Source organism: Cupriavidus campinensis, assembly GCF_905397395.1.
Classification (GTDB): Bacteria; Pseudomonadota; Gammaproteobacteria; order Burkholderiales; family Burkholderiaceae; genus Cupriavidus; species Cupriavidus campinensis.
Genome location: NZ_CAJPVH010000012.1, coordinates 1 through 56,797, shown reverse-complemented (window position 1 = coordinate 56,797; position 56,797 = coordinate 1). Strand labels below are relative to the sequence as shown.

Annotated in this window: 50 protein-coding genes, 1 tRNA gene, 1 pseudogene and 1 riboswitch (1 of these 53 cut by a window edge); of the genes and pseudogenes, 26 read left to right on the top strand and 26 right to left on the bottom strand. The window is 66.3% G+C overall.

The features are described 5' to 3' along the window. The 3 genes from KHO18_RS10045 to KHO18_RS10035 all read left to right on the top strand — a co-directional run. Positions 1–2,552, top strand: partial view of an autotransporter outer membrane beta-barrel domain-containing protein gene (locus KHO18_RS10045; protein WP_211943104.1) — the 3' portion only. 484 nt of this gene lie to the left of the window's left edge; 2,552 of the gene's 3,036 nt are visible here — the last part of the coding sequence; its start codon lies beyond the left edge, outside the window; it ends in the stop codon at positions 2,550–2,552. A 140-nt stretch (positions 2,553–2,692) separates the two neighbouring features. After that, complete coding sequence (locus KHO18_RS10040; protein WP_211943103.1) at positions 2,693–3,634, top strand: hypothetical protein; 942 nt, start codon at positions 2,693–2,695, stop codon at positions 3,632–3,634. A gap of 167 nt (positions 3,635–3,801) precedes the next feature. Further along, positions 3,802–4,449, top strand: coding sequence for a response regulator transcription factor (locus KHO18_RS10035; RefSeq protein ID WP_144197710.1), 648 nt, complete (start codon positions 3,802–3,804; stop codon positions 4,447–4,449). On the opposite strand, the gene KHO18_RS10030 is transcribed toward KHO18_RS10035, so the two are convergent. Further along, entirely contained in the window at positions 4,446–5,345 is a 900-nt protein-coding gene (locus KHO18_RS10030; protein WP_144197709.1) for a LysR family transcriptional regulator, read from the bottom strand. The genes KHO18_RS10035 and KHO18_RS10030 overlap by 4 nt on opposite strands. Before the next feature lie 94 nt (positions 5,346–5,439). Between KHO18_RS10030 and KHO18_RS10025 the strand changes: the two genes are divergently transcribed. The 4 genes from KHO18_RS10025 (at position 5,440) to KHO18_RS10010 (ending at position 9,171) form a co-directional block, all read left to right on the top strand. Further along, on the top strand, positions 5,440–6,654 hold the full coding sequence (locus KHO18_RS10025; RefSeq protein ID WP_144197708.1) for a CaiB/BaiF CoA transferase family protein: 1,215 nt from the start codon (positions 5,440–5,442) through the stop codon (positions 6,652–6,654). 37 nt (positions 6,655–6,691) lie between these two features. Beyond that, the gene (locus KHO18_RS10020; RefSeq protein ID WP_144197707.1) at positions 6,692–7,690 is read left to right on the top strand and encodes a Bug family tripartite tricarboxylate transporter substrate binding protein; all 999 of its coding nucleotides are present in this window, start codon (positions 6,692–6,694) and stop codon (positions 7,688–7,690) included. Positions 7,691–8,439: 749 nt separating this feature from the next. After that, the gene (locus tag KHO18_RS10015) at positions 8,440–8,667 is read left to right on the top strand and encodes a DUF2188 domain-containing protein (RefSeq protein ID WP_144197706.1); all 228 of its coding nucleotides are present in this window, start codon (positions 8,440–8,442) and stop codon (positions 8,665–8,667) included. Between the two features lie 87 nt (positions 8,668–8,754). Next, on the top strand, positions 8,755–9,171 hold the full coding sequence (locus KHO18_RS10010; protein ID WP_144197705.1) for a carotenoid oxygenase family protein: 417 nt from the start codon (positions 8,755–8,757) through the stop codon (positions 9,169–9,171). Here KHO18_RS10010 and KHO18_RS10005 read toward each other — a convergent pair. After that, positions 9,057–10,040: an NAD(P)H-quinone oxidoreductase gene (locus KHO18_RS10005; protein WP_144197704.1), complete on the bottom strand. Its 984-nt coding sequence runs from the start codon at positions 10,038–10,040 to the stop codon at positions 9,057–9,059. The genes KHO18_RS10010 and KHO18_RS10005 overlap by 115 nt on opposite strands. A gap of 139 nt (positions 10,041–10,179) precedes the next feature. Between KHO18_RS10005 and KHO18_RS10000 the strand changes: the two genes are divergently transcribed. Continuing rightward, a complete protein-coding gene (locus tag KHO18_RS10000; protein WP_211943102.1) occupies positions 10,180–11,052 on the top strand; it encodes a LysR family transcriptional regulator in 873 nt (290 codons plus the stop codon). 19 nt (positions 11,053–11,071) lie between these two features. On the opposite strand, the gene argC is transcribed toward KHO18_RS10000, so the two are convergent. Further along, positions 11,072–11,995: an N-acetyl-gamma-glutamyl-phosphate reductase gene (argC, locus tag KHO18_RS09995; protein ID WP_211943101.1), complete on the bottom strand. Its 924-nt coding sequence runs from the start codon at positions 11,993–11,995 to the stop codon at positions 11,072–11,074. A 136-nt stretch (positions 11,996–12,131) separates the two neighbouring features. On the opposite strand from argC, the gene KHO18_RS09990 reads away from it, so the two are divergent. Next, positions 12,132–13,016: a LysR family transcriptional regulator gene (locus KHO18_RS09990; protein WP_144197701.1), complete on the top strand. Its 885-nt coding sequence runs from the start codon at positions 12,132–12,134 to the stop codon at positions 13,014–13,016. Positions 13,017–13,732: 716 nt separating this feature from the next. Here KHO18_RS09990 and KHO18_RS09985 read toward each other — a convergent pair. The 4 genes from KHO18_RS09985 to KHO18_RS09970 are packed head-to-tail and all read right to left on the bottom strand — an operon-like array spanning position 13,733 to position 17,384. Continuing rightward, positions 13,733–14,170 (bottom strand): acyl-CoA thioesterase, encoded by a 438-nt coding sequence (locus tag KHO18_RS09985; RefSeq protein WP_144197700.1) that lies wholly within the window; start codon positions 14,168–14,170, stop codon positions 13,733–13,735. Next, entirely contained in the window at positions 14,163–14,933 is a 771-nt protein-coding gene (locus tag KHO18_RS09980; RefSeq protein ID WP_144197699.1) for a short-chain dehydrogenase/reductase, read from the bottom strand. The genes KHO18_RS09985 and KHO18_RS09980 overlap by 8 nt, the downstream gene beginning before the upstream one ends. A gap of 10 nt (positions 14,934–14,943) precedes the next feature. Next, positions 14,944–15,771: an alpha/beta fold hydrolase gene (locus KHO18_RS09975; RefSeq protein ID WP_144197698.1), complete on the bottom strand. Its 828-nt coding sequence runs from the start codon at positions 15,769–15,771 to the stop codon at positions 14,944–14,946. Positions 15,772–15,803: 32 nt separating this feature from the next. Continuing rightward, a complete protein-coding gene (locus tag KHO18_RS09970; RefSeq protein ID WP_211943100.1) occupies positions 15,804–17,384 on the bottom strand; it encodes an MFS transporter in 1,581 nt (526 codons plus the stop codon). A gap of 169 nt (positions 17,385–17,553) precedes the next feature. Between KHO18_RS09970 and KHO18_RS09965 the strand changes: the two genes are divergently transcribed. The 6 genes from KHO18_RS09965 to KHO18_RS09940 all read left to right on the top strand — a co-directional run bounded on the left by KHO18_RS09965 (position 17,554) and on the right by KHO18_RS09940 (position 23,689). Next, complete coding sequence (locus tag KHO18_RS09965; RefSeq protein ID WP_144197696.1) at positions 17,554–18,504, top strand: LysR substrate-binding domain-containing protein; 951 nt, start codon at positions 17,554–17,556, stop codon at positions 18,502–18,504. 120 nt (positions 18,505–18,624) lie between these two features. Continuing rightward, positions 18,625–19,893 carry a CaiB/BaiF CoA transferase family protein gene (locus tag KHO18_RS09960; RefSeq protein WP_211943099.1) on the top strand — a complete coding sequence of 423 codons (1,269 nt, stop codon included), beginning with the start codon at positions 18,625–18,627 and terminating at the stop codon, positions 19,891–19,893. 11 nt (positions 19,894–19,904) lie between these two features. After that, positions 19,905–20,732 carry an enoyl-CoA hydratase-related protein gene (locus tag KHO18_RS09955; protein ID WP_211943098.1) on the top strand — a complete coding sequence of 276 codons (828 nt, stop codon included), beginning with the start codon at positions 19,905–19,907 and terminating at the stop codon, positions 20,730–20,732. A gap of 77 nt (positions 20,733–20,809) precedes the next feature. After that, on the top strand, positions 20,810–21,814 hold the full coding sequence (locus tag KHO18_RS09950; protein ID WP_144197693.1) for a tripartite tricarboxylate transporter substrate binding protein: 1,005 nt from the start codon (positions 20,810–20,812) through the stop codon (positions 21,812–21,814). A gap of 645 nt (positions 21,815–22,459) precedes the next feature. Beyond that, positions 22,460–23,149 (top strand): ArsR/SmtB family transcription factor, encoded by a 690-nt coding sequence (locus tag KHO18_RS09945; RefSeq protein WP_144197692.1) that lies wholly within the window; start codon positions 22,460–22,462, stop codon positions 23,147–23,149. A 33-nt stretch (positions 23,150–23,182) separates the two neighbouring features. After that, a complete protein-coding gene (locus KHO18_RS09940) occupies positions 23,183–23,689 on the top strand; it encodes a DUF6630 family protein (protein WP_144197691.1) in 507 nt (168 codons plus the stop codon). A gap of 21 nt (positions 23,690–23,710) precedes the next feature. On the opposite strand, the gene KHO18_RS09935 is transcribed toward KHO18_RS09940, so the two are convergent. Further along, the gene (locus tag KHO18_RS09935) at positions 23,711–24,706 is read right to left on the bottom strand and encodes a LysR family transcriptional regulator (protein ID WP_144197690.1); all 996 of its coding nucleotides are present in this window, start codon (positions 24,704–24,706) and stop codon (positions 23,711–23,713) included. A gap of 169 nt (positions 24,707–24,875) precedes the next feature. Here KHO18_RS09935 and KHO18_RS09930 point away from each other — a divergent pair, with 169 nt between their 5' ends. From KHO18_RS09930 to KHO18_RS09920, 3 genes are all read left to right on the top strand, one after another. Further along, positions 24,876–25,142, top strand: a complete 267-nt coding sequence (locus KHO18_RS09930) for a PepSY domain-containing protein (RefSeq protein ID WP_144197689.1) — start codon at positions 24,876–24,878, stop codon at positions 25,140–25,142. Between the two features lie 2 nt (positions 25,143–25,144). Beyond that, positions 25,145–25,696 (top strand): cytochrome b/b6 domain-containing protein, encoded by a 552-nt coding sequence (locus KHO18_RS09925; RefSeq protein ID WP_144197688.1) that lies wholly within the window; start codon positions 25,145–25,147, stop codon positions 25,694–25,696. Positions 25,697–25,753: 57 nt separating this feature from the next. After that, a riboswitch (glycine riboswitch) is annotated at positions 25,754–25,852 on the top strand. A gap of 163 nt (positions 25,853–26,015) precedes the next feature. Continuing rightward, the gene (locus KHO18_RS09920) at positions 26,016–27,290 is read left to right on the top strand and encodes a D-amino acid dehydrogenase (protein WP_144197687.1); all 1,275 of its coding nucleotides are present in this window, start codon (positions 26,016–26,018) and stop codon (positions 27,288–27,290) included. Between the two features lie 59 nt (positions 27,291–27,349). On the opposite strand, the gene KHO18_RS09915 is transcribed toward KHO18_RS09920, so the two are convergent. The 4 genes from KHO18_RS09915 to KHO18_RS09900 form a co-directional block, all read right to left on the bottom strand. Beyond that, positions 27,350–27,436 (bottom strand) — tRNA-Leu (locus KHO18_RS09915). Between the two features lie 58 nt (positions 27,437–27,494). Further along, positions 27,495–29,087, bottom strand: a complete 1,593-nt coding sequence (locus tag KHO18_RS09910; protein WP_144197686.1) for a GGDEF domain-containing protein — start codon at positions 29,085–29,087, stop codon at positions 27,495–27,497. 98 nt (positions 29,088–29,185) lie between these two features. Then, complete coding sequence (locus KHO18_RS09905) at positions 29,186–29,728, bottom strand: hypothetical protein (protein WP_211943097.1); 543 nt, start codon at positions 29,726–29,728, stop codon at positions 29,186–29,188. Between the two features lie 46 nt (positions 29,729–29,774). Beyond that, a complete protein-coding gene (locus KHO18_RS09900) occupies positions 29,775–31,055 on the bottom strand; it encodes an MFS transporter (protein WP_144197684.1) in 1,281 nt (426 codons plus the stop codon). 169 nt (positions 31,056–31,224) lie between these two features. Between KHO18_RS09900 and KHO18_RS09895 the strand changes: the two genes are divergently transcribed. Continuing rightward, positions 31,225–32,175, top strand: coding sequence for a LysR substrate-binding domain-containing protein (locus KHO18_RS09895; protein ID WP_144197683.1), 951 nt, complete (start codon positions 31,225–31,227; stop codon positions 32,173–32,175). On the opposite strand, the gene KHO18_RS09890 is transcribed toward KHO18_RS09895, so the two are convergent. Further along, positions 32,134–32,442: a DUF2917 domain-containing protein gene (locus KHO18_RS09890; RefSeq protein ID WP_244844674.1), complete on the bottom strand. Its 309-nt coding sequence runs from the start codon at positions 32,440–32,442 to the stop codon at positions 32,134–32,136. The genes KHO18_RS09895 and KHO18_RS09890 overlap by 42 nt on opposite strands. A 200-nt stretch (positions 32,443–32,642) precedes the next feature. Here KHO18_RS09890 and KHO18_RS09885 point away from each other — a divergent pair, with 200 nt between their 5' ends. Beyond that, entirely contained in the window at positions 32,643–33,077 is a 435-nt protein-coding gene (locus tag KHO18_RS09885; protein WP_211943096.1) for a hypothetical protein, read from the top strand. Here the strand turns inward: KHO18_RS09885 and KHO18_RS09880 are convergent. The 5 genes from KHO18_RS09880 to KHO18_RS09860 form a co-directional block, all read right to left on the bottom strand. Beyond that, entirely contained in the window at positions 33,072–34,709 is a 1,638-nt protein-coding gene (locus tag KHO18_RS09880) for a phospholipase D family protein (RefSeq protein ID WP_244844672.1), read from the bottom strand. The genes KHO18_RS09885 and KHO18_RS09880 overlap by 6 nt on opposite strands. A 91-nt stretch (positions 34,710–34,800) precedes the next feature. After that, complete coding sequence (locus KHO18_RS09875; RefSeq protein ID WP_144197681.1) at positions 34,801–35,631, bottom strand: mechanosensitive ion channel family protein; 831 nt, start codon at positions 35,629–35,631, stop codon at positions 34,801–34,803. Positions 35,632–35,818: 187 nt separating this feature from the next. Next, positions 35,819–37,285: an efflux transporter outer membrane subunit gene (locus KHO18_RS09870; protein WP_144197680.1), complete on the bottom strand. Its 1,467-nt coding sequence runs from the start codon at positions 37,283–37,285 to the stop codon at positions 35,819–35,821. A 25-nt stretch (positions 37,286–37,310) separates the two neighbouring features. Further along, positions 37,311–38,927, bottom strand: a complete 1,617-nt coding sequence (locus KHO18_RS09865; RefSeq protein ID WP_211943095.1) for an MDR family MFS transporter — start codon at positions 38,925–38,927, stop codon at positions 37,311–37,313. Further along, positions 38,920–40,077, bottom strand: coding sequence for an HlyD family secretion protein (locus tag KHO18_RS09860; RefSeq protein ID WP_144197678.1), 1,158 nt, complete (start codon positions 40,075–40,077; stop codon positions 38,920–38,922). Before KHO18_RS09860 ends, KHO18_RS09865 begins: the two co-directional genes overlap by 8 nt. 113 nt (positions 40,078–40,190) lie before the next feature. On the opposite strand from KHO18_RS09860, the gene KHO18_RS09855 reads away from it, so the two are divergent. Next, positions 40,191–40,907 (top strand): CerR family C-terminal domain-containing protein, encoded by a 717-nt coding sequence (locus KHO18_RS09855; RefSeq protein ID WP_144197677.1) that lies wholly within the window; start codon positions 40,191–40,193, stop codon positions 40,905–40,907. 427 nt (positions 40,908–41,334) lie between these two features. Further along, positions 41,335–41,805, top strand: coding sequence for a copper resistance protein CopQ (locus KHO18_RS09850; RefSeq protein ID WP_144197676.1), 471 nt, complete (start codon positions 41,335–41,337; stop codon positions 41,803–41,805). 236 nt (positions 41,806–42,041) lie between these two features. Here the strand turns inward: KHO18_RS09850 and KHO18_RS09845 are convergent, their stop codons facing one another. Further along, positions 42,042–46,409 (bottom strand): response regulator, encoded by a 4,368-nt coding sequence (locus tag KHO18_RS09845; RefSeq protein ID WP_244844670.1) that lies wholly within the window; start codon positions 46,407–46,409, stop codon positions 42,042–42,044. Positions 46,410–46,540: 131 nt separating this feature from the next. On the opposite strand from KHO18_RS09845, the gene KHO18_RS09840 reads away from it, so the two are divergent. Both KHO18_RS09840 and KHO18_RS09835 read left to right on the top strand, forming a co-directional pair. Next, on the top strand, positions 46,541–47,002 hold the full coding sequence (locus KHO18_RS09840; RefSeq protein WP_144197824.1) for an ion channel: 462 nt from the start codon (positions 46,541–46,543) through the stop codon (positions 47,000–47,002). A 216-nt stretch (positions 47,003–47,218) separates the two neighbouring features. Next, positions 47,219–48,034, top strand: a complete 816-nt coding sequence (locus KHO18_RS09835; RefSeq protein ID WP_244844686.1) for a MipA/OmpV family protein — start codon at positions 47,219–47,221, stop codon at positions 48,032–48,034. A 10-nt stretch (positions 48,035–48,044) separates the two neighbouring features. Here KHO18_RS09835 and KHO18_RS09830 read toward each other — a convergent pair whose 3' ends face one another. Further along, positions 48,045–48,719, bottom strand: a complete 675-nt coding sequence (locus tag KHO18_RS09830) for an alpha/beta hydrolase (RefSeq protein WP_211943093.1) — start codon at positions 48,717–48,719, stop codon at positions 48,045–48,047. A gap of 58 nt (positions 48,720–48,777) precedes the next feature. Beyond that, positions 48,778–49,089: a hypothetical protein gene (locus tag KHO18_RS09825; RefSeq protein ID WP_144197673.1), complete on the bottom strand. Its 312-nt coding sequence runs from the start codon at positions 49,087–49,089 to the stop codon at positions 48,778–48,780. Between the two features lie 221 nt (positions 49,090–49,310). Between KHO18_RS09825 and KHO18_RS09820 the strand changes: the two genes are divergently transcribed. Beyond that, entirely contained in the window at positions 49,311–49,532 is a 222-nt protein-coding gene (locus KHO18_RS09820) for a DUF2188 domain-containing protein (RefSeq protein WP_144197672.1), read from the top strand. Here KHO18_RS09820 and KHO18_RS09815 read toward each other — a convergent pair. Genes KHO18_RS09815 through KHO18_RS09800 form a run of 4 tightly spaced genes read right to left on the bottom strand, consistent with a single transcriptional unit; the run spans position 49,529 to position 55,344 of the window. Continuing rightward, positions 49,529–50,650 carry a hybrid sensor histidine kinase/response regulator gene (locus KHO18_RS09815; protein WP_144197671.1) on the bottom strand — a complete coding sequence of 374 codons (1,122 nt, stop codon included), beginning with the start codon at positions 50,648–50,650 and terminating at the stop codon, positions 49,529–49,531. The two genes, KHO18_RS09820 and KHO18_RS09815, sit on opposite strands and share 4 nt — an antisense overlap. 8 nt (positions 50,651–50,658) lie before the next feature. Next, the gene (locus KHO18_RS09810) at positions 50,659–51,261 is read right to left on the bottom strand and encodes a chemotaxis protein CheB (protein ID WP_244844668.1); all 603 of its coding nucleotides are present in this window, start codon (positions 51,259–51,261) and stop codon (positions 50,659–50,661) included. Positions 51,262–51,271: 10 nt separating this feature from the next. Beyond that, on the bottom strand, positions 51,272–52,183 hold the full coding sequence (locus KHO18_RS09805) for a CheR family methyltransferase (RefSeq protein WP_244844666.1): 912 nt from the start codon (positions 52,181–52,183) through the stop codon (positions 51,272–51,274). Then, positions 52,180–55,344, bottom strand: a complete 3,165-nt coding sequence (locus tag KHO18_RS09800; RefSeq protein ID WP_211943091.1) for a response regulator — start codon at positions 55,342–55,344, stop codon at positions 52,180–52,182. The genes KHO18_RS09805 and KHO18_RS09800 overlap by 4 nt, the downstream gene beginning before the upstream one ends. 200 nt (positions 55,345–55,544) lie before the next feature. Here KHO18_RS09800 and KHO18_RS09795 point away from each other — a divergent pair, with 200 nt between their 5' ends. After that, positions 55,545–56,390: a DUF3626 domain-containing protein gene (locus KHO18_RS09795; RefSeq protein ID WP_211943090.1), complete on the top strand. Its 846-nt coding sequence runs from the start codon at positions 55,545–55,547 to the stop codon at positions 56,388–56,390. On the opposite strand, the pseudogene KHO18_RS09790 reads toward KHO18_RS09795, so the two are convergent. Next, a pseudogene (locus KHO18_RS09790) lies at positions 56,391–56,797 on the bottom strand (hypothetical protein); the annotation flags it as partial. It lies immediately after the preceding gene.

Genomic DNA, 56,797 nt, shown 5'->3' with positions numbered 1-56,797 from the left:
GCATCGTGGGGCATGCGCACGGCATCCTGGCCACGCCCGCCCTCACCCTCGACAACGCCGGCCTGATCGCGTCGGACGAGGGCGCGGCCATCGACCTGGACACCGGCCCCAGCGCACCGGCCTCCATCGTCAACAGCGGCACGATCGACGGGCGCAGCGGCGTGGCGATCTCGTTCGGCCCGGCGGATGACCGGATAGAGATCACCGGCACCTCGCGGATTACCGGCATCGTGGACGGCGGCGCGGCGGCCAGCGCCGGCAACACGCTGGTGCTGGGCGGCGCCGACGCCGGCAGCTTCGACGTCTCCACGCTCGGCCCCACCGCGCAGTACCGGAACTTCGGCATCCTCCAGAAACAGGGCACCAGCGTCTGGACGCTGACGGGTGCGAACGCGGACGAACAGGCGTGGCAGATCGGCGGCGGCGGTGTCGTCGTCGCCGGGCAACTCGCCGGCAGCCTGACCGCCCAGCCCGGCGTGACCGGCCTCTATATAGAAGTCGCGCCAGGGGGCGTCGTCCAGTCGCCGACAACCAGCGCCATCTCGCTCAACGGCGGGAGCCAGATCGTCAATGCCGGCACGATCGCGGCCAGCGGCGCGAACATCCCCGCCATCCGCATCGATGGCGCGGACGGTCCGGCCAGCGTGGTCAACCAGCCGGGGGCGACGATTGCCGGCAGCCAGGGGCCGGCAATCGTCGCGGGCGCCAACGTCGCCATCGTCAACGCGGGCACGCTGACCGGCAGCGGTGTCGCCGTGCAGTTCACCGGGGCGAACAGCACGCTGACGCTGGATACCGGCAGCGCCATATCGGGCGACCTCGACGGTGGCAACGGCGCCGGCAACGCCCTGATCCTGCAGGGCAGCGGCAGCCTGCCCGGCCGCGCCTATGGCTTCCCTGCGCTTTCGATGCGTGGTGCGGACTGGTCGCTCGACGGCACCTCGGAGATCGGGACATCGGCCACCGTCGAGACCGGCACCCTGCGCGTGAACGGCACGCTCGCCAGCCCGGCGGTGGCGGTGTCGCCCGGCGCGGCGCTGGCCGGTACGGGCACGGTGCAGGGCGCTGTCAGCGTGCAGGGCATCGTCGCACCCGGGAACGCCGTCTTGCCGACCACGCCGCGGGCGCCGTTGTCGGTCGGCACGCTGTCCATCGCGGGCAGCTACAGCCACGCGGCCAGCGCCGTGTATCAGGTCGATATCTCGCCCACCAGCAATGACCTGATAGATGTCACCGGCCCCGCCGCGCTGGCCGGCGGCACGGTGCAGGCCCGCCTGCGCGCGCTGTCGCTGCGTCCTGCCGATACGTATCGCATCCTGACGGCCTCGGGCGGGCTGACCGGCACGTTCGCGGGCGTGACCACGCTCAATCCGTTCGCCACGCCGTCCCTGGCCTACGATGCCAACAACGCCTATCTCGTGGTCAAGCGCGGTTTCGCGCTGGCCGGCGGTACACCGAACGAGATCGCCGTGGAAACTGCCCTGGACCGCGACGCCTTCGCCGCAGGCACCAACAACGCGCCGAGCCGGGATTTCTTGGCAGTGGCCGTCGACCTGTTCAACGTGGAAGGCGCAGCGGCCTACGCGGCGATCGACCAGTTGAGCGCGGAAGCCTACGCCGCGCTGCCGAACGCCCACTACGCGGCGGCGCGGGCGGGGATGAACGCCATCGACACCCGGCTCGCGGACGAGACCTGCACCCCTGCGGCGCCGGCGGCGCGCTTCTGCGCATGGGCCACCGTGCTGGGCAACACCGGCCGCATCGGCGGCTATGACACGTGGCTGTCGCAGGACATCAACCTCGCGGGCGTGATGGCCGGGGTCGACTATCAATGGACGCCAGCCTTCGTCGGCGGGATGGCATTCGGCTACCTCCACGGCAATACTTTCACCCACAGCCTGCCGGTGCACGGCCAGTTCGACAGCTATCAGGCCGTGCTTTATGGCCGCTACACGGCGGGCCGCTTCTGGTTCCGCAAGGCGCTGGGCTATGCGCGCAATATCGACGACATGCGCCGCGACATCACGTTTACCGAGGTGCCCCGCACGGCCACCGGCAGCACGCACGGCAACCAGTTCTTCGCCGCCCTGCGCACCGGCGTGGACCTGCCGCTGGCCCTGCCCGGCGTGCTGTCGCCGTTTGCCGGCGTGGAAGGGCAGGCGGTGAAGTTATCCGGCACGACGGAAACCGGGGCGGACAGCGTCAACCTCGTGCTGCCCTCGCGCTCGACGAATTCGGTCCGCTCGCTGCTCGGCACCGAATGGCGCCACCTGTTCGACGGACCGGCAGGCGCCTGGCGCATCCACGCGGCGGCGGCCTGGGTGCACACCTTCGGCACGAACACGCAGTCCATCACCGCGCGTTACGCCGGCGCCCCGGCCACCGACTTCACGGTGCATGGCAGCGGCCAGAACCGCAATGCCGCCCAACTCCGTCTGGGCATGAGCGTGAGCCCCACGCCACGTAGCCGATTGTCCATTCGCTACGACGGCGAACTCGGCACCCACGGCAGCACGCATGGCGGCGCGGTGAGCATCTCGCATCACTGGTAGTCCCTCGACTCGCAATTCATCCAATCCGGTGGAAGCGATGACCGCAGCCCCGGCTGCGCAGCTTGCTTTTTCAGGAAACAGCGATGGTGACATCACGGCTAAGCGGCTAACGTAGGCCATGACTTTCACATCTATCGCATATGCACAAAAATTTTCCGCTGGAGATTGAGACAGACCATCCGGGCCAGCCGGGCAACAATCCTGCCGAAATGGAGGTTGCCCTGCTCAGGAATCGGTACTGCAAGACGATGGCCGAGTTCTTCGAGGCACCGGCCTCGGTATCGCTGCCGCGCGCGGCGCGGGCGATGTATCGGCTGGGCCGCGTACGGCAGTGGCAGGCCATCAACGCCACCGCGCGCGGCGCACCCGCGCCAAATGTGGGCAACCTGCGCTCCGGGGTGCTCGAGAGCCTGGCCGGATCGCACGCCATGGTCGTGCATCGCAGGCACTGGTATGGCACCCACTATAACAAGACGGACCTGTCGGACCTGGCGCTCCAGGTTGCAATGCTGCTCGCGCTCGACTGGCGCGATCTCGGGACGTTCGCGCTGCGGGAATGGTTCGGCCAGCACTCCGAGCTCGACAACCTCTACCAGCCGACGCTGAGCGGCGCGGCCGGCATGATCGTCGGGGTTGCCGGCCAGGCCCTCGATATCAAGGTACCGGAGGCCACGTTCCGCGCCACGGAAGCACCGCTTGCGGCCATGACCTCGCAGTGGCGCGACAACGAAACCGCCTTCGTGGAACTGGCGCTCCAACTGGCCGACCGCCATCTCGCCCAAAGCCACGGCCACTCGCCCACCGCGCTCGCGGACTTCGACCAGCCGGTGGAACAGGCCGTGCCAGTCGAACTGTTGATGCTGTTGCGCCTGCGCGGCTATGCCGCCATCCCGCGCTGGCTGGCCATCCATCCGGCAATGGCACATCCGGCCGTGAGCATGCCCACCCCCGCCTCCCCGGTGCCATCGCAGCGCTGCGACCAGTTCGTCATGCAGACCGCTCGCCTCCTGCCCGAATATCAGGCATTGTGCGCGGCCATCGCGGCCCAGCAGGCCAGCCTGCGCGCCAACCGCTTCCGATAGAGCCCTGCCCCGCTCGCCCCGCAGCCGCCACGTGCCTGCCGGGCGAGGTCTCTGGCCCCGTGTTGGCCTCTCCTCGACCACCCGTTTGACCCCGTTTGACTCCGTTTGACCCCCGTTTTACCCGCTTGACCACCCATAGCAGCATCGACCTGTTCGGAGACTACGTTATGACATTGATGGCCAATCGAATTGCGGTCGCAGACGACCACCCCCTCATCCTCAAAGCACTGCATGACTGCCTGGACCTGACGCCGGGGTTCGAAGTGGTCTGCGCATGCGCCAATGGCAGCGCGTTGATCGACGCGCTGGCCCATACCGAGGTCGACATTATCGTGACGGACTTCGCCATGGGGCAGGGGGATCACGGCGTTGACGGCTTCAACCTGCTGAAGCAGCTGATCGAGCACCACCCCAAGGCCCACGTTGTGGTAATCAGCGGCCAGATGAACCCGGGCATCGTCGCCCGCGCCATGAATCTGGGCGTGCGCGGGTTCGTCAGCAAGCAGGACGAACTGGATGAAGTGGTTCAGGCCTGCGTGCACGTGGCCACCACGACCGAATGCTTCTACTCCTCGACCATCCGCACGCTGCTGAATGCCTCCGGCGCCATGAAAAAGCCGGTCCATGACCTCACCCCGCGCGAGATGGAAGTGGTCCGCCTCTATGTTCAGGGCTTGCAGCTGCAGGAGATCGCCGCCCGGGTCGGGCGGTCGATCAGCACCGTCTCGTCGCAAAAGTCCACGGCCATGGACAAGCTCGGGGTCAACAAGAATACCGACCTTATCCGCTACGCCTACGAACACGGCCTGCTCTAGGTGCCCCGCCGTGCTGCGCGATCCTGCAGAAACGCGATCAGCGTGACCACGGCGCGCGTCTGGTAGCGCGCCGGCATATAGAGCAGATACATGGTGGTCCGGAGGAAGGACAAATCCTCCGCCGGCAGCGGCAGGCGCAGCAGCGCCCCCGTGGCGAGGTCCTGGTCCACCATGTAGTGCGGCACCAGTCCAACCCCCAGCCCCTGGAGGATGGCATCGCGCAGGAAGAAGAAATTGGCCGACATCAGCCTGGGCCGGATGTCGAGCTGCCGGCTTGCCGGACCCGGCCGCCCCGCCGCATGCAACTTCTGCCCCGTCAGTTCCGAAGTAATCAGCGGCAGGTCCTTGAACTGCTCCAGCGTCTGCGGCATGCCGCAGGTGCGCACCAGGTCCGGCGTGGCGCAGGCCACGTACTCGACGTCGCCAAGGCTGCAGGCCACGGCGTTGGTGGGCGCATCGCCCATCACGCGCACGGAGAAATCCACCGCACCCTTGATCAGGTCGTCGATGTCGTTGTCGAACACCACGTTCAGCGTGATGGCCGGATACAGGTTCATGAACTCGATGAACCACGCGGACATCGTGTGCTGGCCGAAGCCGCTCGGCACGCTGAGCCGGACCGTGCCGCTCAGCCGCTTCCCCAGGCTCTCCACCGACTCCTGCGCCGCCATCACTTCGTGGCGAATGGCCCGGGCGTGCTCATACAACTGCCAGCCCAGCTCCGTCGGCTCCAGCTGCCGCGTGGTGCGACGCAGCAATTCCGCACCAATCTGCCGCTCGAAGTGGTTGAGGCGCTTGCTGACGTTGGCGCGGCTCATGCCCAGTTGCGCGGCGGCACGGCTGAGATTGCCGGCCTCGATGATGTCCACCAGCAGGGAAAGCCCGTTCAGGTCCATTGTCAACTTTCCATATTCATATGCGTTGCTAATTGGTAGCAATTGTCAATCATTCGGAACATATAGACAATGCGCTGACAGGAGACAGATCACCATGGCACTACAAGATCAAGCCGCGCCGTTGCCGCTGGCAGGCGTGCGCATTCTCGACCTCTCGCGCGTACTGGCGGGGCCGATGTGTGCGATGGCCCTGGCGGACCTCGGCGCCGACGTCATCAAGATCGAGCACCCCGAGCGGGGCGACGACACCCGCGACTGGGGCGTACGGATCGGCACGCGCAATACCTCCTATTTCAATAGCGCCAATCGCAACAAGCGCTCGGTCACCCTGGACCTGCAGAGCGAAGAGGGCGTGCAGCTGGCGCGCCAGTTGGCCGCGCGCAGCGACGTGGTGATCCAGAACTTCAAGGTCGGTGGCGCTGAAAAGCTGGGCCTGGGCTACGAACAGCTCAGCGCGGACAATCCGGGCCTTGTGTACTGCTCGATCTCCGGCTACGCACGCTTCACGCCGGAAGCCGAGCGTCCGGGCTACGACCTCGTGGTACAGGGCGAAGCCGGCGTGATGGCCACCAACGGCGAGGCCGGGCAAGGGCCGCTGAAGTTCGGCGTCGCGGCCGTGGACATGTTCACCGGCATGTACGCCGGGCAGGCGATCCTGGCGGCGCTGTTCGCGCGCCACACCACAGGGCGCGGACGCCATGTGCAGATGGCCCTCTACGACTGCGGGCTGATGATCACGTCGTACTACGGCATGGAGGCGCTGCTCAAGGCCGGCGACCCGCCGAAGTTCGGCAACGCCCATCCGTCCATCGTTCCCTACGGGGTCTTCGAGGCCGCCGACGGCCCGCTTGTGATTACCGTGGGCAACAACGGCCAGTTCCAGCGATTCTGCCGCGAGGTCATCGGCCGTCCTGAATGGGCGGAAGATCCGCGATTTGCGACAAACACGGCGCGCTCGGCCCATCGCGACACCCTGCTGGCCGCGCTGCGCGAAACCCTGCGTCATTTCACCCGGGCCGAGCTACTGCAGCGGCTGACCGCCGCCCAGATTCCCTGCGGCGAGGTGCTGGGCATGCTCGACGCGCTGCAGTCCCAGCGCACCGCCGACGCGGGGCTGCTGCACCATTTCCACGACACCGAGGCCGGTGCGCAGGCCGTGCTGGCCCCACCCTATGCGATGGATGGCCAGCGCCTGCCCGTGCGCCGTCCGCCGCCCCATATGGGCGAGCACACCACGGAAATTTTCAAGGAAGTGCTACAACTCGACGACAACGCTATCGCGGGCCTGCGATCCCGAGGCGTGATCTGATCCCGATATTCAATTCAACAGACTGGAGACAAGACCCATGACCAAGCTGCAACTCAGCCGCCGCCAGATCCTCAAGGCCGGCGCCGCGGCCTCCCTGGCGTCGATGATGCCCGCCGTGCTGGCCAAGACCGGCTGGCCGGAGAAGTTCATCAAGATGACCGTCGCGTTCCCGGCGGGCGGCCCCACGGACACCGCCGCCCGGATCGTGGCGCAGAAATTGTCGGAGCGGCTTGGGCAGCAGGTCATTATCGAGAACAAGCCGGGCGCGTCGGGTTCCATCGGCACGGCCAGCTTCATCAAGAGCCCCGCCGATGGCTACAGCCTGTCGATGTTCGGCATGCCGGCCCTGCTGGCGCCGCTGATGTACAAGAACAACGCCTATGACGTGAAGAAGGACTTCCTGTCAGTGGCGACTGTCTACGTGCTGCCGATGGCCGTCGTCATCAACCCCGCCGTGGTGCCTGGCGTGGAGACCCTGCCAGACCTGATCCGCTTCGCCAAGGCCAGCAAGACGCCGCTGAACTACACCAGCTCCGGCACCGGCAGCTTCGGGCACCTGGCCATGGAGCAGCTCAAGGACCTGGGCGGCTTCGACATGCAGCACGTGCCGTACCGCGGCAGCGCGCCGGCCGTTGCAGACCTGCTGGGCGGACAGGTCGGCATCATGTTCGCCGACGTGGTAGCCGCCCTGCCCCACATCCGCGCGGGCAAGCTCAAGGCGATTGCCTTGAGTTCGCCGAACGCCAAGGTGCTGCTGTCCGGCGTGAAGACGGTTTCCGAACAGGGCTTCCCGGGCTTCGACTTCGACTCCTGGGGCGGGCTGATCGCGCCGCTGGAGACGCCCCAGGCCATCGTGGACCGCATTGCCAGCGAGACCCGCGAGATCGTCACCGGCGACAAGGAACTGCAGCAGAAGCTGGTGAGCGCCGGCGCCATCGCCGCGTTCCAGGACGGCAAGCAGATGCAGGCGCGCCTGAACAAGGACTACGACCGCTGGAGCGCCATCGTCAAGGCGAAGAACATCACCGCCAACTGAGGTCTGTGCACCGGCGGCCGTCGCCGTGAAGGCGGCAAAACGGGTGTGTGGTATTCAGCGCTTGTTGCCAGGCCGCCGGTGTGACGCTATCGCAGCGTTCCCTGAGTAGTACTAAAACTTCTTGCCGCGCGAACGCGCCTTTTGATCTGCTGCGCGAAAATTGCGGATGTCCTATGGTCGAAAAAGCCGTGCAGGCTCACGCTGACGCGTGATCAATGGCGTGATCAATGCGACTTTGTCTTATGTTCCAGATGGTCAGCGGCGATATCTTCCTCGCGGGATACCGTGTTTGTCAGTCGGAACTGGAACCAGAACAAGGCAATCAGCGCCAATATCGCAAGGCCGCCAAGTAAGAATCTGGGCCACATTTTTATCCTCGTCTGAGATGTCACATCGACCAAGTCGACGGTAACGCGATGAATAGTCCGGCCAGACTCGCACGCCGTCCCTTCGTGCAGCAGCCACGCCACTCGGAATTCCGTACTGCCCCGCTTCAAGCGTACGCAGAATGGGGTAGAACCGGCATCAAGACGCCATCGAACGCGATCAAATTCCTGTAAAGGCCCGCTGATCAGCAGATTGCCGTCGTCGAGGGCATTTGGAAGCCGCGAAACGATCCAGGCTATTCGCCCCCACGTTTACGCAATTTCTATGCGGCCGCGGTGTTCTGTTATGGGAACTTGATTCCCCGGCCTCTACCATGCAGTCATCTATCGTTTCTCCGGCAAACCTGCCGGTTGAGGAGCATCATGACGACACCGATACTGGTGGCACCGTACCGAGGCGGCTGGGACGTGATTCATGAAGGCGCGCGGTACGCCGATTCGCACCATGCAGATCGCGATGCGGCCGTCGTTGCCGGAACGGCATTGGCCCGGAGCGAAAGGGCGACGCTTGTAACACTAGATCTCGCCGGCTGCGAGTGCACCAGAATCGACTACGCCGCGCGTACCCACATGGCTGCAACGGCCGACTGAAGTACGGCGACGCGGCGGGCCTTGGGGCCGGAAACCCCGTTGCCGACCCAGAAAGATACGCTCCGTTGATGTTTCACAGCGCAGCTTTTGAAGGAGGCCAACCCGCCTTCGGCGGTGTTCAACACGGTGCTCAAGCTCGACACCGAGACCGGCCGATACACGCGCCATGACCTGGGCAACCAGATCGTTGGTGAGGCCGCCTTCGTGCCAAAGCCGGGTGGTCGTACCGAGGATGATGGTTACCTGGCGGCCTTCACTTACGATCCGGTGCGCCGGGGCAGCAACCTGGTGCCGCTGGATGCGCGCCGGATCGCACCTGACAAGCCCCGCCCCGCTCTTCGCCGAAAGCATCGCGCGCGCTGCAAGGATGTCAGGCACAGCCCCGTGACCTACGCCATCGTCAGCATGATCTTCCCGATATTCTGGTTGGATTCCATACGGCGATGCGCATCTGCTGCATTTTTCAACGGAAACGTGCTGTCGATGACGGGCGCCAGGCTGTGACTCGCAAATCGGGGGAGCCACGTATCGGCGAACCGGCGAGTCATGGCATGTTTCACCGCTGGCGGGCGCGATTTCATGACCGTTCCCATGATTTGCAGGTGCCGGTAGAGCAGCCTGTCCAGCGGAAGCTCGGCGCCCTCGATGCCGCCAAGGATGCCAACTTGAACCAGCCGGCCGCCAGAGTTCAGGGAGCGGATGTTGCGTGCCAGGTAGGGCGCGCCGACGAAATCGACGATCACATCGACGCCGCGCCCCTCGGTGACGCTATCTACCACCGCCTCGAAGTCTTCGGTCTTGTAGTCAATAGCGACATCCGCGCCGAAGCCGAGTATGGCTTCGCGCTTGCTGCCGTCGGCCGTTGCCAGGACCCTGGCGCCTAGCGCGTGCGCCAGTTGCACCGCCGCCGAGCCGACACCACCAGCCGCCGCATGGATCAGCACTGACTCGCCTGATGTCAGCCGACCGAGATGACCAAGCGCTTCCCAGGCGGTGACGAATACTTCCGGCAACGCACCCGCATGTACGTCGTCCAGCCCATCGGGAATGTGCATGGCCATGCGATAGTCGATGCGTGCCAGTTCCGCGTAACCACCGCCGCCCACGATTCCCATGACGCGGTCGCCAATGGCGAAACCCTGCGTCTCGGAGCCCATCGCAATCACCTCGCCGGCGATCTCCAGGCCCATGAGGTCCGAATCGCCGAAGTTCGCGCGCCCGTAGCCGCCACGCCTGTGCGTGAGGTCCGCGCGGTTGAGACCGGCGGCACGGTTGCGCACCAGCAAGTCATGGGGCCTGACCTCCGGGTCCGGCACGTCGGTGAGTTCCAGAACGTCGGCATCGCCAAATTCAGCGAAAGTGATGGCTTTCATTGTCAGTCCCTGATGGATCGCACGCGCGCCGGACGACAGGTGTCCGGCCATTGGCAGCGAGTATAGAGTTGCGCACCGATGAACTGGTGCGGCAATATTCAGCTTCTCGAATGCAAAAACGCATCACAGGGCCGACAGCATGAATTGGGATGACGCACGGGTTTTCCTTGCGGTGCAGCGTGAACGCACGCTGCGCAAGGCCGCCAAGGTAGTGGGGCTGGACCAGGCTACGGTAGGACGGCGCATTGCCGCGCTTGAGCACGCATTGAACGCCACCTTGTTCTTTCGCGCGTCGGATGGCTATGCCCTCACACCTGCAGGCGAGAGCGTCCTGAAGGCAGCGGAGAAGATGGAGCAGTCCGCGCATGAACTGGCCAGGCAGGCACAGGGTGTGGACAATCGGCTGGCGGGTGAGGTGAGGGTGACCACGACTGATTCGCTTGCACTCGCGTTCGTGATCCCTGCAATTGCCAGCTTGCATGCTGAGCATCCGGACGTCAGGGTGCAGTTGAGCACCTCCACGCAGATGCTCAGCCTCGCTCGGCGCGAATCGGATATCGCCATTCGTACGCAGAAGCCAGAGAGTCCCGACCTGGTGGCGCGACGGCTGGCCCGCTGGCGCGTGGGGCTCTATGCAACGGAGCATTACCTGAGGCGCCACGGCGGGCCCGAACGTGGCACGGGATTGTCGGGACACGATCTCGTGCTGTACCAGCCGTTCCTGTCAGGCAACAGCCGGCCCACGCTGGTGGGCGAGCCTATACATGCGGGGCGCATCGTCGCCAGCGTGCACTCAAGCCTGATGCTGCGCGCGATGATCCGTGCCGACATCGGCATTGGCGAGGTGCCGGTGCATATGGGCGAGCGGGATGGGCTGGTAAGGATCTGGCCCGAACTTTCGCGGGGATCAGCCTACGAAGTCTGGCTGGTCACCCACCAGGACCTCCGTCATACCGCAAGGGTTCGGGCGATGATCGATGCCATCGTGGCGCGCTTTGAGACCGAGGACTGAGGTGCATCGGTGTCGATTGCTACGCAAGCATCAGGTTCAGGTTTTGAATCGCGGCGCCGGATGCGCCCTTCCCAAGATTATCGAACACCGCAGACAGGAGGACGTGCCCGTACTCCATGCCAGGAAATACGCTCAAGCGCATGTCGTTCGTACCGTTGAGCATTTGCGGATCCAGGTGCGTCAGGACGCGCGACTCTTCCAGCGGCAAGACATGTACGTGGTCCGCCCCGGAATAATGGCGCGCGAGGCAGGCATGTAACGTGTCGCCATTCACGCCAGGTGCCAGCAGGCGCAGCGCCAGCGGCACGGTCAGCACGATGCCCTGGCGGAACGCTCCGTATGCAGGAACGAAAATGGGAGGCTGCGCGAGCCCGGCGTGCTGCTGGATCTCCGGCGTGTGCTTGTGCGCGAGTTCCAGGCCATAGACCTGGTATGAAGGCGCGTTGGAGGCTCCCGGTCCCTCATATTCCGCCACGCCGGCGCGTCCGCGTCCGGAGTAGCCGGATACCGCATGAATGCTGATGGGGTAATCGCCCGGTATGAGCCCAGCCTGCACTAACGGACGCAGCAGGCCAATCGCACCGGTCGGATAGCACCCGGGGTTGGTGACCCGACGTGCGTTTGCGATGCTCTCAGCCTGCCCCGCCATCATCTCCGGAAATCCGTACGTCCAGTCCGGCCGGGTACGGTGGGCGGAGCTTGCGTCGATGACTCGAACCGCAGGATTGACAATCGTGGCCACTGCCTCGCGCGCGGCGGCATCCGGCAGACAGAGGATGGCGATGTCGCAGGCGTTGATGGCTTCTGCGCGACGCCGCAAATCCTTGCGCTCCGCAGCAGCAAGCGTGATGAGTCTGATGTCGGTCCGGTTACGCAGCCGTTCGTGGATTAGCAACCCGGTGGTGCCTTGGTCGCCGTCGATGAAAACAACGGGAGAGCTCATACGTGAAATACTCCGCTGACTGTGGGTTGCGAGAAGCAAAACGAAGAACGAGCCCTTATGATTCATGGGCCGCTACAATATAGAAAGTTGAATTTCATAACCTGAACATTCAGTTTTCCTGAACTTGGACGCCGACATGCGAGAGATCAGCCTGGACCGCTTGCGCACTCTGGTCGCCATTGCAGACCGCGGATCTTTTGCCGAGGCGGCGCGTGCATTGCACCTGGCGCCACCAACGGTTAGCCTCCATATCGCCGAGCTTGAAGAACGCATTGGGGCTCCACTCCTGTCAAGGAAGCGCGGACATGTCAAGCCGTCGGCGATAGGAGAGGTGCTGGTGGAGCGCGCGCGCCGACTGTTGGCCGATACGGAGCGGGCGTTAGACGATATTCAACGCCAGGTGCAGGGGCTCGAGGGGCGCGTGCGGCTCGGTGCGTCGACTGGCGCGATCGCGCACCTGTTGCCGCAAGCGCTTGAAGTGCTGCGCCAGCACCATCCCGCTATCGACATTCAAGTTGCAGTGCTGACTTCACATGAAACGTTGTCCCGACTGGCGGATGGGACGCTGGACGTTGGACTGGTCGCTCTGCCCCAGCCCCCGGTGGCCGGACTCGTGATCAAGCCTTGGAGGCGCGACCCCGTGATGGCCTTTGTACCGGCGCATTGGCAGTGCCCGGCCCGCGTCACACCTGAATGGCTCGCTGCCCGACCTCTCATTCTCAATGACGCGACCACGCGTCTTTCACGCCTGACTATGGAGTGGTTTGCGACCGGGGGGTATCATCCCGCGCCTCGCATTCAGCTCAACTACAACGACGCGATCAAGAGTCTGGTAGCGGCAGGTTACGGCGCCGCGCTGTTGCCCCATGAGGCGACCGCGCCATCGCCCGACAAACGCATTGTCATGCGTCCGCTGCGCCCGGCGTTGTGGCGTCGGCTCGGCATTGCACATCGTGCGGGGTATGTTGAGCGTTCCACGCAACACGTCCTTGATATGTTGCGGGATCTGCGATTGGCGTAGGAGCTGCGGTTCTCCGCCTCGGTTCGTTCTCGCTGGAACAGTGGACCCGCGGAAGACCTTATCAAGCGGTTGCGGTACGACCCCAGAGCGGTGCACTCCGCAAAGCCACCTGGTCGGCAAAGGTGTTGTAGGTCGCCGCGACGCACGTGTCGGTCCGTTTGGAGAAGAAGTAGTCACCAATCAGGAAAGCGGACAACTTGTGGCCGCTCTCTCCCGCCGCGTTGACGTCATTGGCGGCGTCATAGATCGCAGCCGCCGATCATTGTTTGCGTAGGTCTCCGTTCGAGCTTCTCGCAAGTCAGAATCAGCGACGGCGCATAGGTGAAAACGGCTCCGCGAACTGTTTGCTCATTGAAGAAGAACACCCACATCAGCAGCATGACGGGTGCCATTCGGATCGTAGCGAGTTCATCACCACTGAGCAGGTGCCTCGATATTGGGGCAGCCTGTAGGCGAGTTCCCCAAACCGTCAACCCCTGCCGAATTCCGATCCACGCAATGCTGCAAAGACTGATTGTGATGTCTATGACCCGCAAACCATGTGGCATCCATCGGCATCCAGGCCGCCGCCATGGGCGCCCGCTGTACCGGTGAACAGCAGACCAGCGACGCCCGCAACAAATGCGGTCAGAACGCTGCAGATGCGCTGCGCCGGCCACTGTCTTTCGTAAGCCGAAGTCTGGCGTTCGTCCGCCACAATGCCCGGGTCCAACCGACTAGGCGGTGGCTTTGCAGAGCAGGTGCGACAACGCTTGACGCGTTTCGTTGGGTACTGACACCGGCCGGTTCGATTTGCGGTCCACATAGACGTGGACAAAGTGGCCGGCAGCGCAGACGACTTCCTCCCCCTCGCGGAACACCGCCACCTCATATCGGACACTTGAGTTGCCCAACTTCGACACCCGAACACCGATCTGCAGCCGGTCCGGAAACGCAAGGGATCGGAAATACGAACAGCCGGTATCGACGACGAGGCCAACCACGCGTCCGCCATGAGTATCAAGCACCCCGCGTTCGATGAGGTATTGGTTTACGGCGGTATCGAAGTAGCTGTAATAGGTCACGTTATTGACGTGCCCGTAGACGTCATTGTCCATCCAGCGTGTCTGTACACTCGCCAAGTGGGGGTAGTCCGCACGAGTCGCATCACGCATACCGAGCCCCTCCGTCTGCGTCGACGACTACGCCACTGAGGTACGAGGCGCGCTCCGACGCCAGGAAGACCACTAGGTCTGCCATTTCGCTTGCGTACGCAGCTCTTCCGAAAGGAAGATGCTGGAGCATTTCCTGCCAGCGCGATTCGTCGGCAAATTTCTCCTTCGCCCTCGCCTTGTAAAGCTCTACGAGTCGGTCAGTCTCCGTCGGACCGGGGTGTACGCCGACCACTCGCACGCCGCGGGATGTCGCATGAGCGCCCACGGCCCGGGTAAACGTCGACAACGCAGCGTTACCGGTTGCTCCACACAGATAGTCGTATCGCGGCATCTCCGCCGCAATTCCGATGACGTTGACAATGACCCCAGACCCTCTTTCCATCATCTTGGGAAGAGCCATCCTGGTGGTTTCGATGTAACCGAAGACCTTTAGCTCCCACGCTTCGCGCCATTGAGTGTCGGTCATCGCTGTCAAGCCGCCACCAGGAATCGCACCTGCGTTGTTGACCAGGATGTCAACCTCGTCCAGACGCGCCTCGAGGGCCTGACGCACTTCCGGTAGCGACAGGTCGCCGACAAATGTCGCGACATTTATGCTTTGCTTGTCTGCCAGTTCACGTTGCGCCCGCGCAGTCGAGTCGGCCGACGAACCCGCGATGGTGACACTCGCACCCTCTGCCGCGAAAGTGCTGGCACAGGCAAGCCCAATTCCGCGACTTCCGCCTGTGATGAGGACCGACTTACCTTTCAAATGCAGATCCATCGCCGTGCTCCTACCTGTTCCTGTCAGCCGACATCATGAAATCGAAGACCACCCGGTTGAACGCTTCCGGCTCTTCCAGGTTCACTGCATGCGTAGTTCGCGGAACGATCCAAAGGCGCGCATCGGGAATGGTGCGCTTCATGAACAGGGCCGGTTCAATGCAGGGCTCGTCGTCATCGCCGGTGACGATGAGCGTCGGCACCCGCAGTTCGCGCATCTTCGCTTCCAGCTCATAGATGGTCTGCCGTCGCATCTGATAGCCGCGAGTAGTCAGCGAGGAGCCCAGCGCCGAATGTTCGGCGAACTGGCGATTGAATTGATCGAATCCCTTGGGATTCTTCTCTTTGAAGCGACGACGAATGGTGCTGTTGGCATAGTGAACGATGCCCTGCTCCATCCCAAGGTTCACGAGACGGTCGGCAAGTTCACCGCTATCACGCAGGAACTGCTCCCGGCGGGCGGGGTCAGACCCATGTCCCGCGCCCACTAGCGTGAGAGACCGGGCCTTTTCTGGGTACGTCAGGCCAAAATTCAAGGTGGCATAGCCGCCCATCGACACGCCCACAATGTGGGCGTTTTCTACCCCGGCCCAGCGCATGACGCTCGCGATATCCTCCACCGCGAACGTCTGGCCGTACTGTTCCACATTTGCGGGGACATCGGACGGGGGGTATCCCCGGGCATTGAAAGTAATGCACCGGAAGTGGGGGCCAAAGAAGCGAACTTGGTCGTCATAGTTGCGGTAGTCGCCCGCAAACTCATGGACAAAGACGATAGGCGTGCCGGATCCAGTCGATTGGACGAAGAGCTTCACACCTTGAGAATCCGCAAACTGCATGATGTTGTCTCGCCAATATGTGTTTTTCAAGATCAGCGCGGTTGGCTGGCAGAGTAGATGTTAATGCCCTTGCTTTCCCTGACAAAGACTGCGCAGATGAGGAAGCAGGCGGCTGCCAGGGCAACCGGGTACCAAAGTCCCGCGTAAATGTCACCTACTGCGGCCGAGATCGCGAAGGTGGTGGCCGGCAAAAATCCACCAAACCAACCAATACCTACGTGATACGGCAAGGACATCGCCGTGTACCGAATGCGTGAGGGGAACAATTCCACCAGCATCGCCGCGATGGGGCCATAGGTCATCGTGCCAAACAGCATCAAGGCGATAAGGACAAGCACCGTCATCGGCTTGTTGATCTGGGAGGGATCTGCCGGGCCAACATGATACCCACTATCGGCCAGTGCCTTGCTCAGCGATGCATTCAACGCCTTAGTCTTCGCACCGTCCTGAGCCGTACCGCCATCGAAGCTCTCAATTGCAATGTGACCAACAACGATTTGGGCTGGCTGGCCAGGCTGTGATGGGACCGAGGTGTAGTTCAGGCCGGCCTTGGCAATGGCGGCACGGGCAATATCACAAGAACTCTTGAACTCCGCGGTCCCCACCGGGTTGAACTGGAAGCTACAGGTCGCTGGGTCAGCGCGTACTGCAATCGGCGCCGATTGCTGCGAACGCTCCAGCGCCGGATTAGCGTAGTGCGTGAGGGCCTTGAACAACGGAAAGAAGAACAAGGCAGCAAGCAGACACCCGGACATGAACACGGGCTTACGGCCAATCCGATCCGACAGTTTGCCGAAAATCACGTAGAACGGTGTCGTGACAATAGTCGCGGCGATGATGAGAAGGTTCGCGGTACCGCCATCTACCTTGAGCGTCTGGGTAAGGAAGAACATGGTGTAGAACTGGCCTGCGTACCACACGACGGCCTGGCCCATTACCATCCCAAAAAGCGCCAGCAGGACGATACGGAGGTTCTTCCACTGCCCGAAGGCTTCCGAAATTGGTGCTTTCGACGTCGCGCCTTCCCGCTTCATCCTCTCGAACTCGGGCGACTCATGAAGCGTCAGGCGGATTCGCAGGGAAATGAGCAGCAGCAAGAGGGAGAACAAAAACGGAATGCGCCAGCCCCATGCGGTGAACGTCTCCTCGCCTAACAGATAACGTGCGTAGACGACGGCTCCACCGTATTCACCGCCGAGCGCCAATCCCTGCAGCATACGCATGGCGACAAACAGTATCGGCGAAGCCATGCCGATCTGTGCGTAGCCGGGCAGCAAGCCGATGGCGAAGGTGGCAACGCCCATCAGTGCAATGGTCACCATGAAGGTGTACTTGCGCCCGACGATGTCTCCAATTCGACCGAAGACGAGTGCGCCGAAGGGGCGAACTGCGAAGCCGGCGGCAAAGCTGAGCAGCGTGAATATGAACCCAGCCGTCGGATTTACGCCGGAAAAGATGTTGGCCGAGATCTGCGCAGCCAGAGAGCCAGCAAGGAAAAAGTCGTACCACTCAAACATGGTACCAAGGGAGGATGCAAGGACAACCCGCCGTTGCGACTGGTCTTGTGCTGCGGCGGGCGCATCGGCAACGGAGCCATCAATACTGGCGGTCATGAAGCGTCTCCTTTCTTGTTGTCCGCATAGTGGGTGCAGCAGCGGACTTGTCTGTGGGCGCAGTATAGGGAGCAGATCAATCGAGGAAAAATATTGAATAACAATGACTCCATCGCGTAGGCTTATGGATTGACACAAGGCATCGTCGTCACGGAGACGGCCAGTAACCATGGAATTCAAGCAGCTCAAGTACTTCGTAAAGATTGCCGAGCTAGGCAACATGACGCGGGCATCGGAGGCATTGCGCATTGCTCAGCCAGCCTTGAGCCAGCAAATCATCAACCTGGAAACCGAATTGGGAGCGCGGCTGCTGGATCGCGGGGTATACGGCGCGCGGCTAACGAGTTCCGGCGAAGTCCTATATGGCTACGCCAAATCGCTGCTCCGCCAGCATGAGGACGTACGCCAGGCCGTCTCCCAGGAAGTCGCCCATCCAACTGGGCGAACGGCCATTGGCATCCCGGGAAGCGCCGGCAAGATGCTGGCTGAGCCGTTAGTGCGGGAATTGCTGTCGAGTGGCGGGATCCTGCTTGAGATTGTTGAGCGGCCCAGCGCGGAGCTCGTAGATCTTGTGGCCGCCGGGAAGCTCGATATCGCCATCGCGGTGGACGCCCAACCGAGACGTGGCGCAAAAATCACTCCTCTATTTACTGAAGCCCTTTACGCCGTCCTTCCCCAAAGCGCAGTGCAAGGCCGCCAGACCTTGAAACTTAAGGAATTGGCGGACAGCCCACTGATTCTTCCGAGCGCCCCGAGCACGATCCGACAACGGGTCGAAGCAGCGCTGCTGGACAAGCGGCTCAAATTCCGCCTCGTCAGCGAGGTCAGCGCGACAGACATGCTTATTCGCCTGGTCGCCGCCAACCTGGGCTGGACCGTGCTGCCTTGGTCCGCCCTCTCCGACGACGTCCAGCGCCAGACCCGCATCACCGCCCTTCCGATTGCCGGATACCGCCTGGACCGCGAGATTTCCCTTTGCGTATCCGACGCCCTGCCCTTGAGCCGCGCAGCGGAGGTAGTGGTCGCGACAACACTTGCCATCCTGAAAGAGCTCCTGGACAACGGAAATTGGCTGGGAGCCAAGCTGCTGCCAGAGGGGCCACTGGCAGGTCCATCGTAATTTCCTATCGAGCGATCCCAATTCCATATTTTTTTTCGTTTGAGAGCGTTCTTATACTGGGCGCATCGCCTGGCTGCCAAAGAAGAAGGCGCCTAGGCAAAACGACAAAAAGGATTGGAGATGAACGCAGGAGACGAGCAGTTCGAACGGCCGCTGCATGGCGTGAAAGTGCTGGAGCTGTCGCAGATTATGGCTGGTCCAACGTGTGGTCTGATGCTTGCCGACATGGGAGCCGAGGTCTACAAGGTCGAGAAATTCCCGGCGGGCGACGATTCGCGAAACTACCGCCGAGAAGGCGATAGTGGGCTCCCCCCATCGTTCATGATGCTGAACCGCGGCAAGCGGTCCATCGGCATCAATTTCAAGTCTCCCGAGGGAAAAGCTGCTCTGTTGCGCATGGTCGCGCAGGCAGACGTTCTCACGGAGAACTTTCGACTTGGCGTGATGGAGCGGCTCGGGCTGGGCTACGACGTCCTCAAAGAGGTGAACTCTGCTCTCATCTACTGTTCGGTTACAGGATACGGACGCGAAGGCCCGCTGGCCAGTAAAGGCGGGTTCGACCTGATTCTCCAGGCGTTCAGCGGCCTCATCAGTGTTACTGGTGAAGAAGGCGGCGAGCCAGTCAAGCCAGGTATCTCGATCGCCGACGTGAATGCAGGCGTTCTGGCCGCAGTCGGAATTCTGGCTGCATACATCCATCGTCTGCGCACGGGCAAAGGCCAGCGAGTAGACACCTCCCTCCTGCAGGCTTCAATGCAGCAGCTCTACTGGTATGCCGCAGGGTATTTTTCGCACCGCATCGTCCCGACGCCATCCGGCACGGCTCATCCTATTGTCGCCCCATATCAAGTCTTCCGCTGTGCCGATGGCCGGATGGCCATCGGAGGGGCCAACCAAGCAAACTGGGAACGCATCGCAGACGTGCTGGGGCATCCGGAATGGAAAACTGACCCGCGCTTTGATAGCTCGGAAATCCGCCATTCCAACCGAAAGATCCTCGCCGCCCTTATTGAAGAGGTGTTGGCCAGCGACACGCTTGCCTCGTGGCTCGAGCGATTCGACGCAGCATCCATCCCGGCCGGGCCCGTGAACGATGTCGGCCAGGCACTGGAGCATGAGCAGGCACGGGCGGTCCGCATGGTTGTAGACGTCGAGGGGCCTGAGGGCAAAACCATGCGTGCGCTCGGATTGCCGATTCTGTTCAACGGAACGACACACGTTGCCAAGAGCGCGCCGCCCCGAGTCGGCGAAGACAGCGCGGATATTCTTCGTGAGTTCCAATTCTCCGAGGAAGAAATCGACAAGCTCGTCTCCAGCGGAGCGGTGTTTCAGACAGAGACCGGCCGCCGCATTTCGGCTGCGGAAGTTACCGAAGCAATTCCGTCCTGAATGGAGACACCATGAGAACCGAACTCAGCCACACATCAGAAGGCAATGCCGGCTCCCTTGCCCTCCATGAAGACCTCAAGCTGCGCGTGGAGAACGGCCTCGCAATTCTGTCCATCGAGCGCCCAGAGAAACGAAACGCGCTGACGCTTGCCATGTGGCGGGCAATTGGGAACACGATGGCTCAACTCGACGCACGAGACGATGTCCGGGTCATCGCGCTGACCGGAGGCGGGCCCAGCTTCTGCGCTGGAGCGGACATCGCCGAATTTGCGACTGTGCGCTCCAACCCCGAGCAGGTCGTGACCTACGAGGACGCCGTCGACGGCTGCTGCGACGCCATCGAAAACGTCTCGAAACCGACCATTGCTGCCATCAACGGCTTTTGCGTGGGGGGTGCAGTAAACCTCGCGATGGCGTGCGACTTCCGCTACGCGGTCCCGGAGGCCCAACTCTCCATTCCAGCCGCTCGCCTGTCCATTGTCTACGGCCTCAAAGGTACGCGTCGGCTGTTCGAGCTGGTTGGCATCTCCAATGCCAAACGTATCCTCTTCTCCGGTGACCGGCTCGATGTCGCAGAGAGTCGTCGGATTGGCCTCATCGACGAAGTCGCAGACGATGTTCTGGCGAAGACGCGCGCCTCGGCCGCCGTCCTCGCTGACAACGCGCCACTCTCCATTAGCGGCGCCAAGGCAATCTTGAACGGGCTGGCTACGGCCGATCCAAATCTGACCGAGGAAGCCGTTCAAGCCCTGGTAGACCGTGCTGCGCAAAGCGAGGATTACGCAGAAGGACGTCGGGCCTTCGGGGAAAAACGCCGCCCCGTGTTTCGGGGAAGATAAAGCGAGACACGCAACATAGTCACGCAGCCGGCAGGGTCGACACCAGACCGGCACACTATAAATAGAGAGGAGACGCTATGGAATCAAGCACACGTGCACGACAGTTGTTTACGGTATTGAGCACCCTGTCGGCAGTATCGGCCTACACGCTGCTTCCGGCCAACTCGGCCATTGCTCAGGAACCGTATCCGAGCAAGCCCATCCGGCTGGTCATCGGATTTCCGCCTGGAGGCGCGGCGGACACCATCGCACGGATCTATGGTGAAGCCCTTTCCAAAGAACTGAAACAGCCTGTCGTCGTCGACAATCGCCCCGGCGCCGGCACCACTATCGCAGCCGACTACGTCGCAAAGTCGCCTGCGGATGGCTACACGCTGTACATTGGCGGCGCCAGCCTGATGGGAGGTGACAACGCGCTTTACAAGAACCTGCGCTACACGCCGGCGGACTTTGTCCCTGTCACTCAACTGACGACTGCCCCCCTCCTCCTGGTTGCCGGAAAGAACAGCGGCATCAAGAGCACGGGCGAGCTGCTTCAGAGAGCGCGCCAGGCGCCCGGGGGGCTCAACTACTCGTCGAGTGGAAACGGCGTCATCACGCATCTTGCAGCCGTGCATTTCGCCAAGATGGCAGGCATCAGCATGACGCACGTTCCGTACAAGGGCGGTGCCCAATCTGGCCAGGCTGTTGCTGCCGGAGATGCGCAATTGAGCTTTGCCACGCCTGCTTCGGTCCAACCGCTCATTGATGCAGGAAAGCTGAATCCCCTTGCGGTGACATCGGCAAAGCGCTCCACCGTGATGCCGAACTATCCCACTATCGCAGAGGCGGGCGTACCGGGTTACGAACTGTCCAACTGGTATGGACTTTTTGTCACCAAGGGAACGGCTCCGGCGATTGTCCAACACCTCTTTACGGCAAGCGCCAAGGTCCTGCGAGAACAATCGGTCCAAAAGCAACTCGCCGGCCGCGGCGAGGAGGCGGCACCATCGGCTTCTCCCGATTCATTCAAGGTCTTCGCCGCGCAGGAAGGCAAACTGAATGTCGACCTGATCGCCCAAAGCGGTGCAAAAATTGACTAACTCGATAAACGCTCGTTTTCGACACCCCTCTGTTCGACCGCTCTATGCGGTCCGCCCGGCTCACCGAGAAGGGCGAATAGATGTTCACGCTCGGCCCCAGCCTTGACTTCCGTTACACCGCTGAAGGAATAAACAAACTCTCCCCACGGATGCTTCAGCACTGGGTACATCCCGTGTGCTGGCTGTGTACAGGCCCAGATTTTTTCACCCTTGCCTGGGCCGCCAGCAATGCCTCACTTCATGACGCACTTCGAGAAGAACCAACTCGCGGAAGGCGATCCGCCGAGGCGCAGTCAGGTCAAGTACGAAGCGATCCGCCTGAGCAACGTCGTGAAAGGCAGAAGCTCTCGCCGTGCAGGACTGTTCGCGGGAAGGCGCCGGTGATGGGCTGAAGCAATGAAACTTCATCCCCTAGGGGACCCTCTTCCCCAACCTGGCGAAGTGGCACCTCGGAAAGGGATGCGAGAGATATAGGGGCAGATTCGTGCAATGCGCGCCTTGCGAGCGAGCCCCGAAAGCGCCAGGAACCCATCTGCGCGAATACATTTCGCAAGCACTTAATGTTTTGCAAGTTCTTTAATGCGCAAGGTCAGTTGCGCCCACATCGCTATATAATGCATCCGTCATTTCACTGCGCACTGAACTATGGAATACGCTCCTGGTATCAGCCAGCTTGCCGGCCTGCTGGCCGATCCCGGCCGTGCGGCCATGTTGTGGGCGCTGATGGATGGCAGCGCCCGGCCTGCCGGCGAACTGGCGATGATTGCCGGGCTGTCGGCCTCCTCCACCAGTGGCCATCTGGCCCGCATGTCCGAAGGCGGGCTGCTGGCCGTGGAAACGCGCGGGCGCAATCGCTACTACCGGCTGGCCACGCCTGAAATTGGCGTGGCGATCGAGGCACTTGCGTCGGCGTCGCTGGCCAGCCAGCCACCGCGCCTGCGTGCCGTGCCGGTTTCCCGCACCGCGCCGCCGGCGCTGCGGCAGGCGCGCACCTGCTATGACCATCTGGCCGGGGAACTTGCGGTGGGTCTTTTCGAACGAATGTCCGAAGCGGGCTGGCTGATCGTGTCGGGCAGCACCGTCGACCTCAGCGCCCCCGGCGCGGAGGCGATGGGGCAGCTTGGCATCGACCTGGGCGCCACCCGCCGCAAGCGCCGGCAGTTTGCCTGCACCTGCCCGGACTGGAGCGAGCGCAAGCCTCATCTGGGCGGGGCGCTCGGCGCGGCGCTGCTCGAAAGCCTGCTGGCACGCGGGTGGATCGAGCGTACGGACACGTCGCGCGCCCTGCGCGTGACGCCCCGCGGCCAGCGCGAAATCGTGAACGTGGCCGCATGAGTGATATGAATACCAAAGCCAGAGGAGGAGCAGATGGCAATTGAACTGGACGACGACGCGCAAGACGCCATCAGCCGGCTGTTCGCGCTGATCAACCTCGGGGATAGCGCCCAGACCAGCCGGCAGTTCTCGCTGTTCGAGGAAGCGCTGGAAGACGCCGAGGAAGACGAGATCGATGCCGCCGGCCTGCTCTGGCAGGTCAAGGACATCATCGACTGGGAATCCGGCTACTACGTCGACTGGAAAGACGCCGAGTCCTTTATCGGCTGCCTGAACCAGCTTTGCGAGCGGATCGACCTCGAGGTGGACTGGGGCACCGAGGACACCGAGGACGAGGACTTCCTGGAAGGCACGAGCGTGCCCGAGCTGATGGAGATCGTCGCCACGCAGCTGCGCATGGCCGGCTACACGCTCTGGAACTGGGATACCGGCGGCGACGCCTACGGCGGCTGGATCACGCGCAGCGAGGACGACGAAGAGATACTCGAGATCGCCGACACGCTCGGCTTCGACATCCGCCCCGGCGACCAGCCCTACTGAGCTCCCGGCCCGCCCGGGAACTCAGTCGAGCCCGATCACCACGGCGCCGCCGTCATCGTCCGGCGTGTTGGCAATGTCGGTGGCTTCCGCCAGCGCCTTGGCACGCGGCGCCGGGCGCCGGGTCTCCGGCACGCCCAGCGTCTCTTCCAGCACGGTGAGGAAGGCCCGCACGCTCGGCGGCATCAGCTTGCGGGCCGGCATCAGCACGTACACCTTCAGCGGGGATGACGTATAGCCGGGCAGCACGCGCACCAGTTGGCCGTGTACCAGATGTTCGTGCACGAAGCGCGGCGACATGCGCGCCACGCCCAGCCCGTCCAGCGCGGCCTTGAGGCGGACTTCGGCGTTATGCGTGGAGATACGCGGCGAAACATCCATGGCGAAGGTTTCCACGCCGTCGCGCAGGAATTCCCATTGCACGTCGTCGAGGTTGCCCAGCGTCGGCCAGCCCTTCAGGTCCTGCGGCGCGCGCGGCAGGCCGTGCTCGCGGATCAGCGCGGGTGCTGCATAGAACGCACGCTCGATCAGCACCACGCGCTTGCTCGCGAACGAACTGTCGTGGAGGTTGGTGTCGGTCATGACGAAGGCGAGGTCGTAGCCGTGGCGGATCAGGTCGGGCTGGTCCCAGCTCATGTCGAGTTCCACGTGCAGCGACGGGTGCAGCTTGAGCAACCTCGAAAGCGAGGCCGAGAGGTGCTGCGAACCCACCTCGTAAGGTGTGGCGATGCGCAGCGTGCCGCTGACCTCGGCGCTCACCGAGGCGGCCTCCGCGCTGATCTCGCGCAGCTCGCCGAACAGCGGCGCCACACGGTCATAGAGCTGCTGGCCGCGCTGGGTCACGCGCACGCGCCGCGTGGTGCGCTCGAAGAGGCGCACGCCAAGCTGGGTTTCCAGCCGGGCAACCGCTGCGCTGGCCGATGACTTGGGCACTTCCGCCAGTTCGGCCCCCTGCGTGAAGCCGCCCCCTTCCACTACGCGGCAGAAGATTTCCCAGTCTTTCCAGTCGATCGATTTCATGAAACACCTTGGTCTTCGCGTGCCTCCGGGCACGGCCGGATTGTCCCACAGCACGAACAATCCTGCCGCTTGAGACTCAAGGCTGGGGAAAACATTGATTGATAATAATTCGTGTTACCGCGTACGATTCCCGCATCCGCCCCGAATGGGGTGTCTTGTGGGAGTTGCAATGCTGAAAGTCGCCGTCCTTCTCATCGCCGGTGCGTTTTCCACGGGTGCGCTCGCGGGCGCCAAGTGCGACAAGCATCCGAAGTCCGAATGGATGCCCGAGGCCGACGCCAAGGCCAAGATCGCCGCCCAGGGCTACAACATCAAGAAATTCAAGGTGGACGGCAACTGCTACGAGATCTACGGCACCACCAAGGACGGCAAGAAGGCCGAGATCTACTTCGACACGAAGACGCTCGACATCGTGAAGTCCGAGATCGAGAAGTAAACATGTCGGTCCCGGCTAGCCAGCTGCGCGAAGTCGCCACGCTCCGCGTCTGGGACGGGGTGGTGCGGCTCACGCATTGGAGCGTGGCGGCCATTGTGTGCTACGACATCATCGACGATTCCGGCGACCAGATGCACCGCCTGCTGGGCTACGTGGCCGCCGGACTCGTGCTGTTCCGCATCCTCTGGGGCTTCATCGGCAGCGAACACGCGCGCTTCCGCGCCTGGCTGCCGCGCCCTGCCGGTGTGCTGGTCCATGCCCGGGCCATGGCCCGGCGCCGCGCGCCGCGCTTCATCAGCCACACGCCGCTCGGCGCGGTGATGATGCTGGCGATGTGGACGCTGATCCTGCTGCTCGCCGTCACCGGCTGGCTCTCCCGCCTCGACCCGTTCTGGGGCGAGGACTGGCCCATCGACATCCATCGCTGGCTCTCCAACACGCTGCTCGGGCTGGTGGCGGTGCACGCGCTGGTGGCCATCGTTGCCAGCGTGGCCGGCAAGGAAAACCTGATCGGGGCGATGATTACCGGCCGCAAGCCACGCAACCTCGACTAGCCGGGGTTGCCGGAGCAGCGATCCCCGTGGCATAGTGCCCCCGTCGTACCTGTTTTACCCGCGTTATCGGGAGAGACTGTGCCTGCCGCCCGGCAGGCCGGCGCCGAAGGAGCAACCGCCCCGGAAACTCTCAGGCCAAAGGACCGGTAACGCCATTGCACTCTGAAGAACCCCGGCTCGCGTCAGCCGACGGTACCGAAGGAGCAAGCGATGCGCCCGCGCGCATCGTGAATCTCTCAGGTCAAGGACAGAGGGGGCGTGCGTCGCGCATGGTGCGCCACGTACCCCCCATCCACGACGTCCTGGAAGACCTGACAACATGAAGACAATCGCAGTCATCGGCGGTGGCATCACCGGCGTGACGACCGCTTACGCCCTCGCCAAACGTGGTTTCGCGGTCACGCTGCTCGAGCGCCATCGCTACGCGGCCATGGAAACCTCGTTCGCCAATGGCGGCCAGCTCTCCGCATCGAACGCCGAGGTCTGGACCCACCGCTCCACGCTGGTGAAGGGCATCAAGTGGATGCTGCGCAACGACGCCCCACTGCTGGTGAACCCCCGCCCCACCTGGCACAAGCTGAGCTGGTTCGCCGAATTCATCGCCGCCATGCCGCACTACCGGGCGAACACGATCGAGACCGCCCGGCTGGCCATCGCCGCCCGGGCGCACCTGTTCGGCTGGGCCGAGGCGGAAGGCATCGACTTCGACCTCAAGCGGCAGGGCATCCTCCATATCTACCGGGACAAGGCGGGCTTCGACCATGCCGGCGAGGTCTCCCGCCTGCTGGCCGAGGGCGGCCTGCCGCGCCGCGCGGTCACGCCCGAGGAGATGCGTGCGATCGAACCGACACTGGCCGGCCAGTACTACGGCGGCTACTACACCGAGAGCGACGCCACCGGCGACATCCACAAGTTCACCTCCGGCCTGGCCGCGGCGGCCCAGCGGCTCGGCGTGGTCACGCGCTACAGCCAGGATGTGCAGACGGTCACGTCGGACGGCCGCAGGGCCACCATCACCGTCCGCGACGGCGCGCAGGGCACCGCAACCACGTCGACGACCTTCGACGCCGTGGTGGTCTGCGCCGGGGTGGCCAGCCGGCAGTTCGCCGCGCAACTGGGCGACCGCGTGAACATCTACCCGGTGAAGGGCTATTCGATCACGGTGAACCTGCCCGACGCCGCCAGCCAGGCTGCGGCCCCTACGGTCAGCCTGCTCGACGACGAGACCAAGCTCGTGACCAGCCGGCTCGGCGTGGACCGCTTCCGCGTGGCCGGCACGGCCGAGTTCAACGGCATCGACCGCGACATCCGCGCGGACCGCATCCGCCCGCTGATCGACTGGGTCAACACCTGCTTCCCCGGCGTGAGCACGCGCAGCGTGGTGCCGTGGGCGGGGCTGCGGCCGATGATGCCGAACATGATGCCGCGCGTGGGGCGCGGGCGGCAGGCCAACGTGTTCTACAACACGGGGCACGGGCATCTGGGGTGGACGTTGTCGGCAGTGACGGCCGAGATGGTGGGCGATGTCATCCGGCAGGCGGCAGGCGAGCGCGCGACGGTGCGGGCGGGCCTGGCACTGGCTGGCGAGGGCTGATCGATCGCAGGAAGCAAAAAAGCCCGCGACTTTCGTCGCGGGCTTTTTTGCTGAAACTTTGGTGCCCAGGAGAGGACTCGAACCTCCACAGTGTTGCCACCGCTAGGACCTGAACCTAGTGCGTCTACCAATTCCGCCACCTGGGCAAGGTGAGCGGCGCATTCTACATGACCTTGCGGATTTTGCAAGCCCCCGCGCGTGCCACTACGCCTGCAGGCCCATGTAGATCTTCCCATCCTGAACGAAGCGATTGCGCCCGGCGCGCTTGGCCTGGTACATCGCGCTGTCCGCCCGGTGCAGCAGCGGCTCCAGCCGTGGCGCGTCCGGCACCGCGCAGGCTGCGCCCACGCTGATTGTGACGAAGGGCTGCACCGGCGTGCCGTTGTGCGGGATCTCCAGGTCGCGCACCGCCGCCACCATGCGGCGCGCCACGTTGCGCGTCTCGTCCTGCGATGCATCCGGCAGCACCACCGCGAACTCCTCGCCGCCCAGCCGCGCGCAGAACTGCTCCCCCGCCAGCACGCTGGTCAGCGCGGTGGCCACCCGGCGCAGGCAGTCGTCGCCGCAGGGGTGGCCGTACAGGTCGTTGTATTGCTTGAAGAGGTCCACGTCGAGAATCAGCAGCCCGATCGGCGCGTTCGCCTCGAAGGCCCGGGTCACGGCCAGCAGGGACTCGCGCTGGAAGAAGCGCCGGTTCGGAATGCCGGTCAACGCGTCGATGTCGAGGTCCGCCTCCACGCGCGAGAGCCGCGCCTCGGTCTGGCCGAGCTGGGCCGTCAGCGCCAGTTCGCGCGACTGGTAGCGGCTGATGTCGCGCATGAAGACCAGCGTGCCGATGCGTTTGCCGTCCAGCCGCATCACCGGCTCCGCCGTCACTTCGTAGTGCGCGTCCTGGGGAATGTAGGGGACGGCGCCGTCGCCGGCCCCCGCCTCGCGCGGCTGGCGCAGCGCCTCGTCCCACACGGCCGGCATCGGCTGCCCCCGGCGCAGGTCGGGCACCAGCCGCACGGCGGCCGGGTTGAACTCGACGATGTGCCCCTTCGCGTCGACGATCACGCAGCCATCGCCAATCGTGTCGAACACACGCAGCCGCGCGTAGTGGCCGATGTCATCCAGATGGGTGCGCAGCGCGCAGATCCAGACCACCACCGTCATCAGGGAGAACGTGGCCGGGGTCAGGTCGCCGCCCAGCGGGCTGGTCCAGCGCTGCAGGTAGGCCATGTGGGTCAGCAGCGGCAGGGTCAGGCTGCTGGCCACGATGGCCCGGCCCCAACGCGTCAGCGCCGCATTGGGCACCTCCGCCGTAAGCAGGAAGACCAGGCTCAGCAGCAGCATGAAATAGGTCCACGCCGCCACCACCACGTAGCCGGGGCCATGGTGGAAGATGGCGCCCGGCGAGACCCCGGCCGGCATCAGGTCGATGCGCGTCCAGATCAGGTGATGCCGCTCGTTGGTCAGCACCAGCACCACGGACACCACCGCCGCCAGCACCGGCAGCCACAGCCGCGACCACGGCACCACGTAGCGCGGCCGGCTCAGGTGGATCATCGCCACCAGCCAGCCGATGGGCACCATCACGATACCGACGTACTGGGCCTTGGCCCAGAAGATGCGTCCGGCCAGGTCGGCCGAACTGACTTCCAGGAGCCGCCCGCCGCTCCAGATCGCCACGCCGCCGGCCAGCACGAGGAAAGCCTTGATCGTGGGATCGTCGCGGCGCGGCCAGGTGGCGATAACCATGCCCACGCTGCACACCACGGCTATGGTCAGGCAAAGGACAAGAGGGTACGAGGGCATGAGAACGGCGGGGAACCTGATGAAGAGCCGCCGCGCCCGACATGGCGGAGGCGCCCCATTATAGGGGCTAGCCGGGGCGCCACCCCATCGCCCCCCACTTACTTGGAGCGGCTGCGGTCCCCGCCACGCGAGTCCATGATGATCATGGTGCGATCCAGCACGCCGGCGTCGTCGAAATAGGCGCTGAAGTGCGCCGGCAGGTTGCCGGCCATGTACATCCGGTAGCTCCACGCCTCCCGCTTCATCAGGGTGAAGTACTGCACCGGCTCGCGCGGCAGGCCGAAGCGCTCGGCGATGTCGCGCTTGGTCCAGACCCCGGGGCGCGCCTCGTAGATCTCCTTCTCGGTCAGGGTCTGGCGGAAGCCGGTCAGCTTGCCGGCGGCGTCGAAGTCCGCGGCGTAGACCTCGTAGCCATAGGGCTGCTTGGAATAGATCCAGCGCTGGGTGCCGTCCGCCAGCTGGTAGGTCTCGGTCGGGTTGCCGAAGGTCTCGCGCACCGCGCTTTGCGGGCTGCCGAGCATCGACTGGGCGGTCTGCACCGGCTGGAGCGTGGCGCAACCGGCCAGGACCACGGCGGCCACGGCGGCGAGGGCGGCCAGGAGCGCGACGCGGGCGGCGCGCACGGAAAACGGGATGGGCATGGCATGTCTCCAGAGTCCATGCCAAGCATAGCCCAGCCGGCTGAACTCAGCGCTGCGGCTGCGGCCAGCCCGCGCGGACAATCTCCCGGTCGTCGATCGGCCAGTGCAGCGCGGCCGCCACCACGCCGAGCGCCATGGCCCCCATCCACACCAGGTCGTACGAGCGCGTGGCCTCGAACACCACCCCGCCCAGCCAGACCCCCAGGAACGAGCCCAACTGGTGGCCGAAGAACACAAAGCCGAACAGCGTGGTGATATAGCGCACCCCGAAGACCTGCGAGACGATGCCGCTGGTCAGCGGCACGGTGCCGAGCCAGAGGAAGCCCATCACCGCCGCAAACCCGTAGAGCGTAGCGGCGCTGAGCGGCAGCAGCACGAACAGCGCCATCGCCGCCGTCCGTACTAAATAGATACCGGCCAGCAGATACTTGCGCGAATGCCGGCCGCCCAGCACGCCGAACCAGTACGTCCCGGCGATATTGGCCAGCGCGATGACCGCCAGCGCGGCCATGCCCTCGGACGGCTGCATGCCCTTGTCGCGCAGGTAGGCCGGCAGGTGATTGGCGATAAAAGCCAACTGAAAGCCACATGCGAGGAAGCCGAGGTTGAGCAGCCAGAAGCCGGAATGGCGGAAGGCCTCGCGCACCGCCCCAAGCAGCGGCGGCTGGGCGCCGCCAACTCCTCCGCCTCCGCCTCCGACCCCGGCGCCGCCAGCCGGCTGTGCCCGGTCCTGGAACGGCAGCGCCAGCGGCAGCATGGCGGCGGCGGTCACGGCCAGGATCAGCAGCGCGCCGCGCCAGCCCGCCTGGAGGATCATGGCCTGCGCGCCCGGCACCAGCAGGAACTGGCCAATGCCGCCCATCGCCCCGGCCAGCCCCAGCGCCCGGCTGCGCTGCGCCGGCGCAATCATCCGGCTCAAGGCGCCATAGACCACGCCGAAGGTGGTGCCGGACAGCGCCACGCCCACGCACAGCCCCGCTGACCAGACGAACGCCGCCGGCGTGGCCGCCTGCGCCATCAGGAACAGGCCCGCCGCGTACAGCGCCAGGCCGGCCAGCATCACCCGGGCCGAGCCGAAGCGGTCTGCCACCATGCCGGTGAACGGCTGGGCCAGCCCCCAGGTGAGGTTCTGCACGGCCATGGCGAAGGCAAAGGTTTCGCGCGTCCAGCCCCGGTCCGTGATGATCGGCAGCATGAACAGGCCCTGCACGTGCCGAGCGCCCAGCGCCAGCCCCATCACGAGCCCGCCGGCCAGCAGCAGGAACCAGGCGGTGCGCCACCAGGGCGGCAATGCGGTGCCGGCATGGGACGTGGGGTGACTGGTCATGGCGATGGGGTCCGGAAAAGATGGCGATCGGGTCGCACGGTCGTTCTATTTCAGGCGATCGGCGGCGCCGGTTCAAGCGACATTTCCGCCCTGCTGCCATGCGTGCAGCTCATGGCAACAGCGGTTCTCCCGTGCTTTAATCCCAGCACACCATTTCACCCATCCCACCATGTCCGTCCCGCTCGCCCGGCTGTTCCCGCTCGATCTGCTCAAGGGCTTCGTGGCCGTTGGCCGGCGCATGAGCATCACCCAGGCCGCCGACGACCTGTGCCTGACGCAGTCCGCCGTCAGCCGGCAGATCCGCGCGCTGGAAGACCATCTGCAAGTGCGCCTGTTCGTGCGCCAGCATCGCGGCGTGGCCTTCACGCCCGAGGGCGAGCGGCTGTTCCGCAGCGCCGACGGCGCCGTGCAGCAGCTCCAGGACGTGGCCGGCGAACTGCGCAGGCGCGATGGCCGCCAGCCGGTGACCGTGACGGCCAGCATCGGCGTGGCCGGGCTGTGGCTGCTGCCGCGCCTGGGCAGCCTGCAGCGCGCCCATCCGCAGCTCGACGTACGGCTCTCCGCGAGCAACCAGATCAGCGACCTGCGTGCGGACGGCATCGACCTCGCCATCCGCTATTGCCGCGAGGCCGACGCCCCGGCAGACGCCATCCGCCTGTTCGATGAAACCATCGCCCCGGTTGCCCATCCGTCGCTGGGCGCGCACCGGCTGACCACCGTCGCCGAGCTCGCCCAGTTGCCCCTGCTCGAATTCGACGATCCACGCCCCTGGCTGCACTGGCGCAACTGGCTCGGCGCGCATGGCTACCGGCAGGCCAGCCGGCGCGGCATCCTGCGCTTCAACCAGTACGACCAGATGATTCACGCGGCGCTGGCCGGCCAGGGGGTGGCGCTGGGGCGGCTCGAATTGATCCAGCCGTTGATCGCCGGCGGGCAACTGGCGGTGGTCGATATGCCCGGCGCCGCGCTGGGCAGCCCCAACGCGTTCTGGCTGATCCACGCCACCGACCATCCGCGCGAAGACGTGGCGCGCGTGGCCGCCTGGATTCGCGCCGAGGCCGCCCGGGTGGCGCCCGCCTCAGCGCAGCGGCAGGCTGCGCCAGCGCCACCGGGGCCGTAGCGGCGGCGTAGGCGGCGTAGGCAGGGCAGGCGGGGCGCTCACCCGGCACACGGTCACGGCGCCGTGGCCCAGCGCGGTCAGGAAATAGGTGGCGTCCTCGGTCACGCGGTGCCGCTGCCCGGCCTCCAGCACGATATCGGGCGAACGCCGCGGCCGGGCGCCTTCCAGCGTCAGCCACAGCGTGCCTCCGGCGCAGGCCAGTTCGGCCCCGGCGCGCAAGGCCATGGGCAGGCAGTCATTCTCGATCATCAGGGTGTAGGTCATCATGGGCTCCGGCAACGCTTTCATCGTCGCCGACCGGCCGGGCCGGTGCCATGCGGATTGCGGCGCGCTCGCATGACTTCCGCGCCGACGTTCGGGCTGACTTCCGCGCTGACTTTCGCCAACAAGACGTCAACTTTCCGGCAGGGGATGCCGATAGAATGCGGTGTCGGCGCGCATTCCGTGCCGTCTTGCCACCGATTGCCATGGACCCGATCTCGTTTGAATTTGTCTCCGTCGAGGAAGCCAGGAAGATTCTCGACGGCGAGGTGCCGACTACCGGCACCGGCACCGTGGACTGGCGCGACGCCCGCCAGCCGCCGGACCCGGCCACGCAGGTGCTGACGCCCGCCGCGCTGAAGTGGCTCGCGCAGCTACCGCGCGAGGTGCGGCCCCTGGAGCTGTTCCACACCTATCCGCGCATCGCCAATCAGCTTGCCGCGCTGGCCGGCCAGCAGGGCTACCCGACCCCGGTCACGCTCTTCCTGGCCGACCTGCTGATCGACAAGCGCGGGAGCCGGCAAGGCTTTCCGGGCGGCATCGCCCAGGAGCTGTCACGGCTTCAGGAGCATCTGCTCCAGTCCTCCGAGCCGCCCGAGGCCGATTCCCCCCCATCCGCCCCATCCGCCCCATCCCTATAGCTGGTCCTCCACCGGCAGCACCCGCAGGATGCCGATGCCCATGTGCTGCCACACACTCATGTCGGGCTCGCTCTCCACGGTTGAAACCTCGCCTTTCTCGCGCGTGGTCCACGTCATGGACTCCCCGCCGCCCTCCCCTTTGCGCAGTTCGACCTTGTAGGCGATGTCGAGCAGGCCGTCATCCATGCTCTTGACCAGCCGCTCGGCCAGCGGGGGGCTGTCCAGCACCACGCCCATCTCCGTATTGAGCTTGATCGAGCGCGGGTCCAGGTTCAGGGAGCCGATGAACAGCAGGCGCCGGTCCACCACATAGGTCTTGGCGTGCAGGCTGGCGCGGCTGGAGGCGAACATCCGGCTCTTGCGCGCCCGGCCGCGCGCCAGCTCGGCGTTCGCGGTGGGCTTCAGTTCATAGAGTTCGATGCCGGCCCGCAGCAGCGCCTTGCGCCGGGGCGCGTAGCCGGCGTGCACGGCGGCCACGTCCGTGGCGGCGAACGAGTTGGTCAGCACGCGGATCTTCACCCCCCGTTTGGCGATACCGGCCAGCCAGGCCATGTTCTCGTCGTCGGGCACGAAATACGGCGACACCAGCACCAGCTCGTGCTCTGCCTTTTCCATCATCGCGCGCAACTGCGGAATGGCGTGGGAGGTTGGGTCGTCCGGGTCTTCCTCCACCTTGTCGGCCTTGTCCGCGATGATGCGCGCACCGCCCACGTAGCCGGGCAGATGCCCGAGCTCGATCCCGCGCGCCAGCCCCGAGTCGAGCAGTTCCTGCACGAACTCGCTGGCGCGCACCTGGTCGCCGCGCGCCTCGATGGCCTTGCGGAAGGCGCGCAGCTCGGCCGGCGCCTCCTTGCCCTCCGGCACCAGCGTGGCCACCGGGTAGGCGCTCGCGCTGTTCCAGTATTCGTCGAACACGGCGCTCGCGGCCGGCACGGCGGGCCCGGCCACCATCACGTCCAGGTCGCTGAAATCCATGTCCGGCTTGGCCGAGAAATAGGCGTCGCCGATATTGCGCCCGCCGACGATGGTGACGAGGTTGTCCACCGTCATCTGCTTGTTGTGCATGCGGCGGTTGAGCCGGCCGAAGTCAAACGCCAGTTCGAACCAGCGCGCGCGGCGGCTGGCAAACGGGTTGAAGATGCGCACCTCGATATTGGGGTGGGAATCGACGGCGGCCCAGGTCTTGTCCTGCTTGCCGGTGTGGATGTCATCCATCAGGATGCGCACGCGCACGCCCCGGTCGGCCGCGTCGATCAGGTCGCCCATCAGCACGCTGCCGGTGTTGTCGATGTCGAAGATGTAGTACTGGATGTCCAGCGTCTTCTGGGCGGCGCGCGCCAGCGCCATGCGGGCGGCCAGCGCGTCCGGGCCGGCGCCGAGCGGATAGAAGATCGACTTTCCGGGGTTCTGCGCCAGCCGGGGCGCCAGGGTGCGGGCCAGCAGCGTGTTGCTGGTGTCCTTGGCGGCGTAGCTGGGGGTGCGGCCGGCATTGGCCGGCAGGCTCGCGCAACCGGCCAGCGCAGCCAGGCAGAGAGCGGTCAGCAGCAGCGCCGCCAGCGAGCGGCCGCGCCGCCAGCCGGCCCAGCCCGGCCCGCCCACCCCGTCCATCCAGAGCCTCAGCATCGGCGCCATGATCCGCTCTCCTCGAAGATCCCCGTCAGGCCATCTTGCTGCATTGCGGGAACGGCTCTGCATCCGCCCCTTTCTTCACCTGTCTTCCACCTTATACCGCCGCCCCCGCCTGCGGGAGGGTGCACGCGCGGTAGTAGCCGCGCACGATCTGCTGGGCCACCGGCAGGCGCGCGCTCACCGGCACCGGGAACCGCACGATGGCGTCCACCCGCTCGGCGTCCACGGGTTCGAACAGCACGCGCGGCTCGAACTGCGACAGGTCCACGAAGCGCATGTCGCCATACCGGCGCAGCGTGCGGCCGGCCTCTTCCATGAACGGCTCGCACGCCTGGCGCGCCACGGCCAGCAGCTTCGCCTCCACCACGTCCGGGTCCATGCCCACCGCCAGCGGAATGCGCACCATGTCCAGCGTGTACTTGCCGGCCTGCGAATGGTTGCGCACGGCCGTGGTCAGCAGCAGGCTGTTCGGCACCTGCACCGTAAAGCCCGTGTACTGGCGCGTGGGCGCCACCTCCACCAGCGTGGTGGACATGACATCCATGTCGATGACCTCCCCGCCGAACGGCCCGATCTCGACCAGATCGCCCAGCTGGTAGGGCCGCGTAATCATCCGCATGAACGCGCCCAGGAAACACATCACCAGTTCCTTGCCGACCAGGATCAGGGCCGCCGCGAACGCCGCCAGCGAAATGGCCACGCTCTTCAGCTCCGACACCCAGATGCCGAGCAACAGCAGGAACATCACTGCCGCCACCACATTGCGCGACGCCACGGTCCAGGCGCGATAGGCGCCCCGGTTGTCCGCCTGCAGCCGCCCCGAGAAGAAGCGGTTGATCAGCTTGACCACCAGCGTGCCCGCCAGGACCACCACCATGCTGGCGACCACGTTGATCAGGAGACTGTCGTTGGCGTTGAAGTGCATGGCGGGCGGGCATCCGGGGGCGCGCGCCGGCGGGATCTGTAACACATTGTTGCAAACCACGGCGCGGGGGCGGCGCCAGCTGATCAGATGCCGATGCCGCCCACCCGGATTCTATCCACACGCCACTGTGCCGGGCGCGCGGTGGCGCCAACAGGGGTGGGCGTCTGGTTTGCGTGTAGGCGTTTTCTTAGGTGCGCCAGCCCAGCCCCAGCGCCTTCTGCAGCGAAACGTAGTCCTTGAGCAGGTTGGCATCGCCCGAAATCCGGTCCTGCTGGGCCACCACGCGGGTGCGCTCCACGTCCAGCCATTCGAGCATGCTGGCGGTGCCCGCCCGGTAGCGCTGCTGCTGGAGCGTGGAGGCGCGCTCGGCGGACGCCTCCACGCGGCGCAGCACCACCACGTTGTCGCGCTGGTGCCCGTAGCGGGAGAGCGCCACGTCGGCATCGCGCAGCGCCTTGAGCACCACGCTCTCGTAGCTGGCCTCGGCTTCGTCCCGGCCGGCCTCGGCGTTATCCACGCTCGCCGCCACCCGGCCAAAGTCGAGGATGTTCCATTGCAGGCGCGGCAGCGTCAGCCACGTGCCGTTTTCCTTGCGGACGAGGTGGCCCGGGTCCATCGCACTGAAGCCGAGCGAGCCGAGCAGCGACACCTTCGGGAACCAGTCCGCCTTGCGCTCGCCGATCTGCGCCGTGCGCGAGGCCAGCCGGCGTTCGGCCACGCGGATATCGGGCCGGGCCTTGAGCAGCGTGGCGGGATCGCCCACGGCCACGGTCTCGGGCAGCACCGGCAGGTCGCGCGACGGACCCAGCGCAGTGTCCAGCGTGCCGGGCGAGCGGCCGGTCAGCAGTGCGAGCTGGTCGAACGATTCGATCAAACCCGCCTCCACCGGGGCGATGCGGGCGCGGGTGTTTTCCAGCTGCGTCAGCAGCCGTTCCACTTCGAGTTCGGAGGCCACGCCGCGCGCGCGGCGCTGGCGGGTCAGGTCGAGCATGTCGGCTTCCAGCGTCTCCGACGCGCGCAGATGGGCCAGGCTGGCCTGCTGCTCGCGCAGCGTGACGTAGGCCTGCGCCACTTCGGCGGCCAGCTGCACGTGGGCATCGGCCAGTTCGGCATCGGCGGCATCGGCCTCGGCGGATGCCGCTTCGATGGCGCGGCGCGTGCCGCCGAACAGGTCGAGTTCCCAGCTCGCATCGAACCCGGCGATATAGAGCGACAGCGGCCCCCGGCCGCCCCCGCCCCCTCCGCCCCCTCCGCCCCCTCCGTCGCCGCCAAACGAGGCCAGGTCCGGCTCGCGCGTGCGCAGCATGGCAGCGCTGGCATTGACCTTCGGCATCAGGTTTGCGCGATTCCCGGCCAGCCCGGCGCGGGCTTGCCGCACGCGGGCGCGCGAGGCGCGGATGTCCGGGCTGTCGCGCAGCGCGGTTTCGATCAGGTTGGCCAGCAGCGGGTCGCCCAGTGCGCGCCACCAGTCGGCCACGTCAGGCTGGCGTGCCTCGGCCAGTGTCGGTGCGTGCGGGAAGGTGCCGGCCGCCACCGCATTGCCGGCCACTTCCGGGGCGGTGCGGTAGTCGGGGCCCACGGTGCAGCCGGCGGCGGCCAGGGCGGCAACGAGGAGAATCAGCGCCGGCCGGGCGGCGCGAAGGGGTGCGTACATATTAGGTACCGCTTTATTTATCGATTTAGTGACCGGCTTCGACCGGGGCTGCGCCCGGACGGGGCGCCTTCAGCAGCAGTGCCAGCGGCACGCAGCACAGCAGCGCCAGCCCGAGGGCATAGAAGGTTTCCGAGAACGTCATCACCGCGGCCTGCCGGGCGATCTCGCCGGACAACTGCGCCACGGCCTGGAGGCTGGCGTGGGCATAGTCGCCGCCCTGCGCCACGAAGCTGGCGATGCTGGAGGACATGTGCTCCTGCCCGATCGAACTATTGGCCGTGACCGATTCCCGGATCACCGCGTCGTGGTAGGCGTTGCGGCGGTCGATCAGCGTGCCGAGCAGCGCCAGCCCGATCGAGCCGCCCAGGTTGCGGGCCATGTTGTAGAGCCCGGCGGCATCGCCGGCCTCATGGGTGGCCACTGCCGCCATCGACGCCTGATTCAGCGGCATCATCGCCAAAATCTGCCCGAAGCCGCGCAGGATCTGCGACAGCGTGAAGTCATGCCCCACGCTGTCCGTCGTCAGGCTGATATCGAGCATGCAACTGCCGAAGAAGCACACCAGCCCGGTAATCACCAGCCAGCGGCTGTCCACCTTGCCGAGCAGGCGCGGCAGCACCGGCATCATCAGGAACGCCGGCAGCCCGGACAGCAGCATGATCCCGCCGGCCTGCTCGGCGTTGTAGCCGGCAATCGTGGCCAGGAACTGCGGCAGCAGGTAGGACACCCCGTACAGCCCCGCCCCGACCACCGAGACGATCAAAATCACGCTCGCGTAGTGCTTGTTCAGCAGCAGGCGCAGCCGCACGATGGGTGTCTTGGCCGTGAACTGGGCGACGAACATCATCCCCAGGCCGATGGCCGACAGGGCGGACAGGTAGACGATGGTCGCCGACTCGAACCACTGCTCGCGCTGGCCCTCCTCGAGCACCACGGTCAGCGAGCTGAGGCCGATGGCCAGCCCGATAATGCCGAGCCAGTCCGCCTTGATGAAGGCCGACAGGTCCGCCCGCTCGGGCTTGAGCCCGAAGTACAGCAGCGGCACCAGCACGGCAGTCACCGGCAGGTTCAGGAAGAAGCACCAGCGCCAGTTCACGTTCTCGGCCAGCCAGCCGCCCACCACGGGGCCCAGCAGCGGCCCGAGCAGCACGATCAGCCCGAACATCGACATGCCGATGGGCATCTGGTGGCGCGGCAGCCGGGTACGGACGATGGTCTGCGCGGTGGGGATCATCGCCCCGCCGGCAAAGCCCTGCCCGATCCGGCCGATGACCATCTCCGGCAGCGAATGGGACAGGCCGCACATCATCGAGAACGCCGTGAACAGCAGCGCGTTCCACATCAGGAAGCGGCGCAGCCCGAACACCCGCGTCAGCCACGCGGTGAGCGGGATGATGACGATCTCGGCCATCAGGTAGCCGGTGGACACCCACGTGCCCTCGGTGCCGGCCGCGCCGATCTGGCCCTGGATCTGGGGCAGCGCCGAGTTGGTGATGGAGATGTCGAGCGTGGCCAGCAGCGCGCCGAGCGAGCCGGCGGCCACGGCGATCCAGTCGGCGGCGGTGGCGTTGGCGGGCTTGTCGTTCGGTGGCGTGGCGGGAGCGGCGGGGGCGGCCCCGGCGGGGAGCGCCGTTTCAGCCATGGCGGGCCTCGCCGGCGCGGGCTTGTGCCGGATGCATGTCCCGCGTATCGACATCCACCACCACGGAGAGGCCCGGCATCAGCACCGCGCGCGCCTCCGGCGTCACATCCACATGAATCCGCACCGGCACGCGCTGGACGATCTTGGTGAAGTTGCCGGTGGCGTTCTGCGCCGGCAGCAGCGCGAACTGCGAGCCGGTGCCGGGCGAGAGGCTGTCCACCACGCCGTGGAGGTCTTCACCGGGCAGCGCATCCACATGCAGCGTCACACGCTGGCCGGGACGCATGCGACCCACCTGCGTTTCCTTGAAATTGGCGGTCAGGTAGAGGTCCTGCACCGGCACCACGGTCAGCAGGCGCGTGCCGGGCTGGGCGAACTGGCCCACGCGCACGCCCTTGTCGGCCACGCGGCCGGCGTTGGTGGCGCGAACCACGGTGTCATCCAGGTCGAGCCGGGCCTGCCGCGCGCTGGCCTGTCCCACCTCCAGTTGCGCCTGCGCCTGCTGGAGCCGCGCCTGCAGCGTCACCACCTGGCTCTGCTCCACACGCAGCGCGGCCTCGTTGGCGGCCAGCGTGGTACCCGCGCGGGTCTGGGCGTTACGCAGTTCGGCGGTACGTTCCTCGGTCTCGGCGCCGGACTTCACCAGCGGCGCGTAGCGCTCCACCTGCGAGGCGGCGTAGCGGGCGTTGGCGCGGGCGCCTTCCACCTCGGCGCCGGCCTGGGCGATGCGCGCCTTCTGCTGGGCAAGGTCGGCCTCGGCCCGCGCCACGTCCGCCTGGCGCGAGGCCACGGTGGCCTGCGCCTCATCGAAGGCCGCCTGGTACTGGCGATTGTCGAGGCGCACCAGCGCCTGACCCGCGGTGACCTGCTGGTTGTCGCGCACGAAGACTTCGGCCACGTAGCCGCTCACCTTCGGCGCCACCGTCACGCTGTCCGCCTGGAGGTAGGCATCGTCGGTGCTTTCGATAAAGCGGCCTACCAGCCACCAGCGCGTGCCGAATGCCACGGCGGCCAGCAGCGCGAGCGCGCCCAGCGCCAGCAGCACGGTGCGGCGGCGCGAGGCAGCGCGCGGCTTGCGCGCCGAAGATCCAGTGGAGGCAGGGAGGCCGGCGGCCGGATGGGCGGCGGCGGAAGATTGGGGGGCAGACATGGGGGCGCGGGGCTTTGACAGCACTAATGACGGGGACCGCGCAATTATTCCACTTGGAATAATTGTGTCAACTGATATATTTCTGCCTGCCCACGGACTGAGGAAAACGCAACATGGCCCGACACAAGCCCGCCACCGAAGGCGGCTACCAGCGCGGCGAAGAGACGCGCGCGCGGATCATCGACGCCGCGCTGCGGCTCTTTGGCGCACACGGTTTCGATGGGGCCTCCACGCGCGACATCGCCCGCGAGGCCGGGGTCAACGCGCCCGCGCTACAGTACTACTTCGACAATAAGGAAGGGGTGTACCTGGCGTGCATCGACTACTTCGTTGACCGCGCCTGGGGTCTGCTGGCCGATGTGGTGATCGCCGCCGAGGCCGTCGTGGCCCGCCCGGATGCCACCGACGCCGAGCTGATCGACGCCTACCTGGGCCTGCAGCTGCGCTTCACCACCTTCCTGCATGAATGCCCGGACACCGACCACTGGCGCCAGTTCATGGCGCGTGAGCGCGCGGGGCTCGGGCCGCCCGCCGCGTTCGAGCGCATCGACGCGGGCATCAATCGCCGCATTTTCGCGGTGACATCACAGGTAATCGGGCGCCTGACCGGCCAGCCGGCCACGGACGAGGCGACGCGCATCCGCACCATCGCCATCGACAGTCAGGTGGCAGCCTTCAAGGTCATGCGCCGCCACGTGCTCAAGGCGCTGAACTGGGACGCTTTCGGGGAAGCCGAGACCGCCCGGGTGCAGGAAGTGATCCGCGAGCAGACGCGGACGTTGCTCCAAGCGCTCGTTGCGCAGCGCAATGCAAAGGATCTACGAGGCTAGAGCATTTACTCTAACTCCCAGGATGGTGGGATGGAACCTTTGTGATTAGGTCGTCAAATCAATGACTTAAGTCATCACACCATCCAGCCTGACGAGGCAAATCGCCCATTTTTCCAACGAAATACGATTGCGCGGCGCAAAAAGTCCTTGCTTGTCTATCTAGTAGTAGATACTATTCGAGCCATGGACGCCGCTGCACCACCCGGCAAACAGAAACAAGCCCCGCGATGCAGTACCCGTCCACGCAGTACAAGTTGTCGATCAGTACCGGAAGGCGGTCTTTTTTTTAGCCCTGAAAATCTACCTACCAGTAGATAGCAGCAAAAGAAAAGACAGCCACAATGCAGCAAAACAACGCAGCACCGACGGCCCCGTGATCCACCTCCAATCGAGATCGCCCGGCCCAACGAAGACAAGGAGCTACACCATGAACGCCAAGACCATCCTTACCGCCGCCGCCCTCGCCGCCGCCTTCGTGACTGGCGCTGCGCAAGCCGCTCCCGCCAACAAGACCGGTGAAGTCTACGGCTACAGCTACCGCGTGAACGACGCCCGCAACGCCTTCACCGATGGCGCCCGCGCCAGCGGCGTGAACGAACCGCGCAACCCGTATGTCGATGGTGCCCGCGTTGGCAAGGCTGACCCGTTCACCGACGGTGCCCGCACCGTTGCCGGCCTGGATCGTACCGGTGTTTCGGCCAGCCCGGCCCGCACCGCCGACCCGTACCTGGACGGCGCCCGCCAAGGCAGGTTCGACACGTTCAGCGAAGGTGCCCGCACGGTAGCCGGCCTGGATCGCACCGGTGTCTCGGCCAGCCCGGCCCGCACCGCTGATCCGTACCTGGATGGTGCCCGCCAAGGCAAGTTTGACCCGTTCACCGAAGGCGCCAACGCCTGAGTCCCGCCCGATGACGGCGGATTGGAAGTACGTCAGACAAACGGAGCAGTAGCCTCGGGGCTCCCCGAGGCGGGCTCCGGGTTGTCATTCCTGGAGTCCATCATGACTTTCCGTAACAGTGCAGTACTCGTAGGCGGCTGGGTGGCCGTCGTCGTGGCGAGCGGTTCCGCCGCCGCCGTGGTCGCGCAGACGCTGATCTGAGCGCCGCCCCCCCTTCGCCACAGGACCGGTTCCGGTCAGCCCTGCAAGACGCCGATGAACGCCGGCAGCGCGTAGGGCTTGCGCAGCGTGACCGCGTTTGGCAATGCGGCACGCTGCACGGGCGTGAGCACCACGTCGTAACCGCTCACGAAGATCACCCGCAGCGCCGGTTGCAGCCGGCAGGCATCCATCGCCAGGTCCACGCCGGAGGCGCCGGACAGCCCCACATCGGTCAGCAATACATCGACCGGCCCCTCGCGCAGCACGGCCATTGCCTCGGCATCGGTGCTCGCTTCCACCACGCTTAGCCCGAAGGTCCGCATCAGCTCCGCGGTGCTGGCACGCACCAGTGCGTCGTCTTCGACAAAGAGGATGCGCTGCGGCGCCAGTTGCATCGAGGGTGGCGTATCAGGCCCCCCCATGGCGATCGAAGCCGGCGCCTCAGCCGGCGCCGGGCCCAGTTCGGCCCCGCCGCTCACCAGCACATGGCGCACCTTGCGCGCGAGCGCCTCGCGCGTGTACGGCTTGCTCAGCAGTTCGATGCCCTCGTCGAGCCGCCCGCTGTGGACAATGGCGTTGTCCGTATAGCCCGAGGTGAACAGCACCGCGATGCCGGGCAGCCGCTCGCGCACCTTGCGCGCCATTTCCGTGCTGCGCAGCGGGCCGGGCATGACCACATCGCTGAACAGCAGGTCCACCGGCACGCCGCTCTCGACGATGGCCAGCGCGCTCAGCGCGTCGCGCGCCTTCAGCACGCGGTAGCCCAGGCTGGCCAGCATATCCACCACGGTGGCGCGCACGTCCTCGTCGTCCTCCACCACCAGCACGGTTTCCGTGCCGCCGCCTGCCGGCCCGGCATCCACATCGGTCTCGAGGTCTTCCTCCTCGCGCACGCGTGGCAGGTAGAGCCGCACCGTGGTGCCCTGCCCCGCCTCGCTGTAGATCTTCACATGCCCGCCGGACTGCCTGACAAAGCCGTACACCATGCTCAGGCCCAGCCCGGTGCCCTGCCCCTCGGGCTTGGTGGTGAAGAATGGCTCGAAAACCTGCGCCTGGATCTCGGGCGACATGCCCGTACCGGTATCGGTCACCGCCACCATCACGTACTGGCCGCGCGCCACGTCGGCGTTGCGGCGGGCGTAGGCATCGTCGAGCACCGCGTTGCCGGCCTCGATGGTCAGCCGGCCGTGGCCGCTCATCGCGTCCCGCGCGTTGATCGCCAGGTTCAGCAGCGCGTTTTCCACCTGGAACGGGTCCACCAGCGTATTCCACAGGCCGCCCGCCACCACGGTCTCGATCTCGATGCCATCGCCAAGCGCCCGCCGCAGCATGTCGTCCAGCCCGCGGATAAAGCGGCCCAGGTTCACCACCTTCGGCGCCAGCGGCTGGCGCCGGCCAAACGCCAGCAATTGCGATGCCAGCTTGGCGCCGCGCGCCACCCCGGCCAGCGCGTTGCGCACACGCGCCTCGGGGCGCTCGTTGCCGGATACATCGCGCGCCAGCAGTTGCAGGTTGCCGCCAATCACCTGGAGCAGGTTGTTGAAGTCGTGCGCCACGCCGCCGGTCAGCTTGCCGATGGCTTCCATCTTCTGCGCCATGCGCAGCGCCTCGTCGGCATGGCGCAGGGCATCGGCGGCTTCCTTGTCGCTGGTGACGTCACGGCCCACGCCGTGGATGCGGCCCGTGGCGGGGTCCACCGTGAGCGTCCACGCCACCCAGCGCAGCCCGCCATCGGCCCGCGCCATGCGGCATTCGTAGCGCACCGCCGTGCCATCGTGGCGCAGCGCGATCATCTGCTCAGTCACCGCCACCAGGTCGTCCGGGTGGACGAAGGCCATGCACGAGCGGCCCAGCAGCGCGCTGTCGGCGTAGCCGAGCGTGCGCCGCCAGGACGGGCTGAAGCGTTCCAGCACGCCGTCGAAGCTGGCCACCATCAGCAGGTCTTCGCTCAGCTCCCAGAGGCGGTCGCGGTCCGCCACGGTCTCGGCCACGCGGCGTTCGAGCGAATTGTTCAGCTCGCGCAGCGCCTCTTGCGCCCGGGTGCGCATGGCGATTTCCTCGCGCAGGCGGCGTTCCGTGGTGCGGCGCAGGTGCGACAACTGGAGATTGCTGGCCACGCGGGCCAGTAGCTCGCGCGAGGTGAACGGCTTGGTCAGGTAGTCATCCGCGCCGGTGGCCAGGCCGCTGACGCGCGCTTCCTCGCCCGCGCGGGCGGAGAGCAGCACCACGGGGGTCTCGCGCAGCGCCGCGTCGGCGCGCACGGCCTGCACCAGGGCGAAGCCGTCCAGGCGCGGCATCATCACGTCCGAGACGATCAGGTCCGGCGCGTGCGTGCGGGCCATGTCCAGCGCCTCCTGGCCATCGGCCGCCACCTCCACCGTGTGGCCGGCCGCGCCCAGGATGCGGCGCATGTATTCGCGCAGGTCGGCGTTGTCATCGACCACCATGACATGCCCGCGTACCGCGCCGGGCACCGCGTCCGGCGGAGGCGCGAGCATGGCCAGCGCCGCAGCCGGCATCGCCTCTGCCTCGGGGGTCCAGCGCCGCGCGGCTTCCACGTAGGCCAGCGCCTGCTGGCTGGCGTGTGTCGACAGGTTTGACGCAGCCCCGGGTGCAGCCGGCTGCGGCACGGCCGCCCGGGCCGTGCGCGGCAGCGTAACCACGAAGCACGTGCCTTCGCCCACCTCGCTTTCCACGCGGATCACGCCATCGTGCAGGCGCACCAGTTCCAGCACCAGCGCCAGGCCGATGCCGCTCCCCTCGATCGACCGGCCCACCGCGCCGGACACCCGGTGGAAGCGCTCGAACAGCCGGGGCAGCTCATCCGCCGCAATGCCGATGCCGGTATCGCGGATGCTCAGTTCCACGCCGCCGTCTTCCGCCTCGCGCACCGCCACCGCAATCGCCCCGGTGTAGGTGAACTTGAACGCGTTGGAGAGCAGGTTCAGGACGATGGTCTCCCACATGTCGCGGTCCACCGCCACCGGGAAGCCCAGCGGCGCGCATTCCACGACCAGCTGCAGGCCGGCGCCCTCGATGGCCGAGCGGAACAGCGAGGCCAGTTCAGCCGTGAACGCGGGCAGGTCGGTCGGCTGGGGGTGCTTCTGCACCCGGCCGGCCTCGATCCGTGAGAAATCGAGCAGCGCATTGACCAGCTTCAGCAGCCGCAGGCCGTTGCGGTGGGTAATCTCCACCAGCTGGCGGTCGGCGTCGTCGCGTGGGTTGACCTGGGCCGTCTCGTCCGCGCGGTTCAGCAGTTCTTCGAGCGGCCCCAGCATCAGCGTCAGCGGGGTGCGGAACTCATGGCTGATATTCGAGAAGAACGTGGTCTTGGCGCGGTCGATCTCGGCCAGCGCCTCGGCGCGGCGGCGCTCTTCCTCATAGGCGTGCGCGTAGCTGATGGCCTGGCCGATCTGGCCCGCCACGAGGTCAAGAAAGGCGCGGTAGCGTTCGCCAAACAGCCGGCAAGGGTTCAGGCCCACCACCAGCACGCCGCTACGCGTGGTTTCGCCCGAAGGCGTGACCGGCACCACGGCCGCGTGGCGCGGCGCGAACTGCCACGCGCCGCCGGGCAGTGTCGCCCCGAAGCGGGTGGACAGGTCTTCCACCAGCACCACTTCGCCCCGCGCCAGCACCTGGGCAAACGGCCAGGCGGCCTCGCCGCCGGCGGGGATCTCCGCCGGCGCGGCCGGGTGGCCCACTTCGATGCCATGGTGGCCGCACAGCGTGGCCGTGCCGGCGCCGCGCTCGCCCAGATAGAGCAGCGCGAAGGGAATGTCGTACGGATTGGCGCCCAGCGCGCGCAGGCTCAGCGCGCACGCTTCGTCCCAGGAACGGGCATTGGTAGCCGACGAGGCCAGCTCGCGCAGCAGCTTCAGCTGGCGCTCGGCCACCACGCGCTCGGTGTCGTCGCTGTTGGCGCAGATGATGCCGCCCGTGCCGCCGTGATCGTCGGGCACCGGGCTGTAGGAGAAGGTGTAGTAGGTCTCCTCCGGGTAGCCGTTGCGCTCCATGATCAGCAGCTTCTGCTCGACGAAACTGCCTTCGCTGCCCTCCATGGCCGCGTCCAGCATCGGCCCGATCTCTGGCCAGATCTCGCTCCAGACGCGCTCGGTCGGCTCCCCCAGCGACGCCGGATGCTTGCCGCCGATGATCGCCTTGTACGGGTCGTTGTAGAAGAAGCGGAGGTCGGCGCCCCAGCCCACCCAGATCGGCTGGCGCGAGGTCAGCATGATGCGGATGGCCGTCTTCAGGCTCTGCGGCCAGGTCTCGGGCGCGCCCAGCGGCGTGCGCGACCAGTCGTGCGCACGGATCAGCGCGCCCATCTCGCCGCCCCCGGCGAGGAAGGCAGGGGCGATGCCCTCGGCATGGAGCGGCGGCACGTTGCCCACCGTGTTCTTCATGGAGCCTCCGGTTTCCCGCATGTTTCTCTTTCTTCACTTTTCTGGCATGCGCCGCATGGTGCATTGTCAGCGTGCGGGCGCTTCTATAGTCTGCCGGGAAACACCGCGCCAGAAAACCACCCTTGCCGACCATGGACGCCACGGCCTCCCCCTACCTGATTGCGATCCTGATCACCGCCACACTGACCATCGTCTGCGTGGCCGTGCACTACGAAGCCCTGCGCCTGATCTCGGCCATGCACCCGCGCCACTGGAGCGGCAAGGTCAACATCGGCGTGATGATCCTGCTCATCATCCTGGCCCACGTGCTGGAAGCCGTGCTGTTCAGTTCCGGCTACTGGCTCGGGGCGGACGTGTTCGGCATCGGCGAACTCAAGGGCCTGCACGACCATGGCGTAGCGGCCTATGTCTATTTCTCGCTGGAGACCTTCACTACGCAAAGTATCGGCGACATCATCCCGATGGGCCAGTTGCGCCTGGTGGCGTCGGTGCAGCCGCTGGTGGGGCTGATGCTGATCGGCTGGTCCACCTCCTTTACGTTCCTGGTGATGCGGCGCGACTGGCGTACGGACGAACTGGCTGACCGCGACTAGGATGCGGCCACGGTGACTGGATGGTAGGCAACGGGGGCCGCCGGTGAAATCGGCGTCCTTCCTACACGCTTGTGGGATTCGAGGAAGTTGCGCGGGCGGCGCGCCGGTGAAAAGATGATTTGCCGTCATGCGAACCACAACAATCAACGGGAGGACCCTGACGTGTCCAGACATCCGGAACCCCACTCGCCGCTGGCGGGTTGGCTGACCGCGCTGATGCTAGCGCTGGCCCTGCTGCATGCACCGGCCGTCCGGGCGCAGACGCCCGCGCCGCTGGCCGAGTGGCAGTACTCGGTGGGCGTGCCGCTGGTGGAAATGTTCCAGGGCCAGCCCGAGGGCTGGAAATTCCGGCTCGGCGCGGCCATGACCGTGCGGCCGCGCTACGACGGCGCGCACGACTACTACGTCTTCGGCGGGCCGACCATCGACATCCGCTACGCCGACAAGTTCTTCATGTCCACCGGCGAAGGGCTGGGCTGGAACATCGTCTCCAACGACCACTGGCGCGCGGGCATCGCCCTGACCTACGACCTGGGCCGCCGCGAGAAGAAGGACCACGACAACCTGGCCGGCATGGGCAATATCGGCATGGCGGCGGAGACCAAGCTGTTTGTCGATTACGTGGTGTCGAAGTCGTTCCCGCTGGTGATCCGCGCCAATGCGCGGCGCCAGTTCGGCGGCGCCAACGGCTGGATTGGCGACCTGGGCGCCTATATGCCGCTGCCGGGCAGCTCCGAGAAATTCTTCTGGTTCGCCGGCCCGACCATGACGGTGGCCGACTCGGCCTACATGGGGCGCTGGTTCGGCGTGACGCCCGAGCAGGCGGCGCGCTCCGGCCACCCGGAATACCGTGCCAGCGGCGGGATCAAGTCCTATGGCGGCGGCGTCTCGGCCATCTGGTTCATCAACAAGCACTGGTTCGCCACGGCGGACTTCGGGGTATCGGCGCTGGTGGGCGATGCCAAGAACAGCCCGATCGTGCAGCGGACGACCAACCTGACGGGGGATATCTCGGTGGTCTACCAGTTCTGAGCGATGACCATCAGGTAGGCCGGCGCAGGTACCCCTCCACCACACTGCGCAGCCCCGGCAGCTTGCCGGTGAAGAAATGCCCGGCGGCCGGCAGGACCACCACCGGCAGCTCCTGCGGGCGGGCCCAGTCGAAGACGTTGATCAGCGGCACGCGCTCGTCCTTTTCGCCATGCACCACCAGCGTGTGGGCCGGCACGGGCGGGGTGTCGTAGGACAGCGTCTCGGACAGCGCGCCAGCCGGCATGCCGGTCAGGATCAGATGCTGGATCGATTCCGCCGCAGCGTCTCCCGCCGCCGTCAGCCGCGCCACCATCAGCGTCTGCACGAAGGCACCGAACGAGAACCCGGCCAGCGCCACGGGCAGGCCCGGGTACTCGGCCTGCAGATGGCGCAGCACGGCTTCCACATCGGTGGACTCGCCGGGGCCGCCATCGTAGGCGCCCTCGCTCTGCCCCACGCCCCGGTAGTTCGGCCGCATCGTCACGAAACCATGGGCCTGGAGCGTGCGCGCCAGCAGTTGGGGGATCTTGTGCTCGGCGGTGCCGCCCTGCCCCGGGTGGGGGTGCGCCACCACGGCAATGCCGACGGGCGGGCCGGCGGGGGTGTCGAGCAGGGTTTCGATCTGGCCGGCGGGGCCGGCAATGAAGACGGGGGTGGAAGCTTGCGTGGTGTAGGCGGAAGACATAAAGCGGGGGCGACGGATGGATGTGCATCCGCAGCATACCCGCTCCCGGCGGGAACGATCAATGGTGGTGGTTGGCCTTGACCACCGAGGCGATCTCCTGGCGCCGCACGCTGACCACGTCGTCCAGCTCCAGGCCCTCGGCCACGACCAGCATCTCGGCACCGCGCGTGATGGCATGAATCACGCCGTACCAAAGCTCGGGTCCGGCCACCGCCGTCAGGCGGACGCTGAACTCGGTTTCCATATCCTGGCTGCAAACCGTCACCAGGTCGCCGACCTCGGGCATGGCGGCCTTCTCCGCCAGCAGGGATTCCCGGGCCGCCACCGTCAGTGGCATCTGCGCAATGCCGCGCGCAAACCTCGCTTGCATGGCTGTGTCTCCTGCGCGTTGTTTTCCCTACAAGAATATATAAGGGCGCCCCGAAAAGGCACGGTAAACCGTCACGCCCCGGACACAAGCGATGCGCACGCCGCCCGTGCGGTGCTTCCCGGGTGGCGTGGGTGGCGTGGGTGGCCTGTCAGACAGCGCCGGATTGTGCTCTGCGCCATGGCAGCCATAATGGAAAGACCATACGATCCCGGAGAACCATCATGCAGACCAACCTCCATGTCGTGCCGCACGGCTCCGGTTGGGACGTGATCCACGAGGGCGCCCGCTACGCCGAGTCTCACCATGCCACGCAGGACGAGGCCATTCAGGCCGGCACCGGCCTGGCCCGGCGCCAGAAAGTGGAGTTGCTGATCCATGGCGTCGACGGCAAGATCCGCGAACGCGACAGCTACGGCCATGATCCGAGGGAGGTGGCTGGCTAGGCCGGCTGGATGATCCCCTGCGTCCCGCAGCACGCGCGGGGCAGCGTCACGGTGAAGACCGTGGTGCCCAGGGCCGCCGACGAAGCGGCCTCGACGCTTCCGCCGTGCAACGCGGCCAGCTCCCGCGAGATATAGAGCCCGAGGCCCAGCCCCTCGGCGCTGTCGCCGCCGCCCGAGCGGAACGCCTCGAAGACATGCGGCAGGGTCGCCCCATCGATCACCCCGCCATTGGTCACCGTTACCGCCAGGCGCTCGGCCGCCGTGCCATCCACGGCCACGACCACCGGCACCGCCGGGTCGCCATGATGCAGGGCATTGCCGACGAGGTTCGATAGCACCTGCGAGATCAGGTCCGGATCGATGGTCGCCAGCGTATCCCCCACGGTTTCCAGTACCACGCGCTCCTTGCCGTGCGACGCCTCGCACTCATCGACAATGGCCGCGCAGATCGCGCGCAGGTCTTCCTGGCGCGGCTCCAGCTTGACGCGCCCGCCGTGCAGCCGCGCCACGTGCAGCAGCTGATCCACCATGCGCGCCATGCGCTGGCTGCTGCGCGAGATGCGGTCGGTGGCCGGCTTGAGCTTCTCCTCGCCCCCGAACCGCCCCAGGAACGACGCCGACGCGATGATCGCCGACAGCGGCGTACGCAGGTCGTGCGCGAGCACCGCCATCAGCATCTCGTTGGTCTTGAGCAGTTGCTGGGCGGTTTCCAGCTGTTCGGCCAGCTGCTGCTTCTGCCGGGCCAGTTGCACGAATACGTCGACCTTGGCCGCCAGCACGCGCGCGTCGATCGGCTTGAACAGGAAATCGACCGCGCCGGAAGCGTAGCCGCGGAATGCCCGCGCGCTGTCCTCTCCGGCCGCCGTCAGGAACAGGATGGGGATATGGCTGGTGCGCTTGCTGCCGCGCATCAGCTCGGCCAGCTCGAAGCCGTCCATCTCGGGCATGTGCACGTCGAGGATGGCCAGCCCGAAGTCGTGCTCGAGCAGCAGTTCCAGCGCCTGCGCGCCGGAATTGGCGTGGACGATCTGCACATCGGGCTTGGCCAGCACGGCATCGAGGGCGGTGAGGTTGGCGGCGATGTCGTCGACGGCGAGGATCTTGATCGGAGCTTGCATGGTCAGGGTCATTCAGAAAACTGGGCCAGGCGCTGGCCGATTTGTTCCAGTGTCAGCACGCGGTCTGCCGCGCCACGGTCGATGGCCTCCTGCGGCATGGTTTCCACGGCGGCGCTGTCCGGCGACTGCACCCACGCCCGGCCACCTGCCGCGCGGATCATCGCCAGGCCGCGCGCGCCATCGTCGTTGGCGCCCGAGAGCAGCACGCCGAGTACCCGGTCACGCCACGCCACCGCCGCCGACTCGAACAGCACGTCGATGGAGGGCCGCGAGAAGCGCACCGGCGGCTCCACGGAGAGCGCCAGTTCCACGTCCTCGGGCGCCCCCGGTACCCGCTCCACGAGCAGGTGGTAGTCCGGCGGCGCCAGGTAGAGATGGCCCGGCCGCACCGGCATCTTGTCCTCGGCCTCGCACACGGGCAGCGCGCAGCGCGCGCCGAACAGCTCGGGCAGCAGGCTGGGCTGGTTCGGATGCTGGTGCATCACGATCAGCAGCGCCGGCCGGAAGCCCGCCGGCACCATCGGCAGCAGCACGGACAACGCCTCGACGCCACCGGCCGACGCGCCGATCACCACGGCGTCGCACCCTTGCGTATCCATCAGCCCTGCCATCGCGCCTCCTTCACAGCTTGCGGTACAGCCGCTCGCGCGGCACCAGTGGCTCGAAAGCCCCGGCGTGGGCGCTGAAGTGCAGGCTCTCCTTGCTCCCCAGCCCCAGGAAGCCGCGCCGCGCCAGCGCGTCGTGGAACAGGCCGATGGCGCGGTCCTGCAGCGCGCGGTCGAAGTAGATCAGCACATTGCGGCACGAAATCAGCTGGGCCTCCTGGAACACGCTGTCGGTGGCCAGGCTGTGGTCGGCGAACACCGACTGGCGGATCAGCCCGGCGCTGAACTTGGCCTTCCCATAGGCTGCATGATAGTAGTCCGAGAGCGAGCGCCGCCCGCCCGCCGCCAGGTAGTTGGCGCCGAACGCCCGCAGGCGCCCCGCATCGTACACACCCGCCCGGGCGATGGCCAGCGCGTCGGGGTTGATGTCGGTGGCGTAGAACACCGTACGCTCGGCCAGCCCCTCCTCCTCGAACAGGATGGCCAGCGACCACAATTCCTCGCCGCTGCTGCACCCGGCCACCCAGACATTGATCGACGGATAGGTCTGGAGCACCGGCACCACATGCTCGCGGATGGCGCGGAAGTAGGAGGGGTCCCGGAACATCTCGCTGACCTGTACCGTCAGGTACTGCAGCATGCGCGCGAACAGCGCCGCGTCGCGCAGCATGCGGTCCTGGAGTTGCGACAACGTGGCAAAGCCCAGGTCGTGCAGCGCCTGCTGCAGCCGCCGCCGCACCGAGGCCCGCGCGTAGTGCCGGAAATCGTGCTGGTACTTGCGGAAGATGGCCTCCAGCAGCAGTTCCAGTTCGATCTCGAAATTGGCGTCGGGCAGCGCCGTCTCGCCGCGATCCACCACCGGCACGGGCGGTGGCAATGACACTGGCAGTGACAGCGGCGGCAGCGGCGCGGCGTCCGGGGTGTTCAACTTTCGTGGAGCCATACGCGGCACAGGGACAGCAGTTGATCCACATCAATCGGCTTGGCGATGTAGTCGTTCGCCCCGGCGCGCAGGCACGCCTCGCGGTCGGACGGCATCGCCTTGGCGGTCAGCGCAATGATCGGCAGCCGCCCGTATTCGGGCATCTGGCGGATATGGCGCATGGCCGTGATGCCATCCATCTCCGGCATCATGATGTCCATCAGGACGAGGTCCACGTCCTTGTGGCGCGCCAGCATGTCCAGCGCCTCGCGCCCGCTGCGGGCGATCTCCACGGTGGCCCCGAGCGGCTCGATCACCTTGGACAGCGCGAAGATATTGCGCGCGTCGTCCTCCACCAGCAGCAGCTTGCGGCCGTCGAAGGCGTCGTCGCGGCTGCGCGCGGCGCGCAGCATGCGCTGCTGCTCGGGCGGCAGCTGGGACTCCACGCTGTGCAGGAACAGCGTCACCTCGTCCAGCAGCCGGTCCGGCGAACGCGCGCCCTTGATGATGATCGACTTCGAATAGCGGCGCAGGCGCTGCTCGTCCTCGGCCGAGAGCTGCCGCCCGGTGTAGACGATGACCGGCGGCATCTGCCCGGCGCCATCGCTGGCCATGTGGGCCAGCAGGTCGTGGCCGGTGCCGTCCGGCAGCACCATATCCATCACCACGCAGTCGAACGCGGCGCCGGCCAGCGCCTCGCGCGCGCCGGCCACGCTGCCGGCGGTAACGATCTCGGCCTGGACCGACTGCAGCAGCGCGCGGATGCTCTCGCGCAGCGCCGGGTCATCTTCGATCACCAGCACGCGGCGCTGGCCCGGCGCCATGCGCGCCTCCAGCCCCCGCATCGCCTCGGCCAGCTTGTTGCGCTCGCTCGGCTTGAAGGTGTAGCCGATGGCGCCGCGATGCAGCGCCGCTTCGGCGTGGTCGCTGACCGAGATCAGGTGCGTGGGGATGTGGCGCGTGGCCGGGTCGTGCTTGAGCCAGTCCAGCAGCGTCAGGCCCGACTGGTCTGGCAGCGCCACGTCGAGCAGGATGCCGCAGGGCTGGTGGTGGCGCGCCAGCTCCAGCCCGTGGCTCGACGTAGTGGCGTGGATGCAGTCGAAATCCAGCTCGTGGGCGAGGTCGTAGAGGATGCCGGCGAAGTCGATATCGTCTTCCACGACCAGGATCAGGCGATTGCCGCGCGTGCGATGGTCGCGGTCGTCGGCAATCGGCTGCGGATAGCCGGACGGCGATGGGCCCGGCCCGCCTTCGGACGCCTCCGGGGCCGGAATCGGCGCGGGCCGTGCCATGGGCGGCAGCGGCATGGCCTGCGACGGCGGGGCCTGAACCCGCTCGGGGGCGGCCGGCGGTGTGACCAGCCCGGCCTGCGTGGCGGCATCCGCCACCAGCGTGCGCGGCACGGTCAGCGAAAACACGCTGCCCTCCCCCGGCTCGCTCGCCACGGCAATCGCGCCGCCCAGCAGCCGCGCCAGCTCGCGCGAGATCGACAAACCCAGCCCGGTACCGCCGTAGCGGCGGCTGGTGGTGCCGTCGGCCTGCTGGAAGGCTTCGAAGATGACCTGCTGCTTGTCCTTCGGGATGCCGATGCCGGTGTCGCGCACCTCGAAGCGGATCGCATCGTCGCCCTGCGCGACCAGCGCCAGCGTGACCGAGCCCTTCTCGGTGAACTTGAAGGCATTGGATAGCAGATTCTTGAGGATTTGCTGCAGGCGCTGGCTGTCCGTGACGATGGCGTCAGGCAGGCCCGGCATCCGCTCCACGCGGAAGGCCACGCCCTTCTGCTCGCCCACATGGTCGAACATCTGCGAAATCCGGGCGGTGAAGGTGTCCAGTTCCACCGGCTCCGGTTCAATCGTCAGATGGCCGGCCTCGATCTTGGAGAGGTCGAGGATGTCGTTGATCAGGTTCAGCAGGTCGGTATTGGCCGCGTGGATGGTGGCCGCGTAGCGGACCTGCTCGTCGGTCAGCGTGCCGTCCTTGTTCTCCTGCAGCAGCTTCGCCAGGATCAGCGCGCTGTTCAGCGGCGTGCGCAACTCGTGCGACATATTCGCCAGGAACTCGCTCTTGTACTGGTTCGAACGCTCCAGCGCCCGCGCATTGGCGGCCAGTTCGGCCTGGAAGGCGAGCATCTCGCGCTTCTGGGTCTCCAGCCGCTGCGTGTGCTCCTCCAGCTGGACGTTGGTCTGTTCGAGTTCCGCCTGCTGGGTTTCCAGCCGCGCCTGGGAGTCCATCAGCGCGCGGCCGCGCTCCTCCAGTTCCTCGTTGGAGACGCGCAGCTCCTCCTGCTGGACCTGCAGTTCCTCGCTCTGGCGCTGGGTCTCGCCGAGCAGGTGCTCCAGCCGGCCCCGGTAGCTGGCGGCGCGCAGCGTCATACCGACCGGTTCGCCGATGCGGTCGAGCAGTTCCACCACATCGGCAGTCCCGCGCCGGGACGTGACGAAGCCCAGTTCGATCACGCCGACGACCTCGCCCTCGGCCGTCAGCGGCGCGGCCACGATCTCGGTGGGGCGCGTGCGGCCCAGTGCGGAGGCCACCGGCAGATAGTCGGCCGGCAGCCCGCCCACGGCGATCACGCGGTTCTCGGTCACGGCCTGTCCGGCCAGCGTCTCGCCGGGCGCCAGCGTGGCCGGCGCGCGGTCCGCATCGGCCAATGCCCAGGTGGCCAGCCGGTGCAGGTTGCCATCCACGCACTGATAGACCACGCCCACGTGGGCATCTAGCGCCTGCGCCAGCGCGCGCACCAGCGCATCGCCAACATTGCCGGCCGACTGCGCCGAGCGCACCTCCTGGTGAATCCGCACCTGGGCCTGCTGCACCCACATCAGCCGCTGGATGGCGCCCTGGCCCACCAGGTAGCGGTAGATCACCACGGCCAGGAACCAGTTCACCAGCAGGCCGATGGAGCGGTTGGTGATGGCGACGACGGGCGCGGCGCCGGGCGGCGAGACCACGTAGCCAATCGCCAGCAGTACGGAGCTGACCGCCGCGGTGATCAGCGGCAGGCGCGGGTTGTCCGAATAGAGCGACAGGCAGATCGGGATCAGGTAGAACAACCACGCGGCCAGGCCGAGCGGCGTGAACGCGTCCGCCGCGAAGACCACGGCAAGCGAGACAGGCACCAGGATCGTGCCAAACAGGAAGCGTTGCAGGGAAGTCGGTTGCATACCGGCAGGATCGATGGGATGAAAGCGGGCGGGCGCGGCGGCAGGCGTCCCGGCCCCCCGCCAGCAGGGATGCCGGCCAGGGCGCTTTATCGTACCGTGCGACGGGCGCCGTGGCTGTCGGTGTCGCGCCGACAATTGCTGCACCGCAGCGCCGCTACAATCGGCCGATCGCCGCCTTGCCGGCACCCCCGGATCCGCCAATGTTCCCGGACGACCCCGCCGCCCACGCCTTGGCCCATGTGGCCGCGCGCAGCCACGGCGCGCCGCTGCACCCAGACTGGCGCGTCACGCTCAATTTCCACCCGGACCGGCTCCACGCCGGCGTGCCGCTGCTCGCGGCCATGGCCGCCGACGGCGTCTATCGCTCCCAGTTCGAGACCGGCACCAGCAACGGCGGGCTGACCGCCCACCCCGACGGGGACCGCTGGCACTGGGAAAGCCGCATGTTCGGCCAGGCCTACGACGCCGCGCCGCCGGCCGACCGCCCCAAGTACGGCGCGCTCAACCATCGCCATCGGCCCGAGGGGGGCTCACCACGCTTTGGCGCCTGCCATCTGCGGCTGGCGGCGGGCGTGCTGGCGCGGACCACCTTCTGCTACCCGGACAGCGTGTTCGATCCGGTGCATTTCGGCGTGGCCGAACGGCTGGATCTGGTAGACCGGCTGCGCGCCGCGCCGCCGGACGATCCGCTCGACCACTATATAGAAGCGCATGTACACGGCCCGCTGGTGCTGGCGCGCGACGTGGAGGCGCTCGTGCTGGACCCGTCGTACCGGGGCACCGAGACCGAGACGCTGGCCCGCGCCCTGCCCTGCCCGGTGGCATGGCATGCGGGTTTCTCGGCAACCGCCGATGACTTGCGCGCCCAGCCTGACTATCGCGGCGCCCACATCGCCGAACTGGCCGCGACACTGGCCGCGACACTGGCCGGCAGCGAGCCGCTCACCCCGGCCACGATCGGCGCCGCCGCCCGCACGGGCCGTCACGATCCCCAGCACTTGAAGAAAGTCTGGCACTTGCTGGCGCGCTTCGGCAACCGGAATTGATCACAGCACCAGCAGCACCACCCCGCAGATACCCAGCGCGGCGGTCCAGATCCAGTCCAGATTGACCCAACCGGTGCGCAGGAAGGCCACGCCGACGCGATCGTAGACCACCAGCGCCACGGCGCAGATGGCCGCGAGCATCGCCGCCGTGTGCAGGCCCAGCGCCAGCATGGCGGGACCGAGCGCGCCGGCGGCGTCGAACTGGGTGGCCCCGGGCGTGGCGCAGATCGGCATCAGCGCCGGCACCAGCATCAGCCCGGCGCCGTGCATGCCGGCCATCAGGAACGACCAGCCCGCCAGCCCCAGCATGCCGGCCCGCATGCCCACGCGCGGGCGCATACGGTGCCCGCGCGCCACGTGCCAGATCGCCCAGCCCAGCAGCACCGCGCCGGCCACGCGCGCGAAGC

Coding starts and splice junctions, on each gene's coding strand:
- KHO18_RS09855 (WP_144197677.1), top strand. CDS start 40,191: ATGGCCCGACACAAGCCCGCCACCGAAGGCGGCTACCAGCGCGGCGAA.
- KHO18_RS09870 (WP_144197680.1), bottom strand. CDS start 37,285: ATGTACGCACCCCTTCGCGCCGCCCGGCCGGCGCTGATTCTCCTCGTT.
- KHO18_RS09795 (WP_211943090.1), top strand. CDS start 55,545: ATGTTCCCGGACGACCCCGCCGCCCACGCCTTGGCCCATGTGGCCGCG.
- KHO18_RS09905 (WP_211943097.1), bottom strand. CDS start 29,728: ATGCCCATCCCGTTTTCCGTGCGCGCCGCCCGCGTCGCGCTCCTGGCC.
- KHO18_RS09945 (WP_144197692.1), top strand. CDS start 22,460: ATGGAATACGCTCCTGGTATCAGCCAGCTTGCCGGCCTGCTGGCCGAT.
- KHO18_RS10000 (WP_211943102.1), top strand. CDS start 10,180: ATGAATTGGGATGACGCACGGGTTTTCCTTGCGGTGCAGCGTGAACGC.
- KHO18_RS09810 (WP_244844668.1), bottom strand. CDS start 51,261: ATGGCAGGGCTGATGGATACGCAAGGGTGCGACGCCGTGGTGATCGGC.
- KHO18_RS09890 (WP_244844674.1), bottom strand. CDS start 32,442: ATGATGACCTACACCCTGATGATCGAGAATGACTGCCTGCCCATGGCC.
- argC (WP_211943101.1), bottom strand. CDS start 11,995: ATGAGCTCTCCCGTTGTTTTCATCGACGGCGACCAAGGCACCACCGGG.
- KHO18_RS09920 (WP_144197687.1), top strand. CDS start 26,016: ATGAAGACAATCGCAGTCATCGGCGGTGGCATCACCGGCGTGACGACC.
- KHO18_RS09880 (WP_244844672.1), bottom strand. CDS start 34,709: ATGGCGCCGATGCTGAGGCTCTGGATGGACGGGGTGGGCGGGCCGGGC.
- KHO18_RS09960 (WP_211943099.1), top strand. CDS start 18,625: ATGAACGCAGGAGACGAGCAGTTCGAACGGCCGCTGCATGGCGTGAAA.
- KHO18_RS09940 (WP_144197691.1), top strand. CDS start 23,183: ATGGCAATTGAACTGGACGACGACGCGCAAGACGCCATCAGCCGGCTG.
- KHO18_RS09985 (WP_144197700.1), bottom strand. CDS start 14,170: ATGCGTGATGCGACTCGTGCGGACTACCCCCACTTGGCGAGTGTACAG.
- KHO18_RS10040 (WP_211943103.1), top strand. CDS start 2,693: ATGCACAAAAATTTTCCGCTGGAGATTGAGACAGACCATCCGGGCCAG.
- KHO18_RS09865 (WP_211943095.1), bottom strand. CDS start 38,927: ATGGCTGAAACGGCGCTCCCCGCCGGGGCCGCCCCCGCCGCTCCCGCC.
- KHO18_RS09875 (WP_144197681.1), bottom strand. CDS start 35,631: ATGCACTTCAACGCCAACGACAGTCTCCTGATCAACGTGGTCGCCAGC.
- KHO18_RS10020 (WP_144197707.1), top strand. CDS start 6,692: ATGACCAAGCTGCAACTCAGCCGCCGCCAGATCCTCAAGGCCGGCGCC.
- KHO18_RS09850 (WP_144197676.1), top strand. CDS start 41,335: ATGAACGCCAAGACCATCCTTACCGCCGCCGCCCTCGCCGCCGCCTTC.
- KHO18_RS09815 (WP_144197671.1), bottom strand. CDS start 50,650: ATGCAAGCTCCGATCAAGATCCTCGCCGTCGACGACATCGCCGCCAAC.
- KHO18_RS09885 (WP_211943096.1), top strand. CDS start 32,643: ATGGACCCGATCTCGTTTGAATTTGTCTCCGTCGAGGAAGCCAGGAAG.
- KHO18_RS09950 (WP_144197693.1), top strand. CDS start 20,810: ATGGAATCAAGCACACGTGCACGACAGTTGTTTACGGTATTGAGCACC.
- KHO18_RS09955 (WP_211943098.1), top strand. CDS start 19,905: ATGAGAACCGAACTCAGCCACACATCAGAAGGCAATGCCGGCTCCCTT.
- KHO18_RS09990 (WP_144197701.1), top strand. CDS start 12,132: ATGCGAGAGATCAGCCTGGACCGCTTGCGCACTCTGGTCGCCATTGCA.
- KHO18_RS09835 (WP_244844686.1), top strand. CDS start 47,219: ATGCTAGCGCTGGCCCTGCTGCATGCACCGGCCGTCCGGGCGCAGACG.
- KHO18_RS09925 (WP_144197688.1), top strand. CDS start 25,145: ATGTCGGTCCCGGCTAGCCAGCTGCGCGAAGTCGCCACGCTCCGCGTC.
- KHO18_RS09965 (WP_144197696.1), top strand. CDS start 17,554: ATGGAATTCAAGCAGCTCAAGTACTTCGTAAAGATTGCCGAGCTAGGC.
- KHO18_RS09935 (WP_144197690.1), bottom strand. CDS start 24,706: ATGAAATCGATCGACTGGAAAGACTGGGAAATCTTCTGCCGCGTAGTG.
- KHO18_RS09825 (WP_144197673.1), bottom strand. CDS start 49,089: ATGCAAGCGAGGTTTGCGCGCGGCATTGCGCAGATGCCACTGACGGTG.
- KHO18_RS09930 (WP_144197689.1), top strand. CDS start 24,876: ATGCTGAAAGTCGCCGTCCTTCTCATCGCCGGTGCGTTTTCCACGGGT.
- KHO18_RS09820 (WP_144197672.1), top strand. CDS start 49,311: ATGCAGACCAACCTCCATGTCGTGCCGCACGGCTCCGGTTGGGACGTG.
- KHO18_RS09860 (WP_144197678.1), bottom strand. CDS start 40,077: ATGTCTGCCCCCCAATCTTCCGCCGCCGCCCATCCGGCCGCCGGCCTC.
- KHO18_RS09800 (WP_211943091.1), bottom strand. CDS start 55,344: ATGCAACCGACTTCCCTGCAACGCTTCCTGTTTGGCACGATCCTGGTG.
- KHO18_RS09980 (WP_144197699.1), bottom strand. CDS start 14,933: ATGGATCTGCATTTGAAAGGTAAGTCGGTCCTCATCACAGGCGGAAGT.
- KHO18_RS10025 (WP_144197708.1), top strand. CDS start 5,440: ATGGCACTACAAGATCAAGCCGCGCCGTTGCCGCTGGCAGGCGTGCGC.
- KHO18_RS09830 (WP_211943093.1), bottom strand. CDS start 48,719: ATGTCTTCCGCCTACACCACGCAAGCTTCCACCCCCGTCTTCATTGCC.
- KHO18_RS10005 (WP_144197704.1), bottom strand. CDS start 10,040: ATGAAAGCCATCACTTTCGCTGAATTTGGCGATGCCGACGTTCTGGAA.
- KHO18_RS10035 (WP_144197710.1), top strand. CDS start 3,802: ATGACATTGATGGCCAATCGAATTGCGGTCGCAGACGACCACCCCCTC.
- KHO18_RS09900 (WP_144197684.1), bottom strand. CDS start 31,055: ATGACCAGTCACCCCACGTCCCATGCCGGCACCGCATTGCCGCCCTGG.
- KHO18_RS09910 (WP_144197686.1), bottom strand. CDS start 29,087: ATGCCCTCGTACCCTCTTGTCCTTTGCCTGACCATAGCCGTGGTGTGC.
- KHO18_RS10015 (WP_144197706.1), top strand. CDS start 8,440: ATGACGACACCGATACTGGTGGCACCGTACCGAGGCGGCTGGGACGTG.
- KHO18_RS09840 (WP_144197824.1), top strand. CDS start 46,541: ATGGACGCCACGGCCTCCCCCTACCTGATTGCGATCCTGATCACCGCC.
- KHO18_RS09845 (WP_244844670.1), bottom strand. CDS start 46,409: ATGAAGAACACGGTGGGCAACGTGCCGCCGCTCCATGCCGAGGGCATC.
- KHO18_RS09970 (WP_211943100.1), bottom strand. CDS start 17,384: ATGACCGCCAGTATTGATGGCTCCGTTGCCGATGCGCCCGCCGCAGCA.
- KHO18_RS09895 (WP_144197683.1), top strand. CDS start 31,225: ATGTCCGTCCCGCTCGCCCGGCTGTTCCCGCTCGATCTGCTCAAGGGC.
- KHO18_RS09975 (WP_144197698.1), bottom strand. CDS start 15,771: ATGCAGTTTGCGGATTCTCAAGGTGTGAAGCTCTTCGTCCAATCGACT.
- KHO18_RS10030 (WP_144197709.1), bottom strand. CDS start 5,345: ATGGACCTGAACGGGCTTTCCCTGCTGGTGGACATCATCGAGGCCGGC.